Raw genomic sequence first — 55,456 nt, 5'->3', positions numbered from 1 at the left:
GATTTCCATTGCAAATCGCCGAAAGCAGCTGGCCCAGGCGATTTGGCTCAGCCGACGGATCAAGGCGCATTTGGCAGCGGATGAGCATGTGATCCTGTTGGGCGATCTGAACGATGGTCCTGGGCTGGATGAATTCGAACATCTGTTTGGCAGGTCTTCGGTTGAAATCCTGTTGCAAACAGGGCTGTTCGATCCTCACGCCGTGACGGCGATTGGGGCAGATATGGGTCAGCATCCGTCGACCGCGCGCTTTGCACAGCCTGATGAGGGTCAGTTTCTTGAAGCGCTGCTGGATTACATCATGATCAGCGACGGTCTGCGGGATCGACGGCCGAATTGGCGCATCTGGCATCCGTTACACGACCCGATCTGTCAATCGAGCACTGACCTGCAACAGGCATTGCTGACCGCATCGGACCATTTTCCGGTTACGCTCGATATTGAGCTGTGATCTTTCAACCGAAGTGCGGTTGCTCTATGGTTCCCACATGAAACGTCTCATACCGATCTGTGCGCTTTGCACCGTTCTGGCCGGTCCTGCCGTTGCCGAGGACGAGGGTGCAAAATCCCTCATGGAGCAGGGGGCCGAGCTGTTTTTTGAAGGCCTGCGCAAAGAGATGGAGCCCGCGCTTGAGGATTTGCTGGGATTGGCAGATCAATTCGGTCCGGCCATGCAATCCTTTATCGAGCAAATGGGCCCCGCGCTTGCCGAACTGGCGGGCGAGATTCAGGACTGGAGCGCCTATGAAGCGCCCGAGATGTTGCCAAACGGTGATATAATCATCCGCAAGAAACCGCCGCAAGCGCCTGATACGAAACCGGAATTGCCCGAAAGCGCGCCCGAAGGTGAAACCGAAATCTAGTGCTCAGCCTTTGACGATAACGCGGGTTTCCGATTTCAACGCATTGCCTAGCGAATTCAGGCGCGACACCGCGACTTCGCTGAACAACGGGCTTGCCGCCTTTGGCAGGATCAGTTCAAGCTGGCGCTTCTTGGGGTAGAATTTCAACGTGCCCATTTTGGCGTCGCTTTTCATCCACAACATGGCTCCAAAGCGCATCGCCTTACCCAGAATTTCCGCCTGTTTCTGTTCCTTTTCGTCCAGCAACTCATACAGAGGAGCGAACCGGTTGCCTTCGCGCTTATTGCGATAGCGGTGCTGCAGCGCTAGCCCGATGAAAACCCGTTCTGAATGTTTCAGGCCGCCCAGATTGGCACGTGTCACGTTGTCAAAGCAAACCTCGGCCCGGTAGTCGGGATGCGCGCGCCAGCTGACATCATGCAACAGGCAGGCCGCTTTGATCAGGCGTACACGCGCAGGTGGGGCCGATTTGAAAATCGGCATGACAAATTCGAACAACAGCTTGCCAAAGCCGGGCAGGCGGGCGTCCTTGGCCTCGGAAAAACGGCTGGCTTCGATCAGCGGATCGCGGTCGCGCAGGTTTTGGGGCATCTGCTCGTACAGCAAACCTTCGCGAATCCCATAGCTTGAGATTGCGATGTCCTTGGGCTTGAAGGTGCGGATCAGACGCGCCAGCACATCCATCGCATAAGGAATCAACGCCATCCGCGAGCTTGATACACCTGCTGCGCTCCGCAATTTCTCCGGATCACCGCTTTCGATGAATTTGATGGTCTCGCGCACCTGTGTGGTGGTCATGCGATATTCGTGCAGGACGTTCAGCGGATAGCCGCGGCGCAACATGTCCAGACGCGCAAAGGCCCGCCAGCTGCCGCCGACAAGGAAAAGTCGGTCGCGCTGCGGGCCCATTTTGTCGCGAAGGCTCTCCATCGTAGTCTTGATATGCGCCTTACGTGCCCGGCGTCCGCCTTTGATGTCCCGCAGTTTCAGCGGACCCAGCGCCGAGGTCACGCGGCGGCCAACTTCGCCGTCGCCGATCTCGGCCAGTTCCATTGACGATCCGCCGATGTCACAGATCAGACCGTAAGCACCGGGCCATCCCAGCAGAACGCCCTGCGCGGACAAGCGTGCCTCTTCCGCGCCGTTGATGACCGACACCGTCAGGCCGGTCTCGGCCTGAACTTCGGCACAAAAGTCGGGCCCGTCCTCGGCCTCGCGCACGGCGGCGGTTGCCACTACGTGCAATCCGGGCAACCCAAGATCGTCTGCCAGACGAGCAAACCGGCTGAGTGCAGAAAGTGCGCGTTTGCGGCCGACGGGATTTAGTCGCCCTGTGTCTGACAGGCCTGCGCCCAGCTCGCACATCACTTTTTCATTATAGAAATACGCAGGCGATCGAGCCGCGCCGTCAAAGATCACCATACGGACCGAGTTCGATCCAACATCGACGACGCCGACCCGCGATAGGGCTTGGGCCTGGGGATCGTCGAACAAGGGCTTTCCGAACGGCCCCCAGTCAGGGATTTCGGTTTCGACAGTCTGATCCATGTCACTTCCAGATATTCCGGGTGCAGAATGCGAGATGACCGGGTTTGGGTCAACGCCCAGATTAGACATCATCCATATCCGCGTTCAGAACACGTACAGCCAGCGTCCGGGTAATGTCGCGCTTTTCCGCAAGGGCCAATTGGTCCAATTGTGCCACGACATTGGCTGCCGTTTCAAATCGTCGGTCCATGTGTTTGACCAGATAGGCGATGACGTCGGGGCTGGGGTTCAGTTGCCGGTCGACGAACAGCTTTGCCAGAACCGCACCCAGAAGGGCGTCGTCCGGCGGATCAAGCGCCACGTGGTGCGCGCCTTCGATCCGGCTTTGCAGGTCCGGCAGAGGCAGCTGCCAGAACTTAGGCGCAAGCCGCCCGGTCATCAGCAGGGCGTTGCCTTCTGCCAGCACCAGGTTGTGCAAGTGAAACAGCGTCTTTTGCTGCTCCAGATCTCCCGCAATCATGGGCACGTCTTCGACCGCTACGGCGGTGCGGGCCAGATCGGGCACATCCTCGTGCCGAAGGTCCGAGGCCAGGATGATCCGTCCGCCCGTTTCGGCCGCCCAGACATGCGCCAGGTGGGTTTTTCCTGCTCCAGCGGGGCCGCTCAGCACCAGTTTGTTGCCCGGCCATGAGGTTGCCGAAATCATGGCAACCGCCAGCGCATTCGCCGGGGAAACAAAAAAGTCCTCACGCCCCAGCGCAGTCTTGGCCGGAAGGTCAAAGCTTAGCTGATGGGCCATATTAAGCGTCTTCCTGATCCGTGCTTTCCAGACCCGTGTAAAGACGGCTGTGCAGGTAGACGGACGTTCCAAACCGCGCCAGAACACCAAGAGCGGCGGCAACAGGTACGGCCACAAGCATACCCACGAAGCCAAACAGCGCGCCAAACACAGACAGGGCCAGCAGCAACCAGACTGGGTGCAGACCCACTGAATTCCCCACCAGTTTGGGCGTCAGAAAATTACCCTCGGTCACCTGACCCAAAGCAAAGATGCCAGCGATCAGACCGATATGCGCCCAGTCGCCCCAGAACTGGAAAAGAGCCAGACCGATCGCCAAAGTGCCACCGATCAGAGCTCCGAGATAGGGGATGAAGGTCACCAACCCGGCGATAAATCCGACGATCAGGCCAAACTGCAGGCCCGCTGCCATCAGTGCAACCGCGTAGTAGGTGCCAAGAATAAGACAGACGGTGCCCATGCCGCGCACGAACGAGGCCAGAACGGCGTCAATTTCACCCGCCAGACGCTTGATCGTCGGTGCGTGGTCGCGGGGCAACAGCTCTCCGATGCGGGCGATCATGCGGTCCCAGTCCAGCAGCATATAGACTGCAACAACCGGAACGATCACCAGCAGAACAACCACATTGATCGCAGACCCGACCGAAGCCGCAACGGACTGCAACACGTCGCCGGTCTTGGATTGCAGCGTTTCACCCAGCGATACCAAAGCCTGGTGCGAGTTGGATTCGGCGTCCAGAAGGGATGGGAACTGTTTCTCGATGAAGCCGCGCAGTTGCTGGAACAGGCTGGGCATAACCTCGACCAGTTCGATCAGCTGGGTGATCAATGCGGGCACAACCATCAGGATCATCAGGACAAAGCCCAGAATTCCGACGACCGTGATGATCGCTGTGGCCGCCATGCGAGAAAGCCCAAGGTTTTCCAAGCGGTCCGCGATCGGATCAAGGAAATAGGCAATGGCCCCGCCGATCACAAAGGGCAGCAGGACATCGCCAAGAGCCCACAACAGCAGCACAAAAATGGCTGCCGCAACGCCCCAGTATCTGAGTTGATCCTTCACCGGCAGCGCCATGCTTGCCCCCTTGGTTCTTGCTGTTACCGGTGTTCTTGGCTTATGCGGCGCGGTGATGCAAGCGGTTCATGCCTGACGATTTGCGTGGCTTACGAGCTAAGCGTCCCAAGCTCTGGCGTGTCAGCCGTTGCGGTCTCATCCGGCCAGTTGGTGCGCCAGATTTCTGCGGACCAATGGCCACAGTGGACCGCAGGTCGGTCAAAGCCGGGCATCGGTGGCAACAGCGGCATAACGACCACATCGTGGCGCGGAACCGCAAAGTAAGGGAATGAGTACCGTTCCTTGCCGGACGTGTTTACGACCCGGTGCGGTGTGGATTTCAAGCGGCCGCCCGACCACAGCTCCAGCATGTCACCGATGTTCACGACAAAACCACCGGGTGGACAATCCGGGGTGATCCAGCCTCCGTCGCGCGTTTGTACTTCCAGCCCGCCAACGGGATCCGGGGCGATGATGGTCAGTGCATCGGTATCCTTGTGTGGATGAATGCCAAAGCCTTCTTCGTCCGGGGCCTGCGGAGGGTAGTGGAGCAGTGTCATGTTAGTCATCGGTGTGATGAACGCGTCCTTCAAGACATCCGGTTTCAGGTTCAGGCCGATTTCAAGCGCACCCAGCAACAGGTCCGTCACGCGATCCAGCTGCGCCCAGTACCCCAGAATGACATCCCGCGCTTCCGGCGTTTCCCTTGGCCAAAGGTTCGGGCCGTAAAGCGCACAATCCTGCTGCACCGGGTCGCCATCGGCGACGTCGAAATGCAGTTTGTAGCCTTCGTATTTGTCTGCCTTGCCCGAGCCGTCATTGGGCGTGAAAAAGCCCATTGGAATGAAACCGCGATAGTTGTCCCGCGTGATCGCTTGATCCCATTTGCTTTGCTCATCAATGTCAAAAATCGCTCGGGTCTTGGCGCGCACCTCGTCGACGGTATTCCGCGAAATGCCTGTGCCAGTGATGGACAGGAAACCAATGTCGGTGCACGCGTCCAGGATCTGCCGGACCGTAGCGCCGTGGTCCGGATGCGCCGCGTCTTGCAGCGGAGAGATATCGATCGTGGGAATGGTCTGCATCAGTGAATCCTAACGCCTTGCCGGTCCAGCTCTTTGTGCACAGGCGCCAGATTCAATTCGTGCACGTCCTGATTGCTTTTCAACGATAGCGCGGCGGCGATGCCGGCACCCTGACCCATGACCGCACAGCAGGCCATGTTGCGCGTCGCGGCATGGGCGACCTTGTCGGCTCCGTGCGAGCGGCCCGCGACCAGCAGTCCTTTGACACCCTTTGGCAGCATCGAGCGATAGGGGACCTGCATGTACCGACCCGTGGTCGGCAGGATCAGGATGCCGTAGCCGTCAATGAACTCGGGGTAGATGCCGATCGTGTCCTCGAACCGACCCTGATGCCGGGCGTCATCCTCGGTCATGTTGTAAACCGCGTCGATCTTGCGCGTGTCGCGGATGCCGATGGTCATGCCAAAGTTACGCAGTCGTGCGTTTTCGCAGCCGGGCATGAAACGGCGAAGCGCTTCGATGGCAAGCATGGACTGGCGGCGGCCCTCGATCTCGCCCCTTGTAAGGCTGTCGGGGTCCGTGCCGTCGATCTCGGCCAGGTGGATGAGGTTCATGTAGGTCAGCTCGCCCGTATCGTGCATCGCACCCCAAGTGCCCGCAATCGTGTTCAGATGTGGCGGGATCAGCCCCTCATCAATGGCCTGCTGGAACGGTTTGTGCACGAAGGGCGAGAACATGTCGTCCTCTTTGCCGCTGGTTTCGATGTTCCACTCACCGCCGCCGCCCCAGTCCTTGTAGGTCTGCGGATCGGCCTTTACGCCCTCCATAAAGGTGCGTTTGTCGACGCCGGCCAAATGGAACATCACCGAGGCCGCCATCATGTCCTCGCGTGCTGTCTTGTGCGTTGGTGCACCGGCCCGATGGGCAACGTCCGCATCGCCGGTGGCGTCGATTACAACGCGGGCCAGAATGGCCTCGCGCCCGGCCTTGGATTCGGTGATGATCCCGGTGATCCGGTCGCCGTCCATGATCGGTGCAACGAATTGACGATGCAGCATCGGGTGGACGCCAGCCTCTTCGACCAGTTTGTCGGCCACCAGCTTGAACCCTTCGCTGTCCAGCTCATAGCTGAGCGACTGGCTTTCAGGCACTGCCGCACCCATGTCCTTGGCGCGGTTTTCGAACTCCATGCCAATACCGCCTGCTTCGACGGTCTGTTCGTGCCGATACCAGGCAAACCCTTCAACGCCGACTGCGGTGATGTTGCCGCCCATGCAGCCGAAACGGTCGACCAGTGACACTTCGGCCCCGGCACGCGCCGCGGCCAAGGCGGCGGCCAACCCGGCGGGGCCGGAGCCTACGACCAGAACGTCTGTCTTGTGAACAACGGGAATTTGACGGGCGGGTTCCTGAATGGTCTGCATCGGCGCCTCATGGGATTTACATTTCCGTTACAATTGGAAACCCTGACTGGCGGGTCAATCAAAAAACCGACTGACCTGTGGTCGCAAAATCGCCAATGCCCGATTGCCCCCAGCGGGGCTTTGGCATAATCAACCTTTTAAGTTCAAATTCACCCTCAAAGGTTCGACAATGCGCCTCAGCCGTTACTTTCTGCCCGTTCTCAAGGAAAACCCCTCCGAGGCCCAGATCGTCAGCCACCGGCTGATGCTGCGTGCCGGGATGATCAAGCAAGCCTCTGCCGGGATCTATTCATGGCTGCCGTTGGGCTTCAAAGTTCTGCGCAAGCTGGAAAACATCATCCATGAAGAGCAGGCGCGCGCTGGCCACATTGCGATCCAGATGCCGATCATCCAATCGGCGGACCTGTGGCGCGAATCCGGGCGCTATGATGACTACGGTCAGGAAATGCTGCGGATGAAAGACCGTCATGACCGGGATATGCTGTTTACACCGACCGCCGAAGAACTGGTGACTGATATCTTCCGCGGCCACGTCAACAGCTACAAGGACCTGCCGCTGACCCTGTACCAGATCCAGTGGAAATTCCGCGATGAGATCCGCCCCCGTTTCGGCGTGATGCGTGGTCGTGAGTTCTATATGAAGGACGGATACAACTTCGACCTGACCAAAGAAGACGCGCTGCACGCCTATAACCGTCATCTGGTCACCTATCTGCGCACCTACGAGCGTATGGGTCTGCAGGCCCTGCCAATGCGCGCTGATTCCGGCCCCATCGGTGGCGACAACACGCACGAATTCCTCGTGCTGGCCGATACCGGTGAATCCGAAGTGTTCTATGACAGCGCCGTCACCGAATTGACCTTCGGTGATCGTCAGATCGATTATGATGACCGCGCGCAGTGTCAGGCGATCCTGGAAGAGTTCACTTCGAAATACGCCCGGACCGATGAAACTCATGATGAGGGTCTGTTCAATCAGATCCCGGAAGAGCGTCGCCGCGTGGCGCGCGGGATCGAGGTTGGCCAGATCTTCTATTTCGGCACCAAGTATTCCGAGGCCATGGGCGCAACTGTTCAAGGCCCCGATGGCAAGCCGACGCTGGTTCACATGGGCAGCCACGGTATCGGTGTCAGCCGCCTGGTCGGCGCGATCATTGAGGCCAGCCATGACGACAAGGGCATCATATGGCCCGAAGGCGTCACTCCGTTCCATTGCGGTATCGTCAACCTCAAGCAAGGTGACGAAGAAGCCGACGCAGCCTGTGACAAGATCTACGGTGCGTTGACCGCGCTGGGTCTGGAGCCGCTGTATGATGATCGCAACGAACGGGCAGGGGGCAAGTTCGCCACCATGGACCTGATCGGTCTGCCGTGGCGCATCACCGTCGGCCCGCGTGGATTGAAGAACGGTGTGGTCGAGTTGACCTGCCGCCGCACCGGTGAAAGCGAAGAGTTGAGCCCCGAGGCCGCCGTCACCAAGATCGCCGAGATCTATGAGCGCGTCGACTGACCCCTCCGGCGCGCCGCTGATCTCGGTCATCACCGCGACGTATAACCTGTTGTCGCAAGAACGGCAGGAAAGCTTTCGCGAAGTGATCGACTGCATGGCGCGCCAGACCTGTGATCGGGCCGAACACATCATTCAGGATGGAGCGTCGACCGACGGTACGGTCTCGTTTCTGCAGGACCTGACCGCAGATGCCCCGCGCACCCGGCTGTTCAGCGAGCCCGATAGCGGATTGTACGACGCTATGAACAAGGGGGCGCAAGCTGCTCGCGGCGAATACCTGTTGTTCCTGAATTCAGATGACTCGCTGGCCTCTGATGACATTCTAAATAGGGTCGCGGACCGGCTGGAAGTGACGCGGCCCGATTTCCTCTATGGCTCGACCCTTCGTCGGTACGAGGACGGTTCGGAAAGCCGTGAAAAACGGATGTCTCTGACGGCGATTCTGCAGAGAATGCCATTCTGCCATAACTCGGTTCTATTGAAGCGGGATGTATTCATGGCGCTGGGCGGGCATGACACACAGTTCCGCGTTGCTGCCGACTATGATCTGATGCTGCGCCTTTTGACCGAAGGGTATCAGGGCGAACGCACGGACGATCCCATTTCCATGTTCTGGGGGCGGGGGGTGACCAATGATGTCGTTGTCACGGCCGAGGATTACGCGCGTGTCTGGGTAAAGTACTATGACGGGTTCAAAGCGGCACGGGGCCTGACCCAGCAAGACTTTTTCAGATTCTACCGGCGTGGGCACATGCCAGCGCCGCTGATTTTGGAACGTCTGCTCAAGCCCGGAACGTCGGATGCCATCAAGGCTGCGGCACGACACAGTCTGTGGAAAACCACGCGGCGATCGGTGCAGTTCTGGCGCAGCTTTTAGGCGCGACCCACGGTCGGTCGTGCAGTCAGAACGTCTCCGTCCGCTTGTTGACCTCGTGCGACGACGATCGGGCGACCCAGGCGCAGAACCAAATCTTTCAGTTCAAGGCCCAGAAAGCGTAGACCGCACACCCGGTCTCCGGTCGCGTGATCCGTGATGCACATCCGGCCGTCCCGAAACACCAGGCGATATCCTTTGTCTTTCAGGATGTCCGTCAGGCCTGCCCAGCTTGCTGCGCTGGAAAAGACTGGAAGGATCGTTGCACGCAACAAAGCTGCGGTTTCGCAATCCAATTCTGTTGATGCTTGCCGGGCCGAAATTGCGCCCGGGTTTTCAGTTTCAATTCGAATACTCATGAGCGACCCCCGCTCTAAAATGTATTCCCCCACAATCAGGGTGACAAAGTTTCTAAAAATAAGCAAAACGCGAAATAAAGTTGCGTTTCGAATGTTGCATTTTGAGTTCAGTTTGCCTCGCCATGCTCACATTGACTTCATACCTGAAACAATGCGGGGTTGTCTGTGATTTGCGTCACAACTAGTGGTGTATTTTAGGATCATGTAGACACCTATAGATCGAGCGCCTTATCCGAAGGCTCAGACTGATTCGCATCCCTTGGGATGCTTACCGCGAATTGGACAGGTCGATTTTTGCTGATACACGACCCAAAACCAAGAAAGGGTCCGTGAATTGCTGAGCTTCGCAACGGTCGTGTTTTCCAAGGACTTTCCCCTGCTGGAACTTCAGGCGCTGTCCTTTGCCCGTTTTGTCGACCCAGATCTTGTTGGCTCGATTCATGTGATCCTGAACGATTCACACGAAGACAGGCTGCGAGCGCAGGTCGAACCCATTCTGAACGCCTATGGCCTGCATCGGTCTAAGGTCCGGGTGGTGGGCGGCGACGAACTGCTGTTGCAACCCGGTCAATACGCGCGGCGGTCCTTTTTGGACCGTGTTCTGATCGAAAACCGCTTTCGTATCCCCGGAGCGCGCAAACACGGCTGGCGCGGGACCAACGGCTACCGCAGTCAGCAGGTGCTCAAACTGAGCGCTGCGCGGTTCGCTGCCAGCGAGAACTTGGTGATCCTGGACACCAAAAACCTTTTTCTGCGCAGCTTTGACGGGTCCGAGTTCTTCGCGGAGAGCGGCGCGGCGCGCATGGCGTTCATCGACGTCGAAAGCGAGTTTCACCGAAAATGGTTACTTGAAAGCCTGGATGCTCTGGGCGCGCCGCAGATCGATCCAAGTGGCCTGCGCACCACGACGTTTTCGACACCCTTTGCGGTGCGACGTTCGCTGATCTTGGCTCTGCTGGATGAGATCAATGATCGCTATGGCTCGGTTCAGTCTTTGTTCGGTTCGCGCAGGCGGCCGTCCGAGTTTATGCTGATGAACGCCTACTGCTTGAAGTCGCCGGAAGGTTATGCGCCATGGTTCGAAGACAAAGCGCAATGCAATATCGGGATTTGGCCGTCCTATTCACCTGAGGTGGTCGAAACGCAGCTGGCAATGCTGGAAGATCCGGCAGCCTTGACGCTGGGCCTGCATAACCGGGCTTTGTCGAAGTTGCGGACCAACCTGCGCGACCGCGTCTTTGCCGAGTTGGAACATCGGGGCATATGCGATCGGACCCACGCAGAACAGGTGTTAAACCGCGCCGCCAGCCTGACGGGCTGACAACCGGGTTGACCATCCGGCGAAATGCCGAAAGGGTCGCGACAACCAACGAACCGGAGCAGGCATGGCCAAAACACCCCCGCCCTTTGCCCCTTTTGAATGGAAAATCGCCTGGCGCTACCTACGCGCGCGCCGCGCTGAAGGCGGCGTGAGCGTGATGACATGGATTTCGCTTATCGGGATCACTTTGGCTGTCTTCGCGTTGATTGCCACGCTGGCTGTGCGCTCGGGCTTTCGGGCCGAGTTTGTGGGAACCATTCTGGGTGCAAACGCGCATGTGACCGTCTATTCCGCCGGTGAGTTCGATGGTCACGGCAACTTGATCCGCCGGATTGCGGATTACGACGAGAGGACCGCGCGTATTGCTCAGGTGCCGGGTGTCGAACGCGCGGCTCCGTTGGTTAAGGGGCAGGTTCTGATCACCAATCGCGACCGCAGTAGCGGCGTTGAGGTGTTTGGCATCCGTCCGGATGACCTGCGCGATCTGCCGGGCGTCGCAGAAAGCGAACAGGCAGTGGGTGATCTGGTCGAATTCCAGGATGGAGAGGACGTGATCGCCATCGGCTCGGGCGTGGCGCGCAGCATCGGGGCGACGGTGGGCGATACGGTTAAGCTGACCTCGCCAAATGGCGTAAAGACCGCGTTTGGGACATCGCCAAGGGTGAACGCTTATCGCGTGGTCTATGTGTTCTCGGCCGGGCGTTATGACATCGACCGCACTCGCCTCTACATGCCCTTCGAACAAGCCCAGAGCTTCTTCAACCGCGAAGGCGTGGCCGATGAGATCGAAGTGATGGTCGAACGGCCCGAGGAGCTGACCCCGATCCTGATCCCTATCCTTGAGGCGGCGGGTGAGCGCAGCCAGATCTGGACATGGCAGGATGCATCGGGCGGATTCCTGCGGGCGCTTGAGGTCGAGGACAACGTGATGTTCATCATCCTGTCGATCCTTGTCCTGATCGCGGCGATGAACATCGTGTCCGGCCTAATCATGCTGGTCAAAAACAAAGGCCGCGACATCGGTATCCTGCGCACAATTGGTCTGAGCGAGGGTTCCGTGCTTCGTGTCTTTTTCATCTGCGGGGCGTTCACCGGCATAATCGGCACTGCAATGGGCGTGATCCTGGGCTGCCTGTTTGCGATCTATATCGATCCGATCTTCTCGTTCGTGAATTACGTGATGGGCGGCGGCGTTTGGGATCCTTCCATTCGCGGCATCTATTCTCTGCCTGCCGAGTTGCACTTGTCGGATGTACTTAAGGCAATTGGACTATCGTTGGGCCTTTCCTTCATCGTCACTTATTTCCCGGCCCGCCGTGCGGCGCGGCTGAACCCGGTTGAGGCGCTGCGCTATGAATGATGTCACGATGCGGCTGGATGGTCTGACCAAGACTTATCTGAAAGGCACACCCGGAGAGGTTCAGGTGTTACGCGGTGTCGATCTTGAACTGCGGGTCGGTGAAGCCGTGGCGCTGGTCGCGCCCTCGGGAGCGGGCAAATCAACGTTGCTGCATATCGCCGGCCTGCTGGACAGGCCGGACAACGGATCGGTCGAAATCGCGGGTCAGAACGTTGCAGGCAAGGGTGACCGGACCCGCACCGCGCTGCGCCGGCAGGATGTGGGCTTTGTCTATCAGTTCCACCACTTGCTGCCCGAGTTCACCGCGCTTGAGAACATCACTCTGCCGCAACTGGCCAATGGCGTTTCCGAGAAAGCGGCGCAGGACCGGGCGATGGCTTTGCTGGATCGCGTGGGTGTCGCCGCGCGCGCGGATCACCGCCCCGCCGCCTTGTCGGGTGGCGAACAACAACGCGTCGCTTTCTGCCGCGCTTTGGCCAACAAGCCACGCGTTTTGCTGGCGGATGAGCCGACGGGCAATCTGGACCCTGAAACCTCGGATCAGGTGTTTGATGCGTTAATGGCGCTGGTACGGGACGAGGGACTTTCCGCCCTGATCGCCACGCATAACATGGATTTGGCCGCGCGCATGGACCGCAAGCTGCGGCTGGAAGCGGGTGTCCTCAGGCCAGTTGAGTGATCGCGACGCCAACGGCCATCACAGCAATGCCTCCGGCGCGTATCCATGTCAGCGGCGTCACCTGAGCGCCGAACAGACCGAAATGGTCGATTGCTGCCGTGCTGATCAACTGCCCCAGCAGCACAAAGAACACCGCATTGCCGACACCGAAATGCGGCGCGACGTGGGTGATCGAGAGAACGTAGAACGCGATCAGAACACCGGCCAGCAGCAGGTGCTTCGGGGCCTGAGCGACCTTGGACAAAGCTTCGAACCCGGGGAATAGCAGCATCACCAACGCAGACGCGCCAAAGGCGATGGCAAACAGGACCACAGCAGCGGTAGTCGGCGATCCGATCAACTTGCCCAGGGCTGCGTTCAACGCCGCCAGGATTGGGACTCCGATTCCGGCTGCCAGCATGATGGCTGCATATTGTGTCATGGCCCGTATCCTCCGCCTTCGTTGATCTGGATCATTGCGCCAAGCTGGCCATCGGGCAAGCCTGCAAATGTCAATCGTGACAGGAGGATGCGATGATCAGACCGATGTTCGGAGCCGTTTGTGCAGGCGTGATGGCGTTCGCGTCTCAGGCCGTTGGGCAAAATGTCGAAACGGGGGCTGAGCTATATCAACACTATTGCGCCACATGCCATGGAATCGAGGCAACCGGGCATGGCCCGATGGCTGGTGTGCTGGTGATCCAACCTACCGACCTGACGCAATTGGCTGCCGAGGACGGGGTGTTCCCGACCGCCCGAGTCGTGGCGCGTATCGACGGGCGCGATCCTTTGGTCAGTCATGGTAGCCCGATGCCCGTATACGGGCCATATTTCGAGGGGCAGGATACGTCTATGAAAACGCCTGACGGTCAGCCGATCCTGACCAGCCAGCCGATTGTCGATCTGGTGGCGTATCTGCAGACGCTTCAATAGGCCTCAGCCCTCGCGACAAATTCCTTCGACCTTTGCCCCGCTCCACGGGATGACCACGGCACGTTCACGTTGTGCGCCGGGCAGGGGGGACAGGTCGAAATGGGCGCCCAGCATATCATGCAGACGTTTCGTCCGCGGCGCAGTGGGGTCGAGCGCGCGGCAGCACACGTACTCTTCGACGATCGCCCCCTGTTGTTCGAAACCGTAGGACAAGAAGTCAGGCGATGTATCAAGGTCGAACAGATAGGGATCTGTGTTGCCTCCATGCTCTGCCGCGGCGCGTAGGGGGTGGTAGCCAGTGACGGCTCGGTTCTGCCACTGCCATACATGGGTCAATTCATGCGCTAGCAACATCGCGGCAATCAGATCCATCTGGTCGGGGAAGTCGGACATATAGTCCTCAAGGTACCAGTCTTTTGTGAAGTAGACCTTGTTGAACAAGGCAACGGCAGCCGGTTTTGCGGTGACAACACCCTCTTCGGTCGGGGGCAAAATGCGTTCACGGCAAGCCAAACGCGGCCGGTCTTTTCGGTAGAACGTAATCGGCGCAACAGGGGCGCCTTCGACGAGACGCACGCGATCCAGGTTCAGCGTTTCACCCTGTACGGCGCTTGCAAACGCGCGTTCCTGATTGGTCAGCGGACGGCCACAGGCTGCTACCAAAAGAAAAAGCGTCATTAAAATACGGCAAGCCATAGACAAAGCCTAATCCGAAGAACCCGCGCTGCAAGCTGTTTTCAAAGGCTCATTGCCAAAACACGGCTTATTTCAGTGAGTGACCGGCCTGATTGGTCCATCCAGGTATTGAAGGCCTCTTGCACCGCTGCCATCGCCTTTTTCGAGGTCGGTGTTTTGTCGACAACGCCATCGGCAATCAGCCGCGCAGTGACGTCCTGCGAGAGGATGAAGCTGTCGCGCCCGGCAAACCGCATGGCATATTGCGCCGAGGCACCGCCAAGGCGCGAACCGCGTTTGCCCAGCATTGCCAGCAGTCCGACATAATCGGTCGAGGGCCAGCCCCCCAGAACCTGACCCGCACCGCCTTCTTCGCGCAGTTCCAGCAGAAAAGCGGCATTGTCGCGAACGGCTGCAATCTTGGTCCCGTTGCGCACGATGCGCGTGTCTTGAAGCAGCGCGTCGAATTTTTCGTCATCCATGAAGGCACAGCGCCCCACGTCAAACCCGTCAAATGCGGTTTCGAACCCCTCCCATTTGTTCTCGATGACCTTCCAATTGAAACCGGCCTGAAAGATGGTTCTGGTGATGATCGATAGCCAGCGGTCATCTGGCATGGCAGCTAGGTCTTCCAAGCTTTTGGGTTTGCTCAGCTTTTGCTCCAGTACCGCTGCGCCGCCATGGCGGTCGGCCGCTATCTCGAAAACTTGGTCAAAATGGCGCATACGCTGTCTCCTTTGCCAGCAGGTTTGCCCGAGGAATGCTGGGTTGCAAGGTCTCAAACCGTGACTCGTTGCCGGATTCAGGGTGCCGCGAAGATAGGCGCAGGGAAGAAAAAACCGAGTTTGATAAAAGAAAAGCTCGACAAAACAGGGGATTCGGGTTTGTGATTGACTCGTCAATCAATGTCCGGCCGAGGAAACGGTCAAAACACATACGGTCGGGCGTTATGCAGATTGCAGCAGGTGGGGACTTGCGGCTTGGTTTTGGGCGAAAAATTCCGTCCGTGGCCGAACTGTTCACTTCCCTTTTGCGGCTAAAATTGTGCATGTTGCGACATGGTATTGTCGTCCGACACGCGTCTCGGTGCGAAAGTTTGCACTGGGCAGGGCGATGAACAGAAAAGACAGGGAGAATGTCGATGAAAATACTCAGTGTCAGCCTGTTGGCGATGACGGTAGCCGGCTCCGCCTATGCCGCCGATATGGGCGCCGTGGACGAGCCGATCAAACTGGCGATCAACGAATGGACCGGTCAGCACGTGACGACCCATGTCGCTGGCGAGATGCTGAAGGCCGCGGGCTACAACGTCGAATTTGTCACCGCCGGCATGATGAACCAGTTCCAGGCGATTGCAGATGGCGACATCACTGCAACGCTGGAAATCTGGTCGTCAAACGTATCGGATGAATATGCCAAGAAGATTGAAGAAGGCACGGTCGTTGAGATCGGCGATCTGGGTCTGGACGCCAAGGAAGGCATTGCCTACCCGGCGCACGTGGCCGAACTGTGCCCAGGTCTGCCTGCATGGGAAGCGTTGAAAGACTGCGCGCAAGTCTTTGCAACTGCAGAAACTTTGCCTGGTGGCCGTCTGGTCGATTATCCGGCCGACTGGGGCACGCCCGGTGCTGACCGTATGGTTGGTCTTGAGCTGCCGTTCAAAGCTGTTCCTGCGGGGTCCGAAGGTGCTCTGATCGCTGAACTGCGCGCCTCGACCGAGCGCAAGTCACCCCTGCTGATTACTTTCTGGCAACCGCATTGGGCGATGTCGGCTTATGACGTTCAGTTCGTTGACCTGCCGGTCGGTGAAGAGGCGTGCTTTAACGACCCGGCATGGGGCCCGAACCCAAACGCTGTGAACGACTGTGATTTCTCGCCGTCGCGGATCTTCAAGGCCAGCTGGAGCGGCATGGAAGACAAATGGCCTGCAGCCTTTGAAATCCTCTCGAACTTTGAGCTGGCAGTTGAAGATCAGCAGCCGATGATGGGCGCAATCGACGTTGACGGCGGTCAGGTCGAAGAAGTTGTTGCCGCATGGATGGCCGAGAACGAAGACAAGTGGCGTCCGGTTGTTGACGCAGCAACGCAGTGAGTTCGCATAAGTGACTTACGCGAATACGCCAGCCATCGCCTGCCGGAATCTCTGGCAGGTCTTTGGCCAAGGCGCAGAAAAGGCCCTGACCGACGCGCTGTCTCAGTCAGGGAATGACGCAGACAAGGCCGCTATCGATCTGCGCGAACACGGGTTCATTCCGGCCGTTCAGGATGCCAATTTCGACGTGAAAGAGGGCGAGCTGTTCGTCATCATGGGTTTGTCCGGGTCCGGTAAATCCACGCTGATCCGTTGTATCTCACAGCTATTGCCGGGCACCGGCGGAGAGATCCGGGTCGATGGTGAGAATGTCGTTGGCGCATCCAAGAAAACGCTGACCGATCTGCGGCGGAAAAAGCTGGGCATGGTGTTCCAGCATTTTGGCCTGTTCCCGCATATGACCGTCGCCGAAAACGTGGCTTATCCGTTGCGCGTGCAGGGCGTTGGCAAAAAGGAACGTCTGGCCCGCGCGCAAGAAGTGATCTCGCTGGTCGGTCTGGAAGGCCGCGAGGACAGCTTCCCGCGCCAGCTTTCCGGTGGTCAGCGCCAGCGGGTGGGGATCGCGCGGTCCTTAGCTGTGAACCCCGATATCTGGTTTCTGGATGAGCCGTTCTCGGCCCTCGACCCTCTGATCCGTCGCCAGTTGCAGGACGAATTCCTGCGCATTCAGGCGACGCTGAAGAAATCCATCGTCTTCATTACGCATGATATCCAAGAGGCGCTGAAACTGGCGGACCGCATTGCCATCATGCGCGATGGCAAGATCGTTCAGATCGGTACGCCGACGGACATCGTCCTGCGTCCGGTTGATGACTACGTACGCGAGTTCTCGAAAGATGTGGCCAAGGGTCAGCATGCCAAGGTCGCCTCGGTCATGCGCGACGAGGCCGAACGCGGCCCGGATGATCCGGGTCTGACGACCTCGATGACCTTGGACGCCGCATTGGCACATTGCATGGAACTGTATGAGCCCGTTCCGGTGCGTGATGAGGCTGGCAACATCGTTGGAACCGTTCATCCTTCGGATCTGGCAGCCGCGCTGCAGGTGGAAGAAACATGACCGCTGTCACGGACATCCCTTCGCAAAGCGACTTGCGGCTCACGGTTGGGGCCAAGGCCGCGTTGATCGCGGTGGTGGTCGGTGCGCTTTGCCTAACGCTTGAAGGCGTCGCCCCTTGGCTGGTCAAATGGCCCGCCGCTTGGGAATTGCCGGCCACTCAGTGGGTTGGTGCCTTTCTCGATTGGTTTCTGAACGGCATCAAACCAGCCATGCGGTTGTTTTCCGACCTGATGGCCTATCCCATGAACTGGGCCAACTTTCTGTTGGGCAGCACGCCCTGGCCGATCCTGATCGGCCTGGTCACAGCGCTGGGCTGGTATTTGGGTGGCTTGCCTATGGCAGCGCTGGGATTCTTTGGGCTTTGTTTCGTACTGGCATCAGGGTACTGGGCCGAAAGCATGAACACTCTGGCGCTGGTCGCGGTCTCGGTCCCTGTCGCGCTAACTGTCGGCGGCGCAATTGGCATCCTCGCCAACGAAGTGCCGCGCGTGAAGTCCTTTGTCCAAGCGGTGCTGGACGTGATGCAGACGGTACCGACCTTTGCCTATCTGACCCCGCTTTTGCTTCTGTTTGGCTTTGGCCCCGTTGTGGGTCTGATCGCCTCGGCCATCTATGCGGCGCCCCCAATGGCGCGCAACGTGATGCTGGGTCTGGAGCGGGTAGAACCCGAGATCAAAGAGGCCGCGATCATGTCCGGCGCAACGCGGTTCCAGCAGTTGTTTCAGGTGGAAATCCCCGCTGCGGCCACCCAGATCATGGTCGGCGTGAACCAGTGCCTTATGGCGGCCCTGTCGATGGTGATCATCGCGGCTGTGATTGGCGGATTCAATGACATCGGGTGGGAAGTTCTTCTGACCATGCGCAAGGCGCAGTTTGGCGAGTCGCTTATGGCCGGTCTCGTGATCGTGGTTTTTGCCGTGGTGATTGACCGCATGAGCGGGACGCTGGCGACCGAGCGCAAACAGTACGACCGGCGCGTTGTCTGGGCTGTGCTTGGGTTCACCGCACTGTTCACCGCTGCCTTCTGGGCGTGGCTGCCGAACCCGTCCGAACTGACCCTGTTGGACCCGGTGGCCGCAGCTGTCGATAGCGGTCTGACCGCGTTTACCCAAGCCAACGGGCCGTGGTTGGACGCGCTCAAGAACAACTCGTTGTTCTATGTGCTGCTGCCTTTGCGGATCGGCTTGGACCAGGCGGTATTACCCTTTACCTGGGGCTTTCAGTGGACGCCCGGCATGAGCTACGGCCTGTTTGCCTTTGGCGTTGCCGTCGCAGGTCTGATGGCTTGGCGCGGCCAACTGACCGCCGGTTTGGTCATTCTGACCCTCATCGGCATGTTGGAAACCGGGATATCGAACCTGCCTTGGCCCTTTGTCCTGACCGCAGTAGGTGCGCTCAGCTATGTCGCGGGCGGTTGGCGTCTTGCGGCGCTTTCGGTCGGACTGCTTTGCACCATTCTGGTTTCGGGATTGTGGGAGCGCGCCTTACTGTCGCTCTACCTCAGCGGTGCGGCGGTGTTCACCTGCGCGGTTGTCGGAGGATTGATAGGTCTGGCCAGCGCGGTGTGGTCCCCGGTCTGGAAAGTCGTGCGCCCGATCTGCGACATGCTGCAAACTATCCCGCTGTTCGTCTTCCTGATCCCGGTTCTGATGGTGTTCCAGATCGGCGAGTTCTCGGCCTTTCTTGCGATTTGCGCATACGCGATCGTCCCGATGATCCGATACACGCGGCATGGTCTGGTCAACACCCCGGACGAGATGATGGAAGCCGCAATCTCCAGCGGTGCGACCGAGTGGCAGATCATGCGCGATGTTCGTGCGCCCTATGCCGCGCCGACGATCCTGTTGGGGCTGAACCAGACCATCCTCTATGCCTTTGCCATGTTGGTGATCGCGGCGCTGATCGGAACCACCGGTCTGGGTCAGTCGATCTATCTGGCATTGGGACAGGCGGATGTGGGGCTGGGCATCTCGGCCGGTGCGGCGATGGCGATTCTGGCTTTGATCGCCGATCGCATCGTGCAGGGCTTTGCCGAGGAACAACGCAAGGCATTGGGCCTGTAAACTTAGGGCAGGGGCGGCGCGTTCGCCCCTTCTTGCCCACACTTGATTTCGGACAAGGACTTGGCGGTTTCGGGGGCGTAGGCCCGTTGTGACATGTTCGGAGACAATAATGACCGGTTGGGCCTTTTTCCTTGCAGCTTTGATCACCTTTCTTCTCAGCCACGCTATCCCGGTGCGTCCGGGTGTGCGCGGGCGTTTGATCACGGCACTTGGCCGCAAGGGCTATTTCGCTGCCTATTCCGCGCTATCGCTGCTTGTCCTGGCCTGGCTAATCGTTGCTGCGGCCCGCGCACCTTATGTTGAAGTTATCCCGCCGCTCGGCGTCTTTCGCTGGGCTCCATTTCTGGCGATGCCGGTGGTGTGCTGGCTGGCGGTGGCAGGTCTATCAATTCAGAACCCGTTTTCGTTTGGCGGGATGGGAAACCGCGCCTTCGATCCTGAGAATCCGGGGATTCTGCGGACAACACGTCATCCCATCCTGGTCGCTTTGATGCTGTGGGCGGGTGCGCATCTTTTGGCGAATGGAAGCCTGTCCCATGTGATCCTGTTTGGGCTATTCTTCGGGTTTGCTTTGGTCGGCATGGCGCTGATCGACCGCCGCAAGCAACGTGAGATGGGGGCCGAGTGGACGCGACTGTCTCGGAACACCGCCCGCGTGTCTCTGCACGCGCCACAGCCCTGGCCGCGCCTTTGGGTCTGGCTGGTCGCGCTTGTCTTCTTCGTGGTTCTGTTTCACCTGCACGCACCTGTGATCGGGCTTTCTCCGGCTCCGTAAGGCAAAGGAGTGGTCGTGCAAGCACTTGCGTGCTATCTGGAATGTCACACATTTGTACCAAGGGGTCCTTCGATGCATCTGGCCTATGTCACCACCACCGACCGCGGAGCGACGGATCGTCTTCTCAGCGCGGTTGCGGAACACCTGTTGTCCAAGGGGGCAAGCCTGGCGGGCGTGGTGCAAACCAACACCGAATGTGCCGACAGCAGCAAATGTGACATGGATGTCCGCGTTTTGCCCGAGGGAGAAACCATTCGGATCTCGCAATCCCTTGGTGAGCAATCGCGCGGTTGTCGTCTGGACCCCGCGGCGTTGGAGCAGGCGGTGGGGTATGTGACCTCATCTCTGGCCGACGCACCGCAGCTGCTGATCATCAACAAATTCGGCAAGCATGAGGCCGACGGACGTGGTTTCCGCCCTGTGATCGCAGAGGCGCTGGCGCAGGACATTCCCGTGCTAGTGGGCGTGAACGGCCTGAACCGGGAAAAGTTCGACGCCTTCACAGGCGATGCAGCTGAACAGATCGAGCCGAATATCGAAAGCATCACAGACTGGTTTGACCGCGTGACCGCGCAGCGCGTGGCGGCAGCCTGATAAAGCTCCCGTAGGGTAAGCTTCTGTTATCCTGACTTGTTTCGTGCCGCTACTGCTGCAATCCTCTTCCGCGGAGGAGAGACAGTATGTGGACCAACTGGGCCGGAAACCAGCGCGCTGACACACCAATTGCGCGCCCGTCGTCAATTGCCGAACTACAGCAAGCGATAGCGCAGCCCCAAAGCCTGCGGGTGTTGGGGTCAGGGCACTCGTTTACTCCGATTGTGGCCGGTGGCGACCGGATACTGGATCTTTCGGCACTGAACCTGCCCACTCTGGGTGACGTTGAAGACGGTCGCGTCTGGGTCAATGCCAACGCGCGGCTGCGCGATCTGTCCCCCGCGCTGGGGGGCAAGGGGCTGGCCTTTCGCAATCTGGGTGACATCAACGCACAATCGCTGGCCGGTGCGGTCTCGACCGCGACACACGGCACTGGGCGCGAACTGCCCTGCCTTGCCGCAGAGATCACCGCTGCGCGGATGGTTTCGGCGAGCGGAGATATCCTGACCACCGAAGACATCCCCCTGGAAATGGCGCAGGTCACTTTGGGGATGCTGGGCGTGCTAACCGAAGCACAGATTTCTGTCGTTCCGAAATACAATCTGCGTCGACAAGTGAACCTGAACTCGGTTCAGGATAGCCTTGCGACGATGCACCAGAAATGGGCCGAGAACCGGAATTTCGAGTTCTTCTACATCCCATTCACCGGAAAAACCGTCGAGATTCGCCATGCGCTGACCGATGCCGCAGAAACCAAGGCGCCGCGTGATTTGGATATGATCGCAGTGAAGGTTCTGAAGCTTGCCCGTAGCGCAGGAAAGGTCAGCGAGGGTCTGCGCGGTGCCTTGCTCAAGCTGCTGACCATGGCGCAGTCGGATGAGGATTATGTCGGCGAAAGCTGGCGTGTGTTGTGCAGCGACCGGCGTATTCCGTTCAAAGAAATGGAGTACCATCTGCCCCCCGATGTCGCTGGGGACGTTCTTCAAGAGGTGCTCACGCGCCTTCATCGTGACCACAAGGACATCTATTTCCCGATCGAGGTGCGGCAGACCGCGGGCGATACCGCCTGTCTTTCTCCGTTCCAGGGTGGGAGGCGCATCTCAGTCGCTATTCACACCGACGCGAGCGAGGATCACCAACGTTACTTCGATGCGATTGAGCCCCTATTCGTCGAAGCAGGGGGGCGGCCCCATTGGGGCAAGATGCACAGCCTGACCTATAAAAACCTGTCGACGATGTATCCGGATTTTGATCGGTTCTGCGCCCTTCGCGAACAGGTTGATCCGGATGGAAAGTTTCTAACGCCAGCACTCGCCCGGCTGTTTCGACCATGACCGAAGCTTATCTGAAGACGCTGTCGGATACCCTGCGCGCCTATGGCGTAGATAAACCTGTTGTGGTCGTCGATCTGGATCGGTTGGATACAAACTGTTCCGTCGCAAACAGCGCTGCCGACGCTGGTCTAGCGCGCCGGTTGGTCGCCAAATCCTTGCCGTGCCTGCCCTTGTTGGATTTCATTCGCGACCGCATTCCGACCTCGGGGCTGATGACCTTCTCGGAACCAATGCTCCAGGCGCTGTTGTTGGCCGAGCCGGACACGGACCATCTGCTGGGAAAACCGCTGCCCGTGACTTCGGTCGCGCGGCTTTTGTCGGATAGCCCAGACGCTGCGCGGCGCGTTCAATGGTTGATCGACACTCTGGCGCGACTCGGGGAATACCTGACCCTTGCAACGGACCGCAAAACCCCTCTGCGCTTGTCGCTTGAGCTGGATATCGGTTTGCATCGTGGTGGAATACGCCCGGGGCAGGTCGCAGAACTGGCGCAACAAATCACGATCCATCCTTACGGACAGCTTGTCGGCGTGATGGGGTACGAGGCGCATTTAGCCAAACTGCCGGGTTTGCTACGCAAGCGGGCCGAACGGGCCAGTGCTGCTGCGTTTCGCGCCGGTGTTTCGACCCTGCCAGAGGGCGGGCGCGGCCTGTGCCTGAACACGGGCGGCAGCCTGACGTTTCAAAGCTATTTTGCCAACGGTCTGGCGACCGAGGTCGCCTTTGGGTCCGTTCTGGTCAAGCCCAGCGATTTTGACCACGAAACAACCCGGTCCTTTGAGCCGGCGGCTTTCATTGCGACTCCTGTCCTCAAGGCGCTTCCGGGTAACGCGCTGCCGGGGTTGGACTTTCTGCCGCGACGGAAAACAGATATCGCGGTGTTCGGTGGGCATTTCCTGGCACAGCCCGTCTTTCCCGAAGGCTTTGGCTATTCTGGGATTTTCGGCCGCTCCAGCAATCAAGAGGTCTGGACCGGGCCCAACGCAGCCTCGGTCACGCCCGGCGACATCGCTTTGTTGCGTCCGACTCAGAGCGAGGCCGTATTGAACCAGTTTGGACGGATACTGGCGATCAAAGAGGGCAAGGTCGTTCACGAGTGGGATTGCTTGCCAAATTAGCAGCCGCCTGAGTTGCTCCACAACTTATCGCGGCAAAAACAGCGCAGCACCGCTGCACAACACCATTACTTTCAATTGCTTGGAAGAATGGTGGGCGACCCTGGAATCGAACCAGGCGTGCGTCTCCGCGAGGGAGTTACAGTCCCCTGCCACACCTTGCGGCCTGTCGCCCACTGTCAGGCGTTGCACCTGACGTGGAGGCGTGATTACTAGCGCCTTAAAGGAGCGTCAACAGGAAAATTCCGCTTTGGCGCAGGAAACCGAATTCCCGGCCCGGAGGCCCAAGAAATGAAGAAACCCAAGTGGGTCGTAGAAAAGGAACAGGCGCGCAAAGCTGCGGCGTCTGAAACCGTGTGGTTGTTTGGTCTGCACGCCGTTCGGGACGCTTTGATGAACCCGAACCGGCAGAAACAGCGCCTGATCGTAACGCGAAATGCGCGGGACAAGCTGGCGGAAGCCATTGAATTTGCAGGGGTCGAGGCCGAAATGGTCGACCCGCGCAAGTTCAACGCGCCGATTGATCCCGGATCCGTGCATCAGGGCGCCGCGCTTGAGGTCAAGCCGCTGGACTGGGGCGGGCTGGCCGAAAACTGTATTGGACGCGAACATCCCAGAATCATTCTGCTGGACCGTGTCACCGATCCGCACAATGTCGGGGCGATTCTTCGTTCGGCTGAGGTGTTAGGCGCGAGCGCGGTCATCGGTACGCGGCACCATTCCGCTCCGGAAACAGGAGCGCTGGCGAAAACGGCCAGTGGCGCGTTGGAACGCCAACCGTATCTGCGGGTGCGCAATTTGGCCGACGCGATTGTCGAACTGCAGGGCATGGGATTCCTCGTGCTGGGTCTGGACGGCGAAGCCGAGGACACGATCGAAACCGCATTGGGCGGCAAGCTGGACCGGCCTGTTGCTTTGGTTCTTGGGGCAGAAGGGCCGGGGTTGCGGCAAAAGACCAAAGAAACCGTTGATCAATTGGTGAAAATCGACGCAGCCGGAGGGTTTGGCTCGCTCAACGTCTCAAATGCTGCCGCAATTGCCCTATATGCGTCAAAGCACCGATAGACAGGAGAGTCCCATTCCCAGCCCGTCCAAAATCGCGACCTGTTGTTATTGCGGAACCCGTGCTGCGCTGGTTCTGAAGGGAAAGCAACGCCACGAGTTGAGTTGTTCCAGCTGTGGGGCCCCGTTGCATGACCTCAAGATGGTGCCCAAGCGCAAGCTGAGTGACAGTAAGCCGAAGCGTGAAGGCTATACCTCGGCACTGCCTTACAAGAACAAAAAGAAAAAGAAGATAAAGGGTCTTTTCGCGCGTGTCATGGACGAGGCCTGGGATGTCGTCGAGGATATTTTTGACTGACACCGGCGCAATACGACACGGCTGTTCACAAGCGCGTTAATTGGGGTGTTTTGAGCGCAAAATGATTGCATTTTGATACCCTGACTTTGTAACCGTGAACTCGCAATGTCGATCAGAAAAATCATACTTGGGGCGATAGCTGCCCTTGCCCTCGTCCCTGCCGTCCGAGCCCAGGACATGCCCGTCTATTTTGAAACAGACGGCGCGGTCATGGCGGGCTTTGATCCTGTGTCTTACTTCCAGGGCACGGCCCCCGTTAGAGGCATGCCGGAATACGCGGTGATCTGGAAAGGGGCAGAATGGCATTTCGCGTCGGCCGAGAATCGCGATCTGTTTGAAAGCAATCCGCGCGCATACGCCCCGCAGTTTGGCGGTTACTGCGCCTATGCCATGGCTCAAGGTTTGCTAAAAAGCACCGATCCCATGCTGTGGGATATGGTGGACGGTCGGTTGTACCTGACCCATTCGCCCGAAATTGAAAAAGTTTGGCGCGGCGACCGGGCTGAATTCATTGAGATGGCCGAAGAAAACTGGCCGGTCGTTCTGTATCTTGACTAGGCGGGAGTTCGCTTTTTTTACTCTGTCATCACAAAAAAGCGACGCGCCCCTTTTTTTCTCTGAACTTATGCCTAAATGTCACAGTGACCGCGGAACGGAACTGCCGCGGGTCATTTCACTGTCCCTCGTTCCAACAACTGGCGCTCAGGTTCGACCTGGGCGCTTTTTTCTTGGCCGGACCGCGTCTAGGGTGGCCGCATGACGGATTACACAGACTCTTTTCTGAAAGATATCCTGCAACGCACAAAGGTCGTCGCTGTGGTTGGCGTGTCGATGAATCCCGTACGGCCCAGCTACTACGTTGCGCGGTATCTGTCGCTAAAAGGGTACACGGTCATTCCTGTGAATCCCGGCCATGCGGGGAAAGCGCTGTTTGGGCAAACCGTTCGGGCGTCTTTGGCCGAAATTTCTGAACCCGTCGACATGGTCGATATCTTCCGCCGATCCGAGGCCGTTCCTCCGATCGTTGACGAGGCGTTGTCGGCCTTTCCCGATCTGCGCACCATCTGGATGCAGATTGGCGTTGAGCATCCGGAAGCAGCCGCCAAGGCACAAGCGCGTGGTGTGGATGTCGTGATGAATCGCTGTCCGAAAATCGAGTATCAGCGATTGTTCGGTGAACTGCGTATGGGCGGTTTCGCAACCGGGGTAATTTCGTCCAAGCTGTGATTGGTCAGGTGCCGGGCTGGAGTTTCATCCGGGCGACCTGTTCCAGACGGCGTTTTTCCAGAACAACGTCGCGGGGGACCCATTCGTATCGCGTGTCTTCGACCAATGGTGACCAGTACAGCACTCCGCCATAGCGCCAGGGGTCCAGAATAACCCCTTCATACATCGTATCGCCTTTGCGGCTGACAATCGCGGTGCTGTGGTCAATGCGAAACGAGTTGTCGGCGTTGGCGATGGCGCGGTGCAGTTCCAGCGTTTCAAAGTTTTCCTGCTTTAGCCTGCGTTCGATGTCTTCGGCCCAGTGCCAGCACAGCCCACGTGGGCGCAGGCCTTTGTTGACCTTGGCATTGTGAATCAGGGGCGGGTCGGTGATTTCGTATTCCTGCACCAGTTGGGCGGTGTAGGAATAGGCAATGCGCGCGGCGCGGTCGGCCTCTTCCGGGTCGATATCCGGGCCGAGGCTGCGGATTTGCGTCGCCAGTCGTTGCACTTCGTCCCCGGTCTGGGGCGGCGGCGCGGAACAGGCGGCAAGCGTTACAAGCGAAAGCAAGGCCAGCAAAACGGCCAGAGTTCTGGTCATGCCCGTGTCCCTCGGTCGGTCAATACACTGACACAGCACTATATACGGCAGACGGGCAGGGCGGAACCCACGCTTAGGTCTTGGGGCGCGATGCCTTTTCGGCAATGCCGCTGGTGCCCTGACGGCGACCTAGCTCGGTCAGCACATCATCCAGCGCTACATCCCGTGACGCCAGCATGACCAGAAGGTGATAAAGCACATCCGCGGCCTCGGATGTCAGCTTTTCCTGATCACCCTTTACGGCTTCGATGATGGCCTCAATTGCTTCTTCCCCGAACTTCTCGGCGCATTTCTCGGGGCCTTTGGTCAGCAGTTTGGCCGTCCAGCTCGAGTCGGGTTCAGCCACCTTGCGCGCTTCAATCGTGGCGGCCAGATCGTGAAGGATGCTCATGTCAGCCTCATTGGAATGCCAGCTGCGGCCATGTGTTCCTTGGCCTCGCGGATTGTGTATTCGCCGAAATGGAAGATCGACGCCGCCAGAACGGCGCTGGCACCGCCCTTGGTCACGCCTTCGACCAGATGGTCCAGGTTACCGACGCCACCGCTGGCAATCACCGGGACATCCACCGCGTCGCTGATCGCGCGGGTCAAGGGCAGGTTGAACCCTGCTTTGGTGCCATCGCGGTCCATCGAGGTCAGCAGGATTTCACCCGCGCCTTTGGCCACAACGGTCTTGGCAAACTCAACGGCGTCAATGCCGGTGGGTTTGCGTCCGCCATGGGTGAAGATTTCCCACTTGCCCGGGCTGACGGTCTTTGCGTCGATGGCGCAGACGATGCACTGACTGCCAAACTGGTCTGCGGCTTCGGCGATGACGTCAGGGTTTGCAACAGCGGCAGAGTTGAAGCTGACCTTGTCAGCCCCAGCCAGCAGCAGGGCGCGCACATCGTCCTTGGTCCGTACGCCTCCGCCCACGGTCAGTGGAACAAAGCACTGCTCAGCCGTGCGCTGCACCACGTCAAACATCGTGCCACGGTTTTCGTGGGTGGCATGAATGTCCAGAAAACAGATCTCATCCGCGCCGGCTGCATCATACGCCTTGGCCGATTCAACCGGATCGCCCGCGTCCCGTAAACCTACGAAATTGACACCTTTGACCACACGGCCATCGGCGACGTCCAGACAGGGAATAATGCGGGTTTTCAACATGGCAGCGTCCTTTGCTGCCGCACCTCTAACGTCAAAGCCCCGCCGTTTCCAGTGCCGTTGAGGCTGTTGCGGAAATCGGCGGGGCGATTGGCTTTGTCGTCCTGGTGCTACAGCCTCACCCGACTTGCGACCTTGCGAGCCGCTGCGACTTTACTTCTCGTTTTGCAGCCACTGCAGTGCCGACAAAAGGTTGGCCTTGTCGTCGGTCCAAGGTCCGCGTCCATCCGAAAGGACAGGTTTCCATTTGTCGTCGGCTAAGAAACCTTCGATCCTGGCTTCGTCCGGGCTGATAATCGCGACGATGGAGTGATTGCCTCCTGTGTATTCGGAATCTTTGTCAAGGAAATGCCTTTGCAATGCCATGTGAAGCCCAAGTTCGTCGGCAATGCGCGCCAGTGGCGTCGACAGCTCGTAGTAGCGGTTGCTGATATGGAAAACCAGAACGCCGTCACCTGCCAGGCGCTCGGTGTACATTTGGACGGCTTCTTTGGTTATCAAATGCAACGGGATCGCGTCCGAGCTGTAGGCGTCCAACACGAGAATATCGAATGTATAATCCGTTTGCGCCATGACAATCCGGGCATCTCCCAGATGCGTAGGCGAATCCGGTGCACATTCCGAGATGTAAGTGAACATTGAGGGGTCACGCGCCACACGGTCGACCATGACGTCGATTTCGAAGAAGGCCCATTCCTGGGTCGGAAGCTTGTAACAGGACAGCGCCCCGACCCCGAGACCAACAATGCCGATACTGTCGGACTGGCGGCCAAACTCGGACGTTATAACCTGCGCCATCGGACCTTTCGGGTAATAGTAGGACTGTGGCGTGGGTCGCGTGCCAAACTCGGATTCAAACTGCAGACCATGCAAAGTGGTTCCGTTTTGGTACAGCCGCAAGTTGCCGGTCGTATAAACCTTGTGAGTTCCAAAGAAACTGCGGTCCTGAAACAACGAGTCCTTTTTGTCCGAGAATATGGGCAGCATCAGCGCTGCGATGATCACGACAATGCTGGCGGGGCGATTTCGGAATAGGGCAAAGGCTCCGATCAGCATTGAGATTACAATGATCGTCTGCAATGTCGCATCGTCAAATGGGTTTGAAGCGCCAAACACTCCGGCTGCATACAGGATCGGATAGCTCGCGAGAAACCCGAATGCCAGCGCCCGTGGGGTAATCGGGCCTTTCCCGAACAGAAGCAGTCCGCCTGCGAGAATCATGGTCAGTTGGGCTTCGACCTCTTGCGCGAACACAAGCGGTGCGATGATCGAATTGAACAGTCCCCCAAACGCACCGCCGACCGAAAGAGCGATGTAGAAGACTGTCAGTTGCTCGGCCGGTGGGCGCATTTCGTACAGCAGCCTGTGTGCATAAAGGGCGATTACGAACAGGACGGGCACGTACAAAAGGAAAACGAAGGGGGTCGAAAGCTGGTCGACGATTTTGGTCAGAAGCACTGTGCCAAGCACCAACGCCAGAAGCATTGGGATTTGAAGCGACTTGACGCTCAGCCTTTTTAGTTTTGCAAAGGCGAAGATGAACGACAGAAGGTAGGTCGCCAAAGGTACAACCCAGATCAACGGGATCGAACCCAGGTCAGTGCTGGCCTTCGTGGTGAAGGACAGCATCAGCGATGAAGGCACAAATGCGATGATGATCCATTTCGCGATCTGCTTCAGCTTGGGTGTGCTGTAGGCGACATCGGTTGTTGGTGCCACGGCGAAGGTGTTGGCCCCGCGCACTGTCACCAGTCCGCTGATAAGCAACAGCCCGCCAAACATAACAAAGCCTACTGACCAAATGTTGCTGGTTTCACGTGCGCCCAAAAGGGGGTCTGCTAGCAAAGGAAAGGCCAGAAGGGCCAGCAGAGAACCGAAGTTGCTGGCACTGTAAAGGAAGTAGGGATCATCCGCCGAAGGGCCGCCTGAACGGGCGTACCACGCCTGCAACAAGGGCGCATTTGCAGACAGAACCGCGAAAGGTAGGCCGACACCAAGCGCAAAGAGCTTAAGGGTTTGCCAGGCGGTGGAACTGGATGCGTCGTAGCTCCAGCTTTCGCTGACCGACAAAGGTAGTAAGGTTAGCGCCGATGCCCAGAACACCAGATGTGTCACAAGCTGCCAGCGCAGCGACAGCCATTTTGTCAGAACGTGCGCGTAGATGTAGCCAACAATCAGCACCACCTGAAAGAACAGCATTGCGGTCGTCCAGACCGCGGGTGCTCCGCCAATTTGGGGGAGGACCAATTTGGCAAATAGCGGCTGGACAAAGAACAACAAAGACGCACTGACAAAAATTGTTGTGCAAAAACTGAATACTATCGCAAATCTTAACCACGAATTGTTCGACAACTCTGTGCTTGTAATGCTCACTGCTGAAACCCCTGCTCGAGTTTGTTGCCGCGACGCTATCGGCGAATTTAGACCAAGTTGGGGCTAATTTTGGTAAAATGTCTGTTAGAAAGACGTATTGTTCTCGGATTAAAGACGGTCGATGGGTGGGCTGGCACGGCAATAATTCAGCCACCAGAAATGCCTTGCCGATGCCGGACTTGTGGTCTCGAAATTGCGCAAACCTGTGGAATTAACAGTGAAAATTACAGAAGGAAGTCCAATATGCGAAAACTGATACTGGCAACTATTCTGACCTTCGGAGGGGCAATGTCCGCCATGGCCGACGATATCATCAAGGTAAACACGAGCAAATCGGTGCAAGAGGCTATGGACGCCCTCGAAGCTGCCGCGGGCAACGCGGGCGCGACCGTTTTTGCGCGGGTGGATCACGCTGCGGGCGCGGACAAGGTCGGGCTTAGCATTCCGGCCAATCAAGTACTGATCTTTGGCAATCCGGCGCTGGGCACGCCGGCGATGCAGATCGATCCACGGGCCGGTTTGTTCTTGCCGCTCAAGGTTCAGGCATACGAAGACGAGAATGGGCAGGTTTGGCTGGCCTATGAAGTTCCCAAAGAAACGATGGACGAACTTGACGAAGTCGAGAAGTCGCCCGTCATAGAAAAGATGCGCGGCGCGCTTGCCAAGCTGACCTCGGTCGCGGCGCAATAGCGCGGGTCGACCGCTCGAATTCAGAAAAAAGGCTGAGCTGCCGCCTGATCAATGCGGCAGCGCTTTGCCAAATGGCTTGTCAGTTGCTTAGCGCCTTCAACGCTTTAGCCAGGTCAATAGCACCGTCATACAACGCGCGGCCCGAGATCGCCCCGTTTAGCGCGACACCGCAGTCTCGCAGGGCGATAAGATCGTCGATGGACGAAACGCCACCAGATGCAATCACAGGGATCGACACCGCGCGGGCCAGGTCTGCTGTTGCCTCAATATTCGGCCCTTGCATCGCTCCGTCGCGGTTGATGTCAGTATAGATAATCGCCGCGACGCCTGCGTCTTCGAAGCTGCGGGCTAGGTCGGTCACATGGACGTTGGTTTCTTCGGCCCAGCCTTTGGTGGCGACCATGCCGTTGCGGGCATCGATGCCCACGGCCACTTTGCCGGGAAACGCTTTGGCAGCTTCGCGGACCAGATCGGGGTTTTCGACCGCAACGGTGCCCAGAATGACCCGGGCCAACCCTTTTTCGATCCAGGCTTCGATCGTTGCCATATCGCGGATGCCACCACCCAACTGGGCAGGTACGTTGCATTCCTTCAGGATGGCCTCAACCGGTGCGGCGTTGACCGGCTCACCCGCGAAGGCACCGTTCAGATCCACCAGATGCAGCCACTCGCAGCCCGCCTCGACAAACGCGCGCGCCTGAGAGGCCGGATCGTCGTTGAATACGGTGGCCTTATCCATTTCTCCGCGCAACAGGCGCACGGCCTGGCCGTCTTTGAGGTCGATGGCGGGGTAGAGGATCATGTCAGGTGGCCCTATATCAGAAGTGTTCGCGCGGGATATCGCACAAGCGGGGCAGGGGATGCAACGCGACGCAAAGTCAATCTTGCCCGAAGCTGACCAGCGGGCCAGAGTGGCAGCCAAACAGGGAGGATATCATGAAGAAACTCACACTCGTAGCAGCATTCGCGGCCATGGCAGCGGGCACTGCGGCCGCAGACCCGGTTGACGGCCTTTGGAAAACTCAGCCCGGAGATACCGGCGGGTATCTGCACGTATCGATCGCTGAATGTGGCAGCGCCATTTGCGGCACCATCGACTCGGCTTTTGATGGCCAGGGCAACCAGCAACTGAGCTATGAAAACCTGGGTAAACAAATCATCTGGGACATGGTTCCCGATGGCGGCGGCAGTTATAGCGGTGGCAAAATCTGGGCGCCGGACCGCGACAAGACCTACAGCTCGAAAATGACGCTGGACAGCCAAAACAAGCTGACCGTCAAGGGCTGTGTTGCAGGTGGCCTGGTATGCCGCGGGCAGGACTGGACGCGGGTTCAGTAACCTATCAAGGCGTCCAGGTCAGGAAATTCCCGATCATGCGCAGCCCCACATCCTGACTTTTTTCAGGGTGAAACTGCATTCCAACCATCGTGTCGCGGCCAATCACGGCCGTGACTTCCTGCCCGTAATTGACATAGGCCAACCGCTCGGCCGGATTGGTGACGCGGAAGTGGTAGGAGTGGACGAAATAGGTATGGTCGCCTGTTTGCACTCCGGCAAAGACCGGGTGGTCACTTTCTAGAACCAGATCGTTCCACCCCATATGGGGAACTTTCAGCGCGTTGTCTGACGGTTCGATCCGCACTACATCGCCAGCAACCCAGTCCAGACCGTCGGTCTCAGTGTATTCGTGGCCTTTCGAGGCCATCAGCTGCATGCCCACGCAGATGCCCAGAAAGGGGCGGCCCTTCTGCTCGACGGCCTCGACCATTGCGTCGTAAATGCCTTTGTGGCCGCGCAACTCGGCGGCACAGGCAGGAAAGGCGCCGTCACCGGGCAACACCAGTCGATCCGCGTGTGCAACGACGTCCGCGTCCGAGGTCACAACGACCTCACCGGCGTTCACCTCGCGTGCCATGCGTTGAAACGCCTTTTCGGCCGAGTGCAGGTTGCCGCTCTCGTAGTCAATGATGGCTGTCAGCATTTACAGCGCGCCCTTCGTGGACGGAATCGCGTCAGCCTTGCGCGGATCGGTTTCAACCGCCAGGCGCAACGCGCGGGCAACGGCCTTGAAGGCCGCTTCGGCGATGTGGTGGCTGTTGAACCCGTGCAACTGGTCGATGTGCAGGGTGATGCCGCCATGGGTGCTGAGCGCCTGAAAAAACTCGCGCACCAGTTCAGTGTCGAATGTGCCAATCTTGGGTGTGGGCAGAACCACGTTCCAGATCAGGAACGGACGGCCAGACAGGTCCAGCGCACAGCGCACCTGTGCGTCATCCATGGGCAGGTGGCATTCGCCATAGCGACGGATGCCTTTCTTGTCGCCCAGAGCCTGCGTCAGGGCCTGACCCAACGCGATGCCGGTATCTTCGACCGTGTGGTGGTCGTCGATGTGGTAATCGCCCTTTGCGCGTATTGTCATATCTATCAGCGAATGGCGCGCAAGCTGATCCAGCATATGGTCAAAGAAGCCAACGCCGGTCTGATTGTCATAGGTGCCGGTGCCGTCCAGATTGACCTCGACCGAGATTTCGGTCTCGGCGGTCTGACGGCTGATCTTTGCGCTGCGCATGGGCGAATTCCTTTTGCTACAGGCGCGCTTATAGACGCGGACGGGCCGCCTTATCCAGACCAAGTGTGGTATTCACCGCAAACTGTTGCAGGGGATTGCGCCCGGTCGCAGCCCATGCCAGCCTGCGGGCAATTCAATCAACAAGGCACGGCCCATGTCCACCTGCGTTTTCATCCAGATCCGCTGTAAACCCGGCACCACCTACAAGGTTGCCGAAGAAATCGCTCTGCGCGAAATCCACTCTGAGCTCTATTCGACCAGCGGCGAATACGACCTGCTGCTCAAGCTCTACATCCCCGAGACGGACGATGTCGGTCACTTCATCAATGAAAACCTGCTGGTGATCCCGAATATCGAACGGTCTTTGACCACGATGACGTTCAAGGCGTTCTGACTAGATCGAAGCCTCGGAGACCGAGGGGTGCTGCGGCGCACACACCAGAACCGCGCCGCTGCGTGACTGCTGATCAGTTGCTCCTGCCCGGAGCAACTGATGTGTCCCGAACAACACCATCAACGGGGCTGCCAGTGAGACAAGATAGTTGTCCCCTGCCACGAGTGACCACACGATACCCAGCGCGCAAACCATCAGCAGAACAGCAGAATGCGCGCGCTTTTGTTTGGTGCTGTTGGGCTGATAGTTCAGAAAACCGTTTTGTGCGAAGGCAGTCAAAAGCAGCCCGACGACAAACACGCTCATCAAAACCAGCGTCGCGATGTTTCCGATTAACAGGGTCGCGGCGGTACGATGGCCCGATAGAATGAGGCCTTCGATCAACGGCGTGATTGCGATCATGAAAAGGTTGATCCCAAGCAAGATTGGCTGTGGCCGCAGGACCCTTCGGGCAAAGGCAACGTAGACCGCTGCCGCCAGAGCTGTTCCGACCCATCCGGCAAGTTGCAGGTCATCTGTTGTTCGAAACAGAACCATGAAACTTATGCCCGGCAGGTTTTCAAACATCTCAAGCAGCAATTGTCGTTGGTTCTTTCCCGGCATAACTTCGAGCTTTCTCAATTGATCGTTTCTCAGCAAGTTGAGGCGGAAATCACCCCAGCTCAAACGTTGTAATTCCGTAGATCCGGTCCAGATCGATCTCGGGTGCGTGACTGGAGTACATGCGACCGGTTTCGAAAACTTTGGTCAACCCCAACTGTTGCGCCAATGCCATGGCCTGTGCGTTGGGGTTGGGCATGTCGATGAACACCTCGTACCCCAACTGATCGGTTGGAATAGTGGTGAGCAGCGACACCAAAAGGGCCTGCGCGATCTCGGTTGTGTCAGCAAACAAGGGCCCAACTTTGTACCCGCTCAGACAGCGCCGCAGTGTGGCATACCCTCGAATCTGGCCGTTTTCTTCAAACACCCGCGAGACATGATTGGGGGCATCAAGCCAGGCCTTCAGAAAGGTCTCTCTTGGGGCGGGGAACAGGCCCCGGTCATACGTCCTCAGCGCGTCTGTGAGCGTACCCAGCGGTGCAATCTGATCGTGTGCAGACCGGCCTAAAGAGTTCAGGATTTCCCCCGCCGTGCCAGAGAAGCGATAGTTGTCATACGCCAGTGTGAAGCCGAACTTGCGATAATTGTCCTGCTGCTCGACTACGCCGTCCATACCCATGTTCCGGTGTTCGCAATGCGCTTTGACGGCCTCGGCCACCTGCAGCCCATATCCAGATCCACGGTGTTCTGGGCGAACGATATAAAACCCTAGAAACGAATAGCTATCGTCATAATTCACCGCCGAGGCCGACGCGATCATCTGCCCGTCCAGAAACCCGCCCTTGAACCCCTCGGGGTCGGAACTGCGGAAACACACCGCGTCGTGCAAACCCGGATTCCAGCCTTCCTGACCCGCCCAATCCACGGCTGTCTGGACCTCATCCTTTGTCAAAGCGCGAATAACATATTCTGGCATGGGCGCGTCTCCGTCGTGGTTGCGTACAACCCCGAGGATGCCGCAATGACATCGAAAGAACCAGAAGGTTTGGAGAGTTTGGTATCTGGAGCGGGCGAGGCGATTCGAACGCCCGACCCTAACCTTGGCAAGGTTATGCTCTACCCCTGAGCTACGCCCGCATCAGATACAAATTTTGACCTTTCGGTCTCTCAATGGAGCGGGCGAGGCGATTCGAACGCCCGACCCTAACCTTGGCAAGGTTATGCTCTACCCCTGAGCTACGCCCGCGCCGTTGAGTGAGGAGGGATGTATAAATTCCCACGCGGGGCTGCAAGCGGAAAAAACAAAAAAGCGGAAAATTATTTGCGACGGAACTGCGCCAGTTAATCGTTCAGGAACCAGAGCTTTGAAGAATAATAACAGTGGAGGTGAAAAAATGGCGCAATTGAAGGACCTGAAAATGGTGGCCCTGGCTGCAATGATTGTATTGGCCTCAACCCTTGCCGGGAAAGAGGAGGACCGAGTGGGGGACGTGCAACCGCACTTTAACGAAGCCCCCCGAATCGAAACGCGAGTTCTGGCGAGCTAAGCCCAGCCAGCTGGATCACAGCGCCAGCAGAAGGCTGGCGATCGCCGCGATGATCAGGACGGCAAATGTCAACAGCATGCCGATCTGGCGCAATATCACGATCTGCGGTTTGCGGCCAAAGCCATAGGCATGCAGCACACGACCGGACAGAATACCCAGCCCAAGCAGGTTGACCAGCCAAGCGCCTGCACCTTGCAGTTCGACCATAGCGATCATCAGCAGAGCAAACGGCGCGTATTCCGCAAAGTTCGAATGCGTCCGCATCACCTTGAGCATGTTTGTGTTGCCGCCATCGCCATAGGATATCTTGTCACCCCGGCGTTGCATGATGACCCGCACACTGAGCGCGACATAAAGAAGGGCCAGCAACGCGGCATAGACGGGGGTGATAGACAGCATGATCTGATCCTTTCTGGGCTACAAAAAAGGCCGCCCGGTTGCCCGAGCGGCCCTTCGTTGCCTAGAACGTTAGGCTGTTCATTCCAACTCGACCAGTAGGTCCTTTGCGTCAATCTGACCGCCGGGCTGGACGTGCACCGCCTTGACCGTTGCATCACGCTCGGCATGGATGCCGGTCTCCATCTTCATTGCCTCGATGGTCAGCAGCAGATCGCCTTCCTTGACCTCTTGTCCCGCGCTTACGGCGACGGTAGCCACCACGCCTGGCATCGGCGCGCCAATGTGGTTGGCGTTGCCTGCCTCGGCCTTCGGGCGCGATTGAGTCGTCGAGGTCACCAAACGGTTCGGAACCCGGATTACGCGGGGTTGGCCGTTGAGTTCAAAGAACACTTTGACCTCACCCTTCTCATCGGTCTCACCGATGGCCTGACAGCGGATTTCCAGGGTCTTACCGGGATCGATTTCCGCAGTGATCTCTTCTCCCGGTTCCATGCCATAGAAGAACGTGCGGGTTGGCAGTGCCCGAACTGGGCCGTAGATCCGGTGGCGGCCCATGTAATCCAGGAACACCTTGGGATACATCAGGTAGCCGTTCAGATCCTCGTCATCTACCTCTTTGCCTTCCAGCAATTGCGACAGCTCGGCGCGTGTGGCCTCAAGATCAACAGGCGGCACGTCTTTGCCCGGTCGGTCGGTGTTGGGGGCTTCGTCCTTCAACACCTTCTTGACGATGGTGTCCGGGAAACCGCCCGGAGGCTGACCCAGGTTGCCGCGCATCATGTCCACGACCGAGTCGGGGAAGGCTACGTCCGTCTGCGGGCTTTCCACATCGGAACGAGTCAGGCCCTGGCTGACCATCATCAGTGCCATGTCACCGACAACCTTGGAGGATGGGGTCACCTTCACAATGTCTCCGAACATCTGGTTCACGTCCGCATACATCTGGGCAACCTCGTGCCAGCGCTCTTCCAGCCCCAGTGAGCGGGCTTGCGCCTTGAGGTTGGTGAACTGCCCGCCGGGCATTTCGTGCAGATAGACCTCGGATGCCGGGGCTTGCAGGCTGGATTCGAAGGCCGCGTACTGACCACGAACCGCCTCGAAGTAATCGCTGATTTCGCGGATCGCCTTGATGTCCAGCCCGGTGTCACGGTCGGTGTGGCGCAGCGCCTCGACAACAGTACCCAACGTTGCCTGGGACGTGTTGCCGCTGAAGCTGTCCATCGCGCAGTCCACCGCGTCGACGCCGGCCTCGGACGCCGCCAAAATGGTTGCGCTGGCGATGCCTGCGGTGTCGTGGGTGTGGAAGTGGATCGGCAGGCCGACTTCTTCCTTCAGAGCGCGAATCAGGATTTTGGCCGAAGCGGGTTTCAGCAGACCAGCCATGTCTTTCAGGCCCAGAATATGCGCGCCTGCGTCGCGCAACTCTTTCGCCATGCCGACGTAGTATTTCAGGTCATACTTGGCACGATCCGGGTCCAGAATGTCGCCGGTATAGCAAACGGTGCCTTCACAGATCTTGCCGTTCTCTACGACAGCGTCCATCGCGACGCGCATATTCTCGACCCAGTTCAGCGAGTCGAAGACGCGGAACACGTCGATGTTTTCCGATGCCTGACGCACGAATTCCTGAACGACGTTGTCGGGGTAGTTGGTGTAACCCACACCATTCGCGCCGCGCAGCAACATCTGCGTCATCAGATTCGGCATCGCTTCGCGTAGATCGCGCAGGCGCTGCCATGGGCATTCCTGCAAGAAGCGGTAGGCCACGTCGAAGGTCGCGCCGCCCCAGCATTCGACACTGAACAATTGCGGCAGGTTGGCCGCATATGTCGGGGCCACCTTGATCATGTCGATCGAGCGCATCCGGGTCGCCAGAAGCGACTGGTGCCCATCACGCATGGTGGTGTCGGTGATCAGCAGTTGCCGCTGGGCTTTCATCCAGTCGGCCACGGCCTGCGGGCCTTTTTGTTCCAGCAGGTTTCGGGTGCCCATCTGCGGCTCGGCCTTGGGTGCGGGGGCCTTGGCCTCTTTCAGATCGGCGCGGGGTTCCGGGCGATCCTTGGTCTCGGGGTGACCGTTCACCGTGATGTCGGCGATGTAAGTCAGAACTTTGGTGCCCCGGTCGCGGCGGCGCTTGAAGCTGAACAGGTCCGGCGTCGTGTCGATGAACTTGGTGGTGTATTCATTCGATAGGAAGGTCGGGTGTTTCAGCAGGTTGATGACAAAGTCGATATTGGTGCTGACGCCGCGAATACGGAACTCGCGCAGGGCGCGGTCCATACGGGCAATTGCCGCCTCGGGCGTCGGGGCCTTGGCGGTGACTTTGGTCAGCAACGAGTCGTAGTAGCGGGTGATGACGCCGCCCGCGTATGCGGTGCCGCCGTCCAGACGGATACCCATGCCGGTGGCCGAGCGATAGGCCGTGATGCGGCCGTAATCAGGGATGAAGTTGTTCTGCGGATCTTCCGTGGTGATCCGGGTTTGCAATGCATGGCCGGTCAAATGCACGTCTGCCTGGCTTGCGGCACCAGTCGCCTCGGCCAGAGTCTTCCCTTCGGCAATCAGGATCTGTGCCTGAACAATGTCGATGCCGGTGACTTCCTCGGTGACCGTGTGTTCCACCTGTACCCGGGGGTTCACTTCGATGAAGTAGAATTTGCCGGATTCCATATCCATCAGGAATTCGACGGTGCCGGCGCATTCATAGTTCACGTGGGCGCAGATTTTGCGACCCAGCTCACAAATCTCGGCGCGTTGTTCTTCCGACAGATACGGGGCAGGGGCGCGTTCAACGACCTTCTGGTTCCGACGCTGGACTGAGCAATCCCGTTCGTACAGGTGGTAAATCTCACCGTGTTTGTCGCCCAGAACCTGCACCTCGACGTGGCGGGCGCGGGTGATCATCTTTTCCAGATACCCCTCACCGTTGCCGAATGCTGCCTCGGCCTCGCGACGGCCTTCCAGAACCTTTTCTTCCAACTCGTCTGCCGAGTTGATCGGACGCATGCCGCGCCCGCCGCCGCCCCAGCTGGCTTTCAGCATCAGCGGATAGCCGATCTCTTTGGCCTCAGCGCGGATTGCGTCCATGTCGTCGCCCAGAACCTCGGTTGCGGGGATCACGGGCACGCCCGCTGCAATGGCCACTCGACGCGCGCTTGCCTTGTCACCCAGCGCGCGCATGGTCTCGGCTTTGGGGCCAATGAAGGTGATGCCGTTTTTCACACAGGCATCCACGAAATCGGGGTTTTCGGACAACAGGCCATAGCCGGGGTGGATCGCGTCGGCGCCGCATTCCTTCGCCACACGAATAATCTCGTCGATGCTCAGATATGCCGCGACCGGTCCCATCCCTTCGCCGATGCGATATGCCTCGTCTGCCTTGAAACGGTGCAAGCCCAGCTTATCTTCCTCGGCGAAGACAGCGACGGTGCGTTTGCCCATCTCATTGGCTGCGCGCATCACGCGAATGGCAATCTCGCCGCGGTTGGCGATCAGGATCTTATTGAAGTCAGTCATGTCGGGTCCCGGTCCTACTTGTTTGGCCGTGTTGATAGGCGGACAATACGCGCACGTATATCAGTCGTTCTGGGTAGAACCGGCATGTTAACGCTCGCAAACGCCCCCTGTTAGCGCTATCTTTCTTCTAGCGCTGCATTGCGGCATCGGCAAGCGGTGTGATCGGCGGAAGATCGGCTAGCGACTCGGCCCCCAACTGGCCCATGTTGGCCTGCATATCCTGCCGCAAAATATCGATAGCATGAGCCGGACCTTGGGCGCCCAAGGCCCCAAGGGCATACATAAAGCCGCGCCCCAACATCACGAAATCGGCTCCCAGCGCCTTGGCGCGCAGGATGTCCAGACCACTTTCGATCCCGCTGTCAAAGATCAGCGGCAAGTCTGTGGCCGCGCGAATAGCGGGCAGGGCGTCGACACTGGCGGGGGCACCATCGAATTGGCGACCGCCGTGATTCGAAATCCAGATGGCATCCACCCCGGCTTGCTGAAGTGGTGCGGCATCCTCGGGGCGTTGCACGCCCTTCACGATCAGGGGGCCATCCCATGCATCACGCAACCAGTGCACGTATTCCATATCCGGCGAGGTGCGCAGCAAGTATCCCACGTGGGCTGTCGGCGGCAGGTTGCTGGAGTTGTCCGTGTACTTGTCCAGCGTCCGCATGCGCGGCGGGCCACTGCGGGCCATCCCAAGTGCCCATTCAGGACGCATCATGATTTGCGCCAGCAGGCGCGGCGTCAACCTTGGTGGGTTTGTCAGCCCCGAGCGCGTCTGGCGCTCGCGCCGGGACGCGACCGGCACGTCTGCGGTCATCACCAGCGTAGTGAACCCGGCGTCGCGCACCCGTTGCAAAAGGTCCTTGCGAATATCTGGATCTTTGGGCGGGTACAGTTGGAACCACGCATTTTCCCCCAGATGAGGCGCGACGTCTTCCGGACTTTGGCTGGCAACGTTCGAAAGGGTGAACGGCAGCCCGGCTTTGGCGGCAGCGCGGGCCAGATGGCCTTCGGCATCGGGCCAGATCAACCCGGCCATGCCAATTGGCGCAACGCCGAAAGGCAGAGGGTACGTATGGCCCAGAAACGTGGTCGATGTGTCGAACTCCATCGGTCCGTGCAGGATCGAGGGCAGAAACCCAACGCGATCCAACCCTGCGCGGTTGCGGTGCAGGGTGGCCTCGACCCCGGTGCCGCTGTCCAGATACTCCCACACAAAATGCGGTATTCTGCGCTGTGCGCGGTGTTTCAGGTCGGCAATGCCGGGGTAACGACTGTGAAGATCCATACGGATTGATCAGACCTAAGGCGCGATTCGGCAAGGATTTTAGGCTTTTGACCTGCCATCATGCCTTATGCGGAGAGCGCGCTGCGCCAGCTCGCGAGCAATTGACTGCAAAAAATAGGGCGAACAAGGCGTGAACAAACCCTTTCCCTCGTCGCGCATCCGGCGTAGTTTTACAGCTATGAGCAGTTTCGACGAAATGGACGCCTTTGAGGGCGCATCACTGTCCGCGCGCGCGATGGCTGCGCGCCCTATGCCTTATTTGGACGAGTTGAACCCGGCACAACGCGAGGCGGTTGAGCGGCTGGACGGTCCTGTTCTGATGTTGGCTGGGGCGGGGACCGGTAAAACCAAGGCGCTCACAGCGCGAATTGCCCATCTGCTTAGCACCGGGCGGGCACGCCCCAATGAGATTTTGTCGGTGACCTTCACCAACAAGGCCGCGCGCGAGATGAAGAACCGCGTCGGTCGTTTGCTGGGCCAACCGGCCGAGGGAATGCCGTGGTTGGGCACCTTTCATTCGATCTGCGTCAAGCTGCTGCGGCGGCATGCAGAGCTGGTCGATCTGAAGTCGAATTTCACCATTCTGGATACGGACGATCAGCTGCGCCTGCTCAAGCAGTTGATTCAGGCATCCAATATTGATGACAAACGCTGGCCCGCTCGGATGTTGGCCGGGATAATCGACGACTGGAAAAATCGCGCCCTGACGCCGGACAAAGTTCCTGCTGCAGACGCTGGGGCCTATAACCACAAAGGCGTTGAGATATATGCCCAATATCAGACCCGGCTGCGCGAACTGAATGCGGTGGATTTTGGTGATCTGCTGCTGCACATGGTCACCATCTTTCAAACCCATCAGGACGTGCTGGAGCAATACCAGCGCTGGTTCCGTTACATCCTGGTGGACGAGTATCAGGATACGAACGTCGCTCAGTATCTGTGGCTGAGGTTGCTGGCTGGGGCGCATAAGAACATTTGTTGCGTAGGAGACGATGATCAGTCAATTTATGGCTGGCGCGGGGCCGAGGTGGGCAACATCCTGCGGTTTGAGAAGGATTTCCCCGGCGCTTATGTCGTGCGGCTTGAGCAGAACTACCGCTCGACCCCGCATATTCTGGCGGCAGCGTCCAATGTCATCCGGGGCAACGAAAGCCGCTTGGGCAAGGAATTGTGGACCGACGCGCAAGATGGCGAGAAAGTTCGTCTGATCGGCCATTGGGATGGCGAGGAAGAGGCGCGTTGGATCGGAGAAGAGATCGACGCGATGCAGGGCGGAACGCGCGGTGTACGGCCCTTCAATCTGGACGAAATCGCGATTCTTGTTCGTGCTTCTCATCAAATGCGCGCGTTTGAGGACCGGTTCCTGACGATCGGTCTGCCCTATAAGGTCATCGGTGGCCCCCGTTTCTATGAGCGGATGGAGATTCGCGATGCGATGGCCTATTTCCGGCTGGTGGTCAGCCCCGGCGATGATCTGGCGTTCGAGCGGATCGTGAACACGCCCAAACGTGGGCTTGGTGACAAGGCGCAGCAGACGATCCAGATGACAGCGCGCGAAAATGGCGTGTCTTTGGTCGATGGCGCTCGGATCGCGGTCGATAACGGGTTGATCAAAGGTAAGGGTGGCAAGGCGCTGCGCGAACTGATCGATGGGCTGGCGCGGTGGAATGCGATGACGCGAGGCCCTCGGATCGAGGTCGACGATGACACGGTCATAGATGATGGCGCTCCTTTGCGGTTTGGCGAACCTGAGGTGTCGCATATCGAACTGGCGCAGATCATTCTGGACGAGTCCGGCTATACCGCTCATTGGCAAAACGAAAAGACGCCAGAAGCACCGGGGCGGTTGGAAAACCTCAAGGAATTGGTCAACCAGTTGGACAATTTCGAAAATCTGCAAGGGTTCCTGGAGCATGTCAGCCTGGTGATGGACAATGAGCAGGACGGTGACGGGGCCAAAGTCTCGATCATGACTTTGCACGCTGCAAAGGGCTTGGAGTTTCCGGCTGTGTTTCTACCGGGCTGGGAAGACGGGCTGTTCCCCTCGCAGCGCTCGATGGATGAATCCGGGATCAAGGGGCTCGAGGAAGAGCGGCGGCTGGCCTATGTCGGAATCACGCGCGCAGAAGAAGTCTGTACCATCTCCTTTGCCGCAAACCGTCGGGTATTCGGTCAATGGCAGAACGCCATGCCGTCTCGTTTCATCGATGAGCTGCCCGAAGACCATGTTGAAGTCCTCACACCTCCGGGCCTTTACGGGGGCGGTCAGACAACCGCTGGCATCGAGACCCGCGCGGCAGAAGCCAACGTTTACAATTCGCCGGGTTGGAAGCGGATGCAGGCGCGGCAGGGCCAGTTCGGGACGTCGCAACCGCGGGAGAGCCGAAATACGGTGATCGATGCTACAGCTGTGGCCAGTTTCACCCTCGGCGAACGGGTGTTCCATCAAAAATTCGGCTATGGCGCGGTGATTGGGATCGAAGGCGACAAGGTCGAAGTCGATTTCGATAAGGCTGGAATCAAGAAGGTGGTTTCCCGCTTTCTGTCTGCCAAGGATGATGTTCCGTTTTAAAGCCCTTCGACCAGAACCATATTGGCCGTCGCTGTACGATGCCGGATTTTTGCCAGTTCAATATAGTCGGGGTCGTCCTTCCACGCCTTGGCAGCTTCTATCGATGGAAATTCCATCAAAACAACGCCGTTTTCCGCCCAAGTGCCCTCAATCAATTCTACCGGTTTGGATGAAACTGTAAGCAAGCGGCCGCCGTGCCGATCAAAGACCGGCATGAATCCTTCAAGATACTTCTGGTACCCGTCCGGGTCGTGAATGGAAATCTGCGCGATGAAATAGGCGGCCATTGGAAGCTCCTGACTATCGGTTCAGGCATTCATCCTACATTCCAACTCAGGAAAACAAAAACGGCGGTTCCCAGGGAGGAGGAGGGGGAACCGCCGTTCTTTTCAACACCAAGGCAGGGAGGAGGAGAGCCCTGATGTATCCGAACCCGGGTTTGATCCCGGTATGAGTAAGACGCGGCGACGTCAGGGAGGAGGAGAGACGTCGCCGCGCGCTTTCAACACCGGGAAAGGGAGGAGGAGTACCCGGTGTATCATGTTCCGGCGTTCAGGGCCGGTATAAGGTGCGGCAACGTCAGGGAGGAGGAGAGACGTTGCCGCTGAAATACAGGTCCTAAGGGAGGAGGAAGGACCTGATCTCGGTGTTTCTGTTTCGCTTACCGTGCGACGTGGTCTTCGGCCGCTTGCAGGGCCAGGCGGCGGATCATCGAGCGGTGAAGGCCCAGATCAGCCAGTTCGCGGTTCGACAGTTCAGACAGTTCGTTGACCGTCTGGCGATAAATGCGGTACCGCGCGAACCGTGTCTTTGCAGCCTCAAACAGCGAAGCCAGGCCAGTTGCCGGTACGCCTTTGAGCGCGGTGTTCTGTGTTGCTACAGCCATTTGATTAACTCGATCTATTCGTTGTTGCCGGTGATGCCCGGCGCTTGCTTGAGACTGAAAATAGGCAAATGCTGCGATTGCACAATACCTGGCAACGTCAATGCCGCTATGCAGCAAATGCATAGATATCAACTGGTTGAAAACGAGCGGCCAAAGACTCCAATAAAATATGGCCCTTTGAGTCATCTTCCGTTGGGGCAAGTTTCAGTCTGATATTTCAGGTTTGAGAGTGGTGCGGGTTTTTTCAGCAGGTTTCGTTAATTCTTGTGCGTCCGGAGTACGCTCAAGGGCCTAAGGGTCGGTGATGACCCCCCTATGGGAAATCATGGGCGTCAATTGCGATGGGTGGGAAAAGCCGTGACCAATGGTGATTTCTCGCTGCGTGATTCGTTGCAAAAATCACTCGATTTGCTGTTTTTTCTGAGAATCTCGGTGAAGGGGGAATTTTTCTGGGAATTCGTGGGACGTTTTGGGTGATGCCATATTTTTGGCTTATTTAGTGTTTCTCTGGAGGGTGGAGTCTACTGGTTGTGCGCAAATGTTGATTTTCTTCAGTTTTAAGCTCGTCTAGAGTGCCGACGTTGGCAGAGAGTCTGAAAATTTCCTGTTGATTTCCATAAATTCCCATGTCATCCCTTATTCATCCGATGAGGACGAGGCACATGGGGCGCAAAACGACCCCGAACCAAATAAAATATCAGGTTTCATACAGGCATCTCGCTTTCATCAATCAAGAGATCCGGCGCGCGGGCGAGCAGACATCCCCCCAGGTGGCGCGCGCAGCTGGACATCCCGCTCAGCGGGTCAATGCGGCGGGTTGATCAGTGGCAGCAGATCAACCCGCCGTTTTTCATCCGGGGGGAACGTGAGACTTAGGTGGGGCGCAAGCGAAAGGGACAGTCGTCTTGGCGCGCAGGTTTAGAGGTGAAAGCCACCACAAGGTGGATACGAAGGGCAGGGTATCGATCCCGGCCTCGTTTCGCCGTGTGCTTGAGGCCTCTGATCCCAACTGGCAGCCCGGCGACACGCCTGAACTGGTGATTGTATACGGCGACCACCGCCGCAAGTTCCTTGAATGCTATACCATGCAGGCGATTGACGAGGTCGACGCCAAAATCGACGCGCTTCCACGTGGCTCGATGCAACGGAAGATGTTGCAGCGCATGTTCCACGGTCAATCTTTCCCGACCACCGTGGACGAAACCGGTCGTCTGGTACTGCCCGCCAAGCTGCGCAGCAAGATCGGGCTTGAGGGCGAGGCGTTCTTCATCGCCGCTGGTGACACGTTCCAGATCTGGAAGCCCGAGACCTACGAATCCGAAGAATTGGCCGCTGCCGAAGAATGGTTGGACGAACTGCCCGAGGACTTTGATCCTCTGGAGTTCCTTGACGGCACCGGGGATGCGTAACGGCATGGCCGGCGCTGATACCCCTTCCGACAAACCTCATATCCCTGTTCTGCTGCGCCCTTTGCTGGCGGCAGTTGCGCCGGTGTCAGGTGTCTGGCTGGACGGGACGTTCGGGGCAGGTGGGTACACTCGCGGTCTGTTGGAGGCCGGAGCCGACAGGGTTATCGGCGTGGATCGCGATCCGCTGGCATTCGAAATGGCCGCCGAGTGGGCCGGAGGCTATGGTGACCGGTTGGTGATGCAGCCCGGTGTGTTCTCTCGCATGGACGAGTACGCGCAGGACCTGGACGGGGTCGTTCTGGACTTGGGCGTATCCTCGATGCAGCTCGATCAGGCAGAGCGCGGCTTTTCCTTCATGAAAGATGGCCCGTTGGACATGCGCATGAGCCAGGAGGGCGAAAGCGCCGCTGATCTGGTCAACACCGCGACCGAGGCGCAATTGGCCGATATTCTGTTCCACTACGGAGAAGAACGCGCCAGCCGCCGCATTGCCAAGGCGATCGTCAAAGCCCGTTCCGAAGAACCGATTACCACGACATTGCGTTTGGCCGAGATCATTGAATCCTGCCTGCCGCGTCCCAAACCGGGGCAGTCCCATCCCGCTACGCGCAGCTTTCAGGGTCTGAGGATCGCGGTAAATGCCGAATATGAGGAACTGTATCAGGGCCTGATGGCCGCAGAACGTGCCCTGAAACCCGGCGGGCAACTGGCGGTCGTGACGTTTCATTCGATCGAGGACCGGATGGTCAAACGGTTCTTTCAGTCCCGTGCAGGCAAAACCGGACGCGCCAACCGTTATGCGCCAGAGATTGAACAGGAACTGCCGCAGTTCACGCTCAAGACCCGCAAGGCGGTGGGTCCGGATGATCAGGAACTGCAAGAGAATCCGCGCGCGCGCTCGGCCAAGCTGCGCGTCGCAATTCGGACTGAGGCTCCGGCGGGGGAAATTGAAGCCCGTGCTGTTGGAATGCCGCAACTGGGGGGAAGGGCAAAATGAAGAGTGTTTTGTATGTGTTGACTGCTCTGTCCGTGTTCGGACTGGCGTTGTGGGCCTATCAGGAGAACTACCGTACCCAGCAGGTCGTCAAGGAAACTCAGACCCTGCAGCGTCAAATCGGTATGGCGCAGGTGCGTCTGGCCGTGTTGAACGCCGAATGGGCCTATTTGAACCGGCCCGACCGCTTGCGCGAGCTGGCCGATCTGAATTTCGAACGTCTGGGGTTGTTGCCCTTGCGGGCCGAACAATTCGGTCGCGCCGACCAGATCGCCTATGCCGAGGATCCAGATCTGCCGATTGTCGATCCGATCGAGCTGCAGGCGATCACCGATACTCAGGCCTTGGGTGAGGTGCAGATCCCATGACCCGTACGCCCCTGCGCCCACTGGCACGTATCCTCGACGCGCGCGCGCGCGGAGAGAACCCTAAAACCATTGAACGTGAGAACATCCACAAACGCCACGAAGACATGAAAGACCGCGCCCGCGCGAGGGCAGAGGGTCGCTTGCTGGTGCTGGGCCTGTTCTTCTTTTGCGCATTCTCGGTGGTGGGTGTTCGGATGGGCATGCTGGCCACGTCCGAGGCGCAAGAGCCTGTCGCATCGGCCCCCGGTGCAGCGATTGCGATGCAGCGCGCCAATATCGTGGACCGCGAAGGGCGCATTCTGGCGACAAATCTGGACACCTATTCGGTCTACGCGCAGCCGCCCTTGATGATCGACCCGATTGCGGCAGCAGATCAGTTGGTTGCGATCTTCCCTGATCTGGACAAAGAGCGGTTGGTCAAGGACTTCACCGGCAACCGTAAGTTCCTGTGGATCAAGAAGCGTATCTCGCCCGAGCAGAAACAGGCGGTGCACGATATTGGCGATCCCGGCATTCTTTTCGGACCGCGCGAGATGCGGCTCTACCCGAATGGTCGTCTGGCCGCGCACATCTTGGGCGGGTCAAGCTTTGGGCGCGAAGGCGTCAGCGCAGCCGAGGTCATTGGCGTTGCAGGCGTCGAAAAGCAGTTCGACGATTATCTGCGTGATCCGGCCAATGGCCATAAGCCACTGCAGCTTTCGCTGGATTTGACCGTTCAGGCCGCCGTCGAGCAGGTGCTGTATGGCGGCATGAAGATCATGAACGCCAAGGGCGCATCAGCCGTTTTGATGAACGCGCATACGGGCGAGGTGATCTCGGCCGCCTCATTGCCATCCTTCGATCCCAACGATCGCCCGCGCCCGCCGACATCCGGCTTTGATCCGTCGGACAGCCCGCTGTTCAACCGCTATGTGCAGGGCGTTTATGAGCTGGGGTCTGTCTTCAAGATATTCACAGCCGCTCAGGCGGTTCAGCTGGGTCTGGTGAATTCAAACACGATCATCGACACTTCGGGTCCGATGAAGATTGGCCGTTTCCCGATTGGAGAGTTCAACGGCAAGAACTACGGCAAGATCAGCGTCGCGGATGTGATCGTCCACAGCTCGAACCGGGGCACCGGACGGCTGGCGCTGCAGATCGGCGCGCAGCGGCAGCAGGATTTCCTGCAGGCGCTTGGCATGTTCGACCCAACTCCATTCGAAATTGTCGAGGCCAAGGGGGGCGAGCCGCTCAAGCCCAAGAAATGGGGTGAGTTGAGCACGGTAACCATTTCCTATGGCCACGGACTGTCGACCAGCCCAATGCATCTGGCCGCTGGCTACGCGGCGATTGCCAACGGTGGGCACTATGTCAGTCCGACGATCCTGCGTAAGAACGGGCCGCAATACGGGCCGCGCGTCATGTCGGAAAGCGCTGCCAAGCAAGCGCAGGGCATGCTGCGCCGCGTTGTGACTGATGGCACGGCCAGCTTTGGCGATGTGGCTGGTTACGAAGTAGCCGGCAAAACCGGTACAGCGGACAAGCCCAAGCCGCGCGGTGGCTACTATGATGACAAGGTCATTTCGACCTTTGCCACGCTGTTCCCGGCTTATGATCCGAAATACGTTCTGATCGTCACGCTGGATGAACCCTCGATCGTCGCCTATGGCGAAAAGCGTCGTACGGCAGGCTGGACAGCCGTCCCCGTGGCCGCAGAACTGATCGGTCGGATTGCGCCTCTGCTGGGCCTGCGTCCCCGGCTTGAGCCTGATGCGGGCGCTGCTATAACGCTGACCTCAAATTAGGCTGTCCGGCAAGAGGTGGGTCATGGGCACAAGGACAAAGAAACTCAGCCAACTGGCCCTGACCGCGCGCGGCGGGTCCAATCCTGACATCACCGGGTTGGCCGTCGACAGCCGAGAGGTGAAGGACGGATTCCTGTTTGCAGCTTTGCCCGGAACACGGGTGCATGGCGGCGAGTTTATCCAATACGCTTTGCGCATGGGGGCAGCGGCTATCCTGACGGATGCCGAAGGGGCCGAGATTGCCGCCAACGAACTGGCCGCGTCCGATGCGGCCCTGATTGTAGTAGAAGACCCGCGCCAGGCGTTGGCGGGAAGCGCCGCGCTGTGGTTCGGCGCGCAGCCTCAGACCATCGTTGCGGTGACTGGCACCAACGGCAAAACCTCTGTCGCGACCTTTGTGCGTCAGATCTGGACCGAGCTGGGTCATGCCGCCGTCAATCTGGGTACAGCCGGGGTCGAAGGCGCTTGGACCGCTCCGCTGGCGCATACCACGCCCGAGCCGATCACCCTGCATCGCTGCCTGTCCGAGGCAACCGAGAACGGAGTGACCCATGCCGCGATGGAAGCTTCGTCCCACGGGTTGGAACAGCGTCGCCTGGACGGCGTGCAATTAACGGCTGCGGGGTTTTCGAACTTTACCCAAGACCACCTGGATTATCATGAGACGTTCGAGGCGTATTTCAACGCCAAGGCGGGTCTGTTTGATCGTGTTCTGCCGCAGGACGGCACGGTTGTCGTGAACATGAGCGACCCGAAAGGCGCTCAGGTCCGCCGGATTGCCAAGGATCGCGGTCAGAAAGTACTGACGGTTGGGCTGGGGGAAGCAGATCTGTGTCTGATCAACCAGCGGTTTGACGCAACGGGGCAGGATCTGCGGTTTTCGTGGCAGGGCAAGGTTTTCCAAACCCGCCTGAACCTGATCGGTGGCTTTCAGGCCGAAAACATCCTGCTGGCCTGCGGCCTTGTCATCGCGGCTGGGGATGAGCCAGAGCGCGTGTTCGAGACACTGCCGCATCTGACAACGGTTCGTGGCCGCATGCAACTGGCCGCGACCCGCGAAAACGGGGCGGCGGTGTTCGTGGATTATGCCCATACGCCTGACGCAGTGGCGACCGCGCTCAAGGCGCTGCGCCCGCATGTCATGGGCCGGCTGATCGCCATCGTTGGTGCAGGTGGGGACCGCGATGCCACCAAACGCCCGTTGATGGGGCAAGCCGCCGCCAACAACGCCGATGTGGTCTTTGTGACCAACGACAACCCGCGCAGCGAAGATCCGGCAACCATTCGCGCTGCCGTTATGGAAGGCGCGCCGGACGCGACAGAGGTCGGAGACCGCGCCGAGGCAATCCTGCGCGGTATCGACGCTCTGCAACCAGGCGACGCCTTGTTGATCGCGGGCAAAGGGCATGAAACCGGCCAGATTGTTGGTGATCAGGTTCTGCCGTTTGATGATGTCGAGCAGGCCAGCATCAGCGTGGCCGCTTTGGACGGGAGGGTCGCATGACGCTCTGGACTGCGGCAGAGGCTTCTGAGGCAACCGGTGGACGCGCGACCTCGGATTGGAAGGTCGATGGAGTGTCCATCGACACGCGCACCATTCAACCCGGCGATCTGTTTGTTGCGCTGAAAGCCGCGCGAGACGGGCATGATTTTGTCGCGCAGGCCTTGGAAAAGGGGGCAGGGGCGGCTCTGGTGTCGCGCATTCCCGAAGGTGTGGCTGAAGATGCGCCCCTGTTGATCGTAGATGACGTGCAGGCCGGGCTGGAAGCGCTGGGCCGGGCCGGTCGTGCCCGAACTGGCGCGCGGGTGCTGGGTGTAACGGGCAGCGTCGGCAAGACTTCGACCAAGGAAATGCTGGCTACAATACTGGAAACGCAGGGAAAAACCCATGTGAGTGTTGCCAGCTACAACAACCATTGGGGCGTGCCGCTGACACTGGCCCGGATGCCACGGGACACCGATTTCGCGGTGATTGAGATTGGCATGAATCACCCCGGAGAGATCTCTCCGCTGGCGCAGCAAGCCCGTCCGCATGTGGCGCTGGTGACGACCGTGGCGGCGGTGCATCTTGAGGCATTCGACTCGGTGGCCGGTATTGCGCATGAGAAAGCGGCGATCTTTTACGGCCTGACCGAAGGCGGTTCGGCCATCGTGAACGCCGACATCGAACATGCGGATATCTTGCGCGATTGCGCGCGGGATCGCGGTGCTAAGGCGGTGGAGTTTGGACGCGAAGGCACTGACTACACGCTGACCGGTGTAACCCAGCAGTCCAATTCGGTGCACGCAACGGCGAACGTTGGCGGGCAGCAGATTGAATATGATGTGCAGTCTGCCGGAACCCACTTTGCGATGAATGCGCTGGGGGCCCTCGCGGCCTGCGTCGAAATGGGCGTTGATCTGAACGAGGCGATTTCGGGCCTCGGCGGATGGTCGCCGGTCAAAGGGCGCGGAGTGCGCGAACAGATCGCTTTGGCCAATGGCGGGCGGATCGAGTTGTTGGATGACAGTTATAACGCCAACCCGACCTCGATGGAGGCCGCATTGGACGTGCTGGCCGCTGCGCAAGGACAAAGACGCATCGCTTTTCTGGGCGATATGAAAGAGTTGGGGGCTGATGAAATCGCCATGCATGCGGCGATGGCCGAGGTTCCTGCCATGCAGCGCGTGGACAAGGTGCACTGCGTCGGGCCACTGATGCAGGCATTGCACCGTGCGCTTCCGACGGACAAACGCGGGCTGTGGTTCGAGACGAGTGCCGAGATGGCAGCGCGGCTTCCTGAGCTGATTCAGGACGGTGACACCGTGTTGGCTAAGGGATCACTCAGCATGGCGCTGGCACAGATTGTTGACGGTTTGCGTAAAATGGGGCAAGGGGGCGCGCTTGATTGATGACCGCGCCCGCCGCCTCTGTGTGAGAAAGGTTCTGTAATGCTCTATTGGTTGACCGCCCTGTCGGACGGAGGGGACTTTTTCAACCTCTTCCGCTATATCACCTTCCGCGCTGGCGGCGCCTTTCTGACTGCGCTGATCTTTGGCTTTCTGTTCGGCAAGCCGCTGATCAACGTGCTGCGCAAGAAACAGGGCAAGGGCCAGCCGATCCGGGATGACGGCCCTGAAGGGCATTTCTCCAAGGCGGGCACACCGACCATGGGCGGCTTGCTGATTGTGGGCGCGCTTTTGACATCCACCCTGATCTGGGCGCGATGGGACAATCCTTATGTCTGGATGGTGTTATTTGTAACGATGGCCTATGCGGCGATTGGCTTTGCAGATGACTATGCGAAAGTGTCCAAGCAGAACACCAAGGGTGTTTCCGGTCGGATGCGTTTGGCGCTGGGCGTCATCATTGCCGTTCTGGCGTCTCTTTGGGCGTCTTTGCACCACCCAGAAGCGCTGCAGAACCAATTGGCGTTGCCGATTTTCAAGGATACGCTGATCAACCTTGGTGTTTTCTACATTCCATTCTCGATCATCGTGATCGTCGGGGCGGCCAACGCTGTGAACCTGACGGACGGTCTGGACGGGCTTGCGATCATGCCGGCGATGATTGCGGCCTCGACGCTGGGCGTGATTGCTTATGCCGTTGGTCGGGTCGACTTTACCGAGTATCTGGACGTTCATTACGTGCCCGGGACCGGGGAGATATTCATCTTTACCTCAGCGTTGTTTGGCGCGGGGCTTGGATTCCTTTGGTACAATGCTCCGCCTGCTGCGGTCTTTATGGGCGACACGGGCTCGCTGGCGCTGGGCGGGGCCCTGGGCGCAATCGCGGTTGCCACGAAGCACGAGCTGGTACTGGCCGTTGTGGGTGGTCTGTTCGTTGTCGAAGCGCTGAGCGTGATCATTCAGGTGCTGTATTTCAAACGCACCGGGCGCCGCGTGTTCCTTATGGCGCCGATCCATCATCATTATGAGAAAAAGGGCTGGGCTGAGCCTACCATCGTCATCCGGTTCTGGATCATCTCTCTGATCCTGGCGATGATCGGTCTGGCGACTCTAAAAGTCCGCTAGAGCTCCCGCCAGGTTCGGCGGACCTGCGTCCGCCTGCCACCTGTTGGGCCTGGCTCGCGCTGCTGCGCGAGCCTTTTGGTGCCCTTGTCATTGGGGAAGTCTTCGGTGCAGTGTGGCGGCCAATTCAAAGTAAACAGAGGGTGGGCAGCATGATCCCGGTTAAAGGGTTTTCAGGGCAGAAAGTTGCGGTTCTGGGGCTTGGTCGGTCGGGGCTGGCTACGGCGCGGGCACTGGTAGCGGGCAAGGCGGAGCCGGTGTGCTGGGATGACAACCCCGCCGCCCGCGAAAAGGCCGAGGGTGAGGGGTTTACCTGCGTCGATCTGCGCCGCCATGGGGCATTTGATGACATCGCTACGCTGATCGTCTCGCCCGGCATTCCGCATTTGTATCCAGAGCCGAACCCGGTCGTGGCAGCAGCGCTGGAGGCCGGAGTTCCGGTCGACAATGACATTGGGCTGTTCTTTCGGTCTTTTGCCGGACCAGAATGGAGCAACTATGACACGCCGCCTCGCATCATCGCGGTCACCGGTTCCAATGGAAAATCGACCACCGCTGCGCTGATCCATCACATCCTGACCGAGGCCGGGCGCGAGGCGCAACTGGCGGGCAATATCGGGCGGGGCGTTCTGGATATAGACCCGGGTGGAGATGGCTCGGTCGTGGTGCTGGAGCTGTCGAGCTATCAGACCGAACTGGCCCGGTCGCTGACGCCGGATGTGGCCGTGTTCACCAACTTGACGCCCGACCATCTGGATCGCCATGGCGGGATGGGCGGCTATTTCGCGGCCAAACGCCGGTTATTCGCCGAAGGTGGGCCGGATCGGGCCGTAATCGGGATCGATGAGAAGGAAGGCGCGTTTTTGGCCGGTCAACTGGCCGAAGGTCCGACCGATGACCGCGTCATTCGCGTATCCGTCGCGCGCAAACTGTCAGGCCCGGGATGGCAGGTCTTTGCGCGTAAGGGATTCCTGTCGGAATACCGCAAAGGGCGGCAAGCGGGGTCAATTGACCTGCGAGAAATCAAAGGGCTGCCGGGGGCACATAACCATCAGAACGCCTGTGCGGCTTATGCGGCCTGTCGCGCGTTGGGTCTCGCTCCGCGGGTGATCGAAGATGCGCTGCACAGCTATCCCGGCCTGCCGCACCGCAGCCAGGTGGTCGCTGAGGCAGACGGTGTCACTTATGTGAATGACTCCAAGGCCACCAATGTCGACAGCGCGCTCAAAGCCCTGAGCGCATTTAAGCAGATCCGCTGGATTTGCGGCGGGCTTGAGAAAGAGGGCGGGGTGACCGCCCTGAACGCTGTGTCAGATAAGGTGGTCAAAGCCTATGTGATTGGGCGCGAGGCGGCGCATTTCGCTATGCAGCTGGAAGCGGATGCGCAGGTTTGCACGACGATGGCCGAGGCCGTTGATCAGGCCATGAAAGACGCGCAACCCGGCGAAACCGTCCTGCTGGCCCCGGCAGCGGCCAGTTTCGATCAATACGACAATTTCGAACAGCGCGGAGAGGACTTCGTGGCGCAGGTCAAGCAACGGCTGCCGCAATAGCCGTTTGCAATACACCGCCGGTTGGGCGAAGCTGACGGCTATCAGCTTGACGCGCCATGATTAATGGTTTTGCTTGCCCGCAAATTTAACACGAGGTTATGACCATGTCGTTCCATAAGTTTTCTCTGATCCTGCCCGCCATTCTGGCCGTAGGGGCCTGCACCAACACCGGCGCGAACTATCAGCCGATTGTAGATGGTCCGGTCGGCCCGAACTACAACGCTGATCTGGCGCAGTGTCAGGCGCTGGCGCGCTCGCAGCCCGTGGTTGACGGTAACACGGCAGGTGCCGCTGCAATCGGTGCGGCGGGTGCTGCGGGAACCAAGGCGATCATCGACGACAGCGCCAGCGATCTTGGCCGCGCCGCAGTGGCGGGCGCCCTTGTCGGGGCCGGTGCAAGTGCCATCCAGAACACCCAGAACCAGGAAGTGATCGTGCGCAACTGTATGCGCGGTCGTGGCTACAACGTCGTTGGCTAACGACCGGCGATAGCAATTCCGGCGGCGTGACCCGAGGACCACGCCCACTGGAAGTTGTAACCGCCAAGCCATCCGGTGACATCCACCGCTTCGCCAATCGCATAGAGGCCGGGGACATCCCTGGCCTCCATTGTTTTTGAAGACAGGTTATCGGTGTCGATCCCGCCCAGGGTGACCTCGGCCGTGCGATAGCCTTCGGTGCCCGAGGGCGTCAGCTCCCAGTCGGAGAGGGCGGATATCAGGTTGGCTAACGCCGCATCGGACTGATCGGCTAGATTGCCCGACATTGGGATGTGTTGGCTGAGATAGTCCACAAGCCGCGCGGGCAGGTGACGCGCCAGTTCGGTCGTCAGCGCCTTGCGCCCGCCGCTTTGGCGTTGATCGCGCAGCAGGTCGAA

At 58.8% G+C, this 55,456-nt stretch carries 56 protein-coding genes and 3 tRNA genes (2 of these 59 only partly in view); 32 read left to right on the top strand and 27 right to left on the bottom strand.

The window, feature by feature from the left end:
- Together GOV53_RS10585 and GOV53_RS10580 are read left to right on the top strand one after the other, a co-directional pair.
- Window positions 1-451 carry the final stretch of an endonuclease/exonuclease/phosphatase family protein gene (locus GOV53_RS10585; RefSeq protein WP_170466357.1) on the top strand. It extends 545 nt beyond the left edge of the window, so the window shows 451 of its 996 coding nt (coding positions 546-996); the start codon falls outside the window, past its left edge; the stop codon is at window positions 449-451.
- A 37-nt stretch (window positions 452-488) separates the two neighbouring features.
- Window positions 489-863 (top strand): hypothetical protein, encoded by a 375-nt coding sequence (locus tag GOV53_RS10580; protein ID WP_170466354.1) that lies wholly within the window; start codon window positions 489-491, stop codon window positions 861-863.
- Between the two features lie 3 nt (window positions 864-866).
- On the opposite strand, the gene GOV53_RS10575 is transcribed toward GOV53_RS10580, so the two are convergent.
- From GOV53_RS10575 to GOV53_RS10555, 5 genes are all read right to left on the bottom strand, one after another.
- Window positions 867-2,411 (bottom strand): Ppx/GppA family phosphatase, encoded by a 1,545-nt coding sequence (locus GOV53_RS10575; protein WP_170466351.1) that lies wholly within the window; start codon window positions 2,409-2,411, stop codon window positions 867-869.
- Between the two features lie 61 nt (window positions 2,412-2,472).
- Window positions 2,473-3,150, bottom strand: a complete 678-nt coding sequence (locus GOV53_RS10570; RefSeq protein ID WP_170422812.1) for an HdaA/DnaA family protein — start codon at window positions 3,148-3,150, stop codon at window positions 2,473-2,475.
- 1 nt (window position 3,151) lies between these two features.
- Window positions 3,152-4,225, bottom strand: a complete 1,074-nt coding sequence (locus GOV53_RS10565; protein WP_170466348.1) for an AI-2E family transporter — start codon at window positions 4,223-4,225, stop codon at window positions 3,152-3,154.
- An 89-nt stretch (window positions 4,226-4,314) separates the two neighbouring features.
- Window positions 4,315-5,289: an isopenicillin N synthase family dioxygenase gene (locus GOV53_RS10560; protein WP_170466345.1), complete on the bottom strand. Its 975-nt coding sequence runs from the start codon at window positions 5,287-5,289 to the stop codon at window positions 4,315-4,317.
- Entirely contained in the window at window positions 5,289-6,653 is a 1,365-nt protein-coding gene (locus GOV53_RS10555) for an FAD-dependent oxidoreductase (protein WP_170466342.1), read from the bottom strand. Before GOV53_RS10555 ends, GOV53_RS10560 begins: the two co-directional genes overlap by 1 nt.
- Window positions 6,654-6,822: 169 nt before the next feature.
- Here GOV53_RS10555 and proS point away from each other — a divergent pair, with 169 nt between their 5' ends.
- Together proS and GOV53_RS10545 are read left to right on the top strand one after the other, a co-directional pair.
- Window positions 6,823-8,163 (top strand): proline--tRNA ligase, encoded by a 1,341-nt coding sequence (proS, locus tag GOV53_RS10550; protein WP_170466339.1) that lies wholly within the window; start codon window positions 6,823-6,825, stop codon window positions 8,161-8,163.
- Window positions 8,147-9,040, top strand: a complete 894-nt coding sequence (locus GOV53_RS10545; RefSeq protein ID WP_170466337.1) for a glycosyltransferase family 2 protein — start codon at window positions 8,147-8,149, stop codon at window positions 9,038-9,040. The genes proS and GOV53_RS10545 overlap by 17 nt, the downstream gene beginning before the upstream one ends.
- Here GOV53_RS10545 and GOV53_RS10540 read toward each other — a convergent pair.
- Entirely contained in the window at window positions 9,037-9,396 is a 360-nt protein-coding gene (locus GOV53_RS10540) for a hypothetical protein (RefSeq protein ID WP_170466334.1), read from the bottom strand. The genes GOV53_RS10545 and GOV53_RS10540 overlap by 4 nt on opposite strands.
- A 334-nt stretch (window positions 9,397-9,730) precedes the next feature.
- On the opposite strand from GOV53_RS10540, the gene GOV53_RS10535 reads away from it, so the two are divergent.
- The 3 genes from GOV53_RS10535 (at window position 9,731) to GOV53_RS10525 (ending at window position 12,756) form a co-directional block, all read left to right on the top strand.
- Complete coding sequence (locus GOV53_RS10535; protein ID WP_170466331.1) at window positions 9,731-10,717, top strand: hypothetical protein; 987 nt, start codon at window positions 9,731-9,733, stop codon at window positions 10,715-10,717.
- Between the two features lie 64 nt (window positions 10,718-10,781).
- Entirely contained in the window at window positions 10,782-12,077 is a 1,296-nt protein-coding gene (locus GOV53_RS10530) for a lipoprotein-releasing ABC transporter permease subunit (RefSeq protein WP_170466328.1), read from the top strand.
- Window positions 12,070-12,756, top strand: a complete 687-nt coding sequence (locus GOV53_RS10525) for an ABC transporter ATP-binding protein (RefSeq protein WP_170466326.1) — start codon at window positions 12,070-12,072, stop codon at window positions 12,754-12,756. Before GOV53_RS10530 ends, GOV53_RS10525 begins: the two co-directional genes overlap by 8 nt.
- Here GOV53_RS10525 and GOV53_RS10520 read toward each other — a convergent pair.
- Window positions 12,740-13,177, bottom strand: coding sequence for a DMT family transporter (locus tag GOV53_RS10520; protein ID WP_170466324.1), 438 nt, complete (start codon window positions 13,175-13,177; stop codon window positions 12,740-12,742). The genes GOV53_RS10525 and GOV53_RS10520 overlap by 17 nt on opposite strands.
- A gap of 92 nt (window positions 13,178-13,269) precedes the next feature.
- Between GOV53_RS10520 and GOV53_RS10515 the strand changes: the two genes are divergently transcribed.
- Window positions 13,270-13,668, top strand: a complete 399-nt coding sequence (locus GOV53_RS10515; RefSeq protein WP_170466322.1) for a c-type cytochrome — start codon at window positions 13,270-13,272, stop codon at window positions 13,666-13,668.
- Window positions 13,669-13,671: 3 nt separating this feature from the next.
- Here the strand turns inward: GOV53_RS10515 and GOV53_RS10510 are convergent, their stop codons facing one another.
- The gene (locus tag GOV53_RS10510; protein WP_437436794.1) at window positions 13,672-14,346 is read right to left on the bottom strand and encodes a hypothetical protein; all 675 of its coding nucleotides are present in this window, start codon (window positions 14,344-14,346) and stop codon (window positions 13,672-13,674) included.
- A gap of 59 nt (window positions 14,347-14,405) precedes the next feature.
- Window positions 14,406-15,068 carry a DNA-3-methyladenine glycosylase I gene (locus GOV53_RS10505; protein ID WP_170466318.1) on the bottom strand — a complete coding sequence of 221 codons (663 nt, stop codon included), beginning with the start codon at window positions 15,066-15,068 and terminating at the stop codon, window positions 14,406-14,408.
- A 416-nt stretch (window positions 15,069-15,484) separates the two neighbouring features.
- Here GOV53_RS10505 and GOV53_RS10500 point away from each other — a divergent pair, with 416 nt between their 5' ends.
- The 7 genes from GOV53_RS10500 (at window position 15,485) to GOV53_RS10470 (ending at window position 23,379) form a co-directional block, all read left to right on the top strand.
- Window positions 15,485-16,435: an ABC transporter substrate-binding protein gene (locus GOV53_RS10500; protein ID WP_170466316.1), complete on the top strand. Its 951-nt coding sequence runs from the start codon at window positions 15,485-15,487 to the stop codon at window positions 16,433-16,435.
- Between the two features lie 10 nt (window positions 16,436-16,445).
- Window positions 16,446-17,495 carry a betaine/proline/choline family ABC transporter ATP-binding protein gene (locus GOV53_RS10495; protein ID WP_170466315.1) on the top strand — a complete coding sequence of 350 codons (1,050 nt, stop codon included), beginning with the start codon at window positions 16,446-16,448 and terminating at the stop codon, window positions 17,493-17,495.
- Entirely contained in the window at window positions 17,492-19,558 is a 2,067-nt protein-coding gene (locus GOV53_RS10490) for an ABC transporter permease (RefSeq protein ID WP_170466313.1), read from the top strand. The genes GOV53_RS10495 and GOV53_RS10490 overlap by 4 nt, the downstream gene beginning before the upstream one ends.
- A 109-nt stretch (window positions 19,559-19,667) precedes the next feature.
- On the top strand, window positions 19,668-20,333 hold the full coding sequence (locus GOV53_RS10485) for an NnrU family protein (protein ID WP_170466311.1): 666 nt from the start codon (window positions 19,668-19,670) through the stop codon (window positions 20,331-20,333).
- A 72-nt stretch (window positions 20,334-20,405) separates the two neighbouring features.
- Window positions 20,406-20,927: a DUF2478 domain-containing protein gene (locus GOV53_RS10480; RefSeq protein ID WP_170466891.1), complete on the top strand. Its 522-nt coding sequence runs from the start codon at window positions 20,406-20,408 to the stop codon at window positions 20,925-20,927.
- An 86-nt stretch (window positions 20,928-21,013) separates the two neighbouring features.
- Entirely contained in the window at window positions 21,014-22,261 is a 1,248-nt protein-coding gene (locus GOV53_RS10475) for a D-arabinono-1,4-lactone oxidase (RefSeq protein ID WP_170466308.1), read from the top strand.
- Window positions 22,258-23,379 carry an alanine racemase gene (locus tag GOV53_RS10470; RefSeq protein ID WP_170466305.1) on the top strand — a complete coding sequence of 374 codons (1,122 nt, stop codon included), beginning with the start codon at window positions 22,258-22,260 and terminating at the stop codon, window positions 23,377-23,379. The genes GOV53_RS10475 and GOV53_RS10470 overlap by 4 nt, the downstream gene beginning before the upstream one ends.
- A gap of 88 nt (window positions 23,380-23,467) precedes the next feature.
- Here the strand turns inward: GOV53_RS10470 and GOV53_RS10465 are convergent.
- Window positions 23,468-23,551: transfer RNA gene (locus tag GOV53_RS10465), tRNA-Tyr, on the bottom strand.
- A gap of 116 nt (window positions 23,552-23,667) precedes the next feature.
- Here GOV53_RS10465 and rlmB point away from each other — a divergent pair.
- The 4 genes from rlmB (at window position 23,668) to GOV53_RS10445 (ending at window position 25,963) form a co-directional block, all read left to right on the top strand.
- Entirely contained in the window at window positions 23,668-24,441 is a 774-nt protein-coding gene (rlmB, locus tag GOV53_RS10460; RefSeq protein ID WP_170466302.1) for a 23S rRNA (guanosine(2251)-2'-O)-methyltransferase RlmB, read from the top strand.
- A 124-nt stretch (window positions 24,442-24,565) separates the two neighbouring features.
- A complete protein-coding gene (locus tag GOV53_RS21515; RefSeq protein ID WP_367648771.1) occupies window positions 24,566-24,736 on the top strand; it encodes a hypothetical protein in 171 nt (56 codons plus the stop codon).
- Between the two features lie 105 nt (window positions 24,737-24,841).
- Window positions 24,842-25,294 (top strand): YHS domain-containing (seleno)protein, encoded by a 453-nt coding sequence (locus tag GOV53_RS10450; protein WP_170466299.1) that lies wholly within the window; start codon window positions 24,842-24,844, stop codon window positions 25,292-25,294.
- Window positions 25,295-25,492: 198 nt separating this feature from the next.
- The gene (locus GOV53_RS10445) at window positions 25,493-25,963 is read left to right on the top strand and encodes a CoA-binding protein (protein ID WP_170466295.1); all 471 of its coding nucleotides are present in this window, start codon (window positions 25,493-25,495) and stop codon (window positions 25,961-25,963) included.
- Between the two features lie 4 nt (window positions 25,964-25,967).
- Here the strand turns inward: GOV53_RS10445 and GOV53_RS10440 are convergent, their stop codons facing one another.
- The 4 genes from GOV53_RS10440 to GOV53_RS10425 form a co-directional block, all read right to left on the bottom strand.
- Window positions 25,968-26,543 (bottom strand): hypothetical protein, encoded by a 576-nt coding sequence (locus GOV53_RS10440; protein WP_170466293.1) that lies wholly within the window; start codon window positions 26,541-26,543, stop codon window positions 25,968-25,970.
- Window positions 26,544-26,616: 73 nt separating this feature from the next.
- Window positions 26,617-26,934: a phosphoribosyl-ATP diphosphatase gene (locus GOV53_RS10435; RefSeq protein WP_170466290.1), complete on the bottom strand. Its 318-nt coding sequence runs from the start codon at window positions 26,932-26,934 to the stop codon at window positions 26,617-26,619.
- Window positions 26,931-27,692, bottom strand: coding sequence for an imidazole glycerol phosphate synthase subunit HisF (hisF, locus tag GOV53_RS10430; RefSeq protein WP_170466287.1), 762 nt, complete (start codon window positions 27,690-27,692; stop codon window positions 26,931-26,933). Before hisF ends, GOV53_RS10435 begins: the two co-directional genes overlap by 4 nt.
- 150 nt (window positions 27,693-27,842) lie before the next feature.
- Window positions 27,843-29,888 carry a transporter gene (locus GOV53_RS10425; RefSeq protein WP_254439263.1) on the bottom strand — a complete coding sequence of 682 codons (2,046 nt, stop codon included), beginning with the start codon at window positions 29,886-29,888 and terminating at the stop codon, window positions 27,843-27,845.
- Window positions 29,889-30,305: 417 nt separating this feature from the next.
- Between GOV53_RS10425 and GOV53_RS10420 the strand changes: the two genes are divergently transcribed.
- Window positions 30,306-30,752 (top strand): DUF302 domain-containing protein, encoded by a 447-nt coding sequence (locus GOV53_RS10420; RefSeq protein WP_254439262.1) that lies wholly within the window; start codon window positions 30,306-30,308, stop codon window positions 30,750-30,752.
- 79 nt (window positions 30,753-30,831) lie between these two features.
- Here GOV53_RS10420 and hisA read toward each other — a convergent pair whose 3' ends face one another.
- A complete protein-coding gene (hisA, locus tag GOV53_RS10415; protein WP_170466284.1) occupies window positions 30,832-31,554 on the bottom strand; it encodes a 1-(5-phosphoribosyl)-5-[(5-phosphoribosylamino)methylideneamino]imidazole-4-carboxamide isomerase in 723 nt (240 codons plus the stop codon).
- A 134-nt stretch (window positions 31,555-31,688) separates the two neighbouring features.
- Here hisA and GOV53_RS10410 point away from each other — a divergent pair, with 134 nt between their 5' ends.
- The gene (locus GOV53_RS10410) at window positions 31,689-32,090 is read left to right on the top strand and encodes a DUF2147 domain-containing protein (protein WP_170466281.1); all 402 of its coding nucleotides are present in this window, start codon (window positions 31,689-31,691) and stop codon (window positions 32,088-32,090) included.
- A 4-nt stretch (window positions 32,091-32,094) separates the two neighbouring features.
- Here GOV53_RS10410 and hisH read toward each other — a convergent pair whose 3' ends face one another.
- Window positions 32,095-32,733: an imidazole glycerol phosphate synthase subunit HisH gene (hisH, locus tag GOV53_RS10405; RefSeq protein ID WP_170466278.1), complete on the bottom strand. Its 639-nt coding sequence runs from the start codon at window positions 32,731-32,733 to the stop codon at window positions 32,095-32,097.
- Window positions 32,734-33,321 (bottom strand): imidazoleglycerol-phosphate dehydratase HisB, encoded by a 588-nt coding sequence (gene hisB / locus GOV53_RS10400; protein ID WP_170466275.1) that lies wholly within the window; start codon window positions 33,319-33,321, stop codon window positions 32,734-32,736.
- A gap of 154 nt (window positions 33,322-33,475) precedes the next feature.
- On the opposite strand from hisB, the gene GOV53_RS10395 reads away from it, so the two are divergent.
- A complete protein-coding gene (locus GOV53_RS10395) occupies window positions 33,476-33,715 on the top strand; it encodes an Lrp/AsnC family transcriptional regulator (protein ID WP_074735480.1) in 240 nt (79 codons plus the stop codon).
- Here GOV53_RS10395 and GOV53_RS10390 read toward each other — a convergent pair whose 3' ends face one another.
- From GOV53_RS10390 to GOV53_RS10360, 7 genes are all read right to left on the bottom strand, one after another.
- Entirely contained in the window at window positions 33,716-34,318 is a 603-nt protein-coding gene (locus GOV53_RS10390) for a hypothetical protein (protein WP_170466272.1), read from the bottom strand. It lies immediately after the preceding gene.
- Window positions 34,319-34,367: 49 nt separating this feature from the next.
- Window positions 34,368-35,234 carry a GNAT family N-acetyltransferase gene (locus GOV53_RS10385; RefSeq protein WP_170466268.1) on the bottom strand — a complete coding sequence of 289 codons (867 nt, stop codon included), beginning with the start codon at window positions 35,232-35,234 and terminating at the stop codon, window positions 34,368-34,370.
- 86 nt (window positions 35,235-35,320) lie between these two features.
- Window positions 35,321-35,395, bottom strand: a tRNA-Gly gene (locus tag GOV53_RS10380).
- 34 nt (window positions 35,396-35,429) lie between these two features.
- Window positions 35,430-35,504: transfer RNA gene (locus tag GOV53_RS10375), tRNA-Gly, on the bottom strand.
- 316 nt (window positions 35,505-35,820) lie between these two features.
- On the bottom strand, window positions 35,821-36,204 hold the full coding sequence (locus GOV53_RS10370) for an MAPEG family protein (RefSeq protein WP_170466265.1): 384 nt from the start codon (window positions 36,202-36,204) through the stop codon (window positions 35,821-35,823).
- A 78-nt stretch (window positions 36,205-36,282) separates the two neighbouring features.
- Window positions 36,283-39,720: a pyruvate carboxylase gene (locus GOV53_RS10365; protein ID WP_170466262.1), complete on the bottom strand. Its 3,438-nt coding sequence runs from the start codon at window positions 39,718-39,720 to the stop codon at window positions 36,283-36,285.
- Between the two features lie 127 nt (window positions 39,721-39,847).
- A complete protein-coding gene (locus GOV53_RS10360; protein WP_170466260.1) occupies window positions 39,848-41,002 on the bottom strand; it encodes an alpha-hydroxy acid oxidase in 1,155 nt (384 codons plus the stop codon).
- Between the two features lie 178 nt (window positions 41,003-41,180).
- Here GOV53_RS10360 and GOV53_RS10355 point away from each other — a divergent pair, with 178 nt between their 5' ends.
- On the top strand, window positions 41,181-43,574 hold the full coding sequence (locus tag GOV53_RS10355) for an ATP-dependent helicase (protein WP_170466257.1): 2,394 nt from the start codon (window positions 41,181-41,183) through the stop codon (window positions 43,572-43,574).
- On the opposite strand, the gene GOV53_RS10350 is transcribed toward GOV53_RS10355, so the two are convergent.
- Together GOV53_RS10350 and GOV53_RS10345 are read right to left on the bottom strand one after the other, a co-directional pair.
- Window positions 43,571-43,861: a DUF1330 domain-containing protein gene (locus GOV53_RS10350; RefSeq protein ID WP_170466254.1), complete on the bottom strand. Its 291-nt coding sequence runs from the start codon at window positions 43,859-43,861 to the stop codon at window positions 43,571-43,573. The genes GOV53_RS10355 and GOV53_RS10350 overlap by 4 nt on opposite strands.
- A gap of 374 nt (window positions 43,862-44,235) precedes the next feature.
- A complete protein-coding gene (locus tag GOV53_RS10345; protein ID WP_170422733.1) occupies window positions 44,236-44,460 on the bottom strand; it encodes a DUF1127 domain-containing protein in 225 nt (74 codons plus the stop codon).
- Window positions 44,461-45,365: 905 nt separating this feature from the next.
- Between GOV53_RS10345 and mraZ the strand changes: the two genes are divergently transcribed.
- From mraZ to GOV53_RS10300, 9 genes are all read left to right on the top strand, one after another.
- On the top strand, window positions 45,366-45,869 hold the full coding sequence (gene mraZ, locus GOV53_RS10340; RefSeq protein WP_170466250.1) for a division/cell wall cluster transcriptional repressor MraZ: 504 nt from the start codon (window positions 45,366-45,368) through the stop codon (window positions 45,867-45,869).
- Between the two features lie 4 nt (window positions 45,870-45,873).
- Window positions 45,874-46,866 carry a 16S rRNA (cytosine(1402)-N(4))-methyltransferase RsmH gene (gene rsmH / locus GOV53_RS10335; RefSeq protein ID WP_170422729.1) on the top strand — a complete coding sequence of 331 codons (993 nt, stop codon included), beginning with the start codon at window positions 45,874-45,876 and terminating at the stop codon, window positions 46,864-46,866.
- On the top strand, window positions 46,863-47,231 hold the full coding sequence (ftsL, locus tag GOV53_RS10330) for a cell division protein FtsL (protein WP_170422727.1): 369 nt from the start codon (window positions 46,863-46,865) through the stop codon (window positions 47,229-47,231). Before rsmH ends, ftsL begins: the two co-directional genes overlap by 4 nt.
- Window positions 47,228-49,015 carry a peptidoglycan D,D-transpeptidase FtsI family protein gene (locus tag GOV53_RS10325; protein ID WP_170466248.1) on the top strand — a complete coding sequence of 596 codons (1,788 nt, stop codon included), beginning with the start codon at window positions 47,228-47,230 and terminating at the stop codon, window positions 49,013-49,015. The genes ftsL and GOV53_RS10325 overlap by 4 nt, the downstream gene beginning before the upstream one ends.
- Window positions 49,016-49,037: 22 nt before the next feature.
- The gene (locus GOV53_RS10320; protein ID WP_170466246.1) at window positions 49,038-50,519 is read left to right on the top strand and encodes a UDP-N-acetylmuramoyl-L-alanyl-D-glutamate--2,6-diaminopimelate ligase; all 1,482 of its coding nucleotides are present in this window, start codon (window positions 49,038-49,040) and stop codon (window positions 50,517-50,519) included.
- Window positions 50,516-51,907, top strand: coding sequence for a UDP-N-acetylmuramoyl-tripeptide--D-alanyl-D-alanine ligase (locus GOV53_RS10315; protein WP_170466242.1), 1,392 nt, complete (start codon window positions 50,516-50,518; stop codon window positions 51,905-51,907). The genes GOV53_RS10320 and GOV53_RS10315 overlap by 4 nt, the downstream gene beginning before the upstream one ends.
- Before the next feature lie 39 nt (window positions 51,908-51,946).
- The gene (mraY, locus tag GOV53_RS10310) at window positions 51,947-53,029 is read left to right on the top strand and encodes a phospho-N-acetylmuramoyl-pentapeptide-transferase (RefSeq protein ID WP_170466239.1); all 1,083 of its coding nucleotides are present in this window, start codon (window positions 51,947-51,949) and stop codon (window positions 53,027-53,029) included.
- A 149-nt stretch (window positions 53,030-53,178) separates the two neighbouring features.
- Window positions 53,179-54,579 (top strand): UDP-N-acetylmuramoyl-L-alanine--D-glutamate ligase, encoded by a 1,401-nt coding sequence (gene murD, locus GOV53_RS10305; RefSeq protein ID WP_170466235.1) that lies wholly within the window; start codon window positions 53,179-53,181, stop codon window positions 54,577-54,579.
- Window positions 54,580-54,683: 104 nt separating this feature from the next.
- Window positions 54,684-55,058, top strand: a complete 375-nt coding sequence (locus GOV53_RS10300; protein WP_170466232.1) for a glycine zipper family protein — start codon at window positions 54,684-54,686, stop codon at window positions 55,056-55,058.
- Here the strand turns inward: GOV53_RS10300 and GOV53_RS10295 are convergent.
- A protein-coding gene (locus GOV53_RS10295; protein ID WP_170466230.1) for an NAD(P)/FAD-dependent oxidoreductase crosses the window boundary here: on the bottom strand, window positions 55,055-55,456 show its 3' end. Its footprint extends 777 nt past the window's final position; only the last 402 of its 1,179 coding nucleotides appear in the window; the start codon falls outside the window, past its right edge; the stop codon is at window positions 55,055-55,057. The two genes, GOV53_RS10300 and GOV53_RS10295, sit on opposite strands and share 4 nt — an antisense overlap.

Source organism: Ruegeria arenilitoris, assembly GCF_013035315.1.
Classification (GTDB): domain Bacteria; phylum Pseudomonadota; class Alphaproteobacteria; order Rhodobacterales; family Rhodobacteraceae; genus Ruegeria; species Ruegeria arenilitoris_D.
This window is presented reverse-complemented; position numbering and strand designations above follow the sequence as displayed.

Bases quoted from the DNA above. Each gene is read 5' to 3' on its own strand.
- mraY (WP_170466239.1), top strand. From the start codon at position 51,947: ATGCTCTATTGGTTGACCGCCCTGTCGGACGGAGGGGACTTTTTCAAC.
- GOV53_RS10480 (WP_170466891.1), top strand. From the start codon at position 20,406: ATGCATCTGGCCTATGTCACCACCACCGACCGCGGAGCGACGGATCGT.
- rsmH (WP_170422729.1), top strand. From the start codon at position 45,874: ATGGCCGGCGCTGATACCCCTTCCGACAAACCTCATATCCCTGTTCTG.
- hisA (WP_170466284.1), bottom strand. From the start codon at position 31,554: ATGATCCTCTACCCCGCCATCGACCTCAAAGACGGCCAGGCCGTGCGC.
- GOV53_RS10520 (WP_170466324.1), bottom strand. From the start codon at position 13,177: ATGACACAATATGCAGCCATCATGCTGGCAGCCGGAATCGGAGTCCCA.
- hisH (WP_170466278.1), bottom strand. From the start codon at position 32,733: ATGCTGACAGCCATCATTGACTACGAGAGCGGCAACCTGCACTCGGCC.
- GOV53_RS10320 (WP_170466246.1), top strand. From the start codon at position 49,038: ATGGGCACAAGGACAAAGAAACTCAGCCAACTGGCCCTGACCGCGCGC.
- GOV53_RS10360 (WP_170466260.1), bottom strand. From the start codon at position 41,002: ATGGATCTTCACAGTCGTTACCCCGGCATTGCCGACCTGAAACACCGC.
- GOV53_RS10470 (WP_170466305.1), top strand. From the start codon at position 22,258: ATGACCGAAGCTTATCTGAAGACGCTGTCGGATACCCTGCGCGCCTAT.
- GOV53_RS10435 (WP_170466290.1), bottom strand. From the start codon at position 26,934: ATGAGCATCCTTCACGATCTGGCCGCCACGATTGAAGCGCGCAAGGTG.
- GOV53_RS10490 (WP_170466313.1), top strand. From the start codon at position 17,492: ATGACCGCTGTCACGGACATCCCTTCGCAAAGCGACTTGCGGCTCACG.
- GOV53_RS10575 (WP_170466351.1), bottom strand. From the start codon at position 2,411: ATGGATCAGACTGTCGAAACCGAAATCCCTGACTGGGGGCCGTTCGGA.
- GOV53_RS10390 (WP_170466272.1), bottom strand. From the start codon at position 34,318: ATGCCGGGAAAGAACCAACGACAATTGCTGCTTGAGATGTTTGAAAAC.
- GOV53_RS10445 (WP_170466295.1), top strand. From the start codon at position 25,493: ATGACGGATTACACAGACTCTTTTCTGAAAGATATCCTGCAACGCACA.
- GOV53_RS10570 (WP_170422812.1), bottom strand. From the start codon at position 3,150: ATGGCCCATCAGCTAAGCTTTGACCTTCCGGCCAAGACTGCGCTGGGG.
- GOV53_RS10410 (WP_170466281.1), top strand. From the start codon at position 31,689: ATGAAGAAACTCACACTCGTAGCAGCATTCGCGGCCATGGCAGCGGGC.
- GOV53_RS10485 (WP_170466311.1), top strand. From the start codon at position 19,668: ATGACCGGTTGGGCCTTTTTCCTTGCAGCTTTGATCACCTTTCTTCTC.
- GOV53_RS10420 (WP_254439262.1), top strand. From the start codon at position 30,306: ATGCGAAAACTGATACTGGCAACTATTCTGACCTTCGGAGGGGCAATG.
- GOV53_RS10555 (WP_170466342.1), bottom strand. From the start codon at position 6,653: ATGCAGACCATTCAGGAACCCGCCCGTCAAATTCCCGTTGTTCACAAG.
- GOV53_RS10500 (WP_170466316.1), top strand. From the start codon at position 15,485: ATGAAAATACTCAGTGTCAGCCTGTTGGCGATGACGGTAGCCGGCTCC.
- GOV53_RS10545 (WP_170466337.1), top strand. From the start codon at position 8,147: ATGAGCGCGTCGACTGACCCCTCCGGCGCGCCGCTGATCTCGGTCATC.
- GOV53_RS10385 (WP_170466268.1), bottom strand. From the start codon at position 35,234: ATGCCAGAATATGTTATTCGCGCTTTGACAAAGGATGAGGTCCAGACA.
- GOV53_RS10350 (WP_170466254.1), bottom strand. From the start codon at position 43,861: ATGGCCGCCTATTTCATCGCGCAGATTTCCATTCACGACCCGGACGGG.
- murD (WP_170466235.1), top strand. From the start codon at position 53,179: ATGATCCCGGTTAAAGGGTTTTCAGGGCAGAAAGTTGCGGTTCTGGGG.
- GOV53_RS10395 (WP_074735480.1), top strand. From the start codon at position 33,476: ATGTCCACCTGCGTTTTCATCCAGATCCGCTGTAAACCCGGCACCACC.
- GOV53_RS10580 (WP_170466354.1), top strand. From the start codon at position 489: ATGAAACGTCTCATACCGATCTGTGCGCTTTGCACCGTTCTGGCCGGT.
- GOV53_RS10565 (WP_170466348.1), bottom strand. From the start codon at position 4,225: ATGGCGCTGCCGGTGAAGGATCAACTCAGATACTGGGGCGTTGCGGCA.
- hisF (WP_170466287.1), bottom strand. From the start codon at position 27,692: ATGTTGAAAACCCGCATTATTCCCTGTCTGGACGTCGCCGATGGCCGT.
- GOV53_RS10300 (WP_170466232.1), top strand. From the start codon at position 54,684: ATGTCGTTCCATAAGTTTTCTCTGATCCTGCCCGCCATTCTGGCCGTA.
- GOV53_RS10315 (WP_170466242.1), top strand. From the start codon at position 50,516: ATGACGCTCTGGACTGCGGCAGAGGCTTCTGAGGCAACCGGTGGACGC.
- GOV53_RS10325 (WP_170466248.1), top strand. From the start codon at position 47,228: ATGACCCGTACGCCCCTGCGCCCACTGGCACGTATCCTCGACGCGCGC.
- GOV53_RS10370 (WP_170466265.1), bottom strand. From the start codon at position 36,204: ATGCTGTCTATCACCCCCGTCTATGCCGCGTTGCTGGCCCTTCTTTAT.
- rlmB (WP_170466302.1), top strand. From the start codon at position 23,668: ATGAAGAAACCCAAGTGGGTCGTAGAAAAGGAACAGGCGCGCAAAGCT.
- GOV53_RS10540 (WP_170466334.1), bottom strand. From the start codon at position 9,396: ATGAGTATTCGAATTGAAACTGAAAACCCGGGCGCAATTTCGGCCCGG.
- GOV53_RS10505 (WP_170466318.1), bottom strand. From the start codon at position 15,068: ATGCGCCATTTTGACCAAGTTTTCGAGATAGCGGCCGACCGCCATGGC.
- GOV53_RS10475 (WP_170466308.1), top strand. From the start codon at position 21,014: ATGTGGACCAACTGGGCCGGAAACCAGCGCGCTGACACACCAATTGCG.
- GOV53_RS10425 (WP_254439263.1), bottom strand. From the start codon at position 29,888: ATGCTGTTCTTTCAGGTGGTGCTGATTGTTGGCTACATCTACGCGCAC.
- GOV53_RS10560 (WP_170466345.1), bottom strand. From the start codon at position 5,289: ATGCAGACCATTCCCACGATCGATATCTCTCCGCTGCAAGACGCGGCG.
- GOV53_RS10365 (WP_170466262.1), bottom strand. From the start codon at position 39,720: ATGACTGACTTCAATAAGATCCTGATCGCCAACCGCGGCGAGATTGCC.
- ftsL (WP_170422727.1), top strand. From the start codon at position 46,863: ATGAAGAGTGTTTTGTATGTGTTGACTGCTCTGTCCGTGTTCGGACTG.
- GOV53_RS10345 (WP_170422733.1), bottom strand. From the start codon at position 44,460: ATGGCTGTAGCAACACAGAACACCGCGCTCAAAGGCGTACCGGCAACT.
- hisB (WP_170466275.1), bottom strand. From the start codon at position 33,321: ATGCGCAGCGCAAAGATCAGCCGTCAGACCGCCGAGACCGAAATCTCG.
- GOV53_RS10525 (WP_170466326.1), top strand. From the start codon at position 12,070: ATGAATGATGTCACGATGCGGCTGGATGGTCTGACCAAGACTTATCTG.
- proS (WP_170466339.1), top strand. From the start codon at position 6,823: ATGCGCCTCAGCCGTTACTTTCTGCCCGTTCTCAAGGAAAACCCCTCC.
- GOV53_RS10450 (WP_170466299.1), top strand. From the start codon at position 24,842: ATGTCGATCAGAAAAATCATACTTGGGGCGATAGCTGCCCTTGCCCTC.
- GOV53_RS10440 (WP_170466293.1), bottom strand. From the start codon at position 26,543: ATGACCAGAACTCTGGCCGTTTTGCTGGCCTTGCTTTCGCTTGTAACG.
- GOV53_RS10515 (WP_170466322.1), top strand. From the start codon at position 13,270: ATGATCAGACCGATGTTCGGAGCCGTTTGTGCAGGCGTGATGGCGTTC.
- GOV53_RS10355 (WP_170466257.1), top strand. From the start codon at position 41,181: ATGAGCAGTTTCGACGAAATGGACGCCTTTGAGGGCGCATCACTGTCC.
- GOV53_RS10510 (WP_437436794.1), bottom strand. From the start codon at position 14,346: ATGACGCTTTTTCTTTTGGTAGCAGCCTGTGGCCGTCCGCTGACCAAT.
- GOV53_RS10530 (WP_170466328.1), top strand. From the start codon at position 10,782: ATGGCCAAAACACCCCCGCCCTTTGCCCCTTTTGAATGGAAAATCGCC.